This is a genomic window from Lampropedia aestuarii, from assembly GCF_004803635.1.
In the GTDB taxonomy this organism is placed as follows: Bacteria; Pseudomonadota; Gammaproteobacteria; order Burkholderiales; family Burkholderiaceae_C; genus Lampropedia; species Lampropedia aestuarii.
This window is the reverse complement of the sequence record NZ_SSWX01000004.1, coordinates 57,672-115,342: the sequence shown is the minus strand read 5'-3', so window position 1 is coordinate 115,342 and position 57,671 is coordinate 57,672. Positions and strand designations below refer to the sequence as shown.

At 57.5% G+C, this 57,671-nt stretch carries 45 protein-coding genes (2 of these 45 cut by a window edge); 22 read left to right on the top strand and 23 right to left on the bottom strand.

All coding sequences use genetic code 11. The features are described from left to right. Positions 1–1,559, top strand: the 3' portion of a protein-coding gene (locus tag E8K88_RS04400; protein ID WP_136405440.1) for an ATP-dependent helicase. 490 nt of this gene lie to the left of the window's left edge; only the last 1,559 of its 2,049 coding nucleotides appear in the window; the start codon falls outside the window, past its left edge; its stop codon occupies positions 1,557–1,559. Positions 1,560–1,616: 57 nt separating this feature from the next. Here the strand turns inward: E8K88_RS04400 and E8K88_RS04395 are convergent, their stop codons facing one another. The 3 genes from E8K88_RS04395 to recA form a co-directional block, all read right to left on the bottom strand. Beyond that, entirely contained in the window at positions 1,617–2,090 is a 474-nt protein-coding gene (locus E8K88_RS04395) for a hypothetical protein (protein WP_136405439.1), read from the bottom strand. Positions 2,091–2,319: 229 nt separating this feature from the next. Beyond that, on the bottom strand, positions 2,320–2,883 hold the full coding sequence (recX, locus tag E8K88_RS04390) for a recombination regulator RecX (protein ID WP_136405438.1): 564 nt from the start codon (positions 2,881–2,883) through the stop codon (positions 2,320–2,322). Continuing rightward, positions 2,883–3,950 (bottom strand): recombinase RecA, encoded by a 1,068-nt coding sequence (recA, locus tag E8K88_RS04385; RefSeq protein WP_136405437.1) that lies wholly within the window; start codon positions 3,948–3,950, stop codon positions 2,883–2,885. Before recA ends, recX begins: the two co-directional genes overlap by 1 nt. A gap of 202 nt (positions 3,951–4,152) precedes the next feature. Here recA and E8K88_RS04380 point away from each other — a divergent pair, with 202 nt between their 5' ends. Further along, complete coding sequence (locus E8K88_RS04380) at positions 4,153–4,680, top strand: MarR family winged helix-turn-helix transcriptional regulator (RefSeq protein ID WP_136405436.1); 528 nt, start codon at positions 4,153–4,155, stop codon at positions 4,678–4,680. Positions 4,681–4,706: 26 nt separating this feature from the next. Here the strand turns inward: E8K88_RS04380 and E8K88_RS04375 are convergent, their stop codons facing one another. The 3 genes from E8K88_RS04375 to rpmB all read right to left on the bottom strand — a co-directional run bounded on the left by E8K88_RS04375 (position 4,707) and on the right by rpmB (position 6,107). Continuing rightward, positions 4,707–5,282, bottom strand: a complete 576-nt coding sequence (locus E8K88_RS04375) for a manganese efflux pump MntP (protein ID WP_136405435.1) — start codon at positions 5,280–5,282, stop codon at positions 4,707–4,709. A 400-nt stretch (positions 5,283–5,682) separates the two neighbouring features. Then, a complete protein-coding gene (gene rpmG / locus E8K88_RS04370; RefSeq protein ID WP_136405434.1) occupies positions 5,683–5,853 on the bottom strand; it encodes a 50S ribosomal protein L33 in 171 nt (56 codons plus the stop codon). 20 nt (positions 5,854–5,873) lie between these two features. Continuing rightward, positions 5,874–6,107, bottom strand: coding sequence for a 50S ribosomal protein L28 (rpmB, locus tag E8K88_RS04365; protein ID WP_136405433.1), 234 nt, complete (start codon positions 6,105–6,107; stop codon positions 5,874–5,876). 36 nt (positions 6,108–6,143) lie between these two features. On the opposite strand from rpmB, the gene E8K88_RS04360 reads away from it, so the two are divergent. Continuing rightward, entirely contained in the window at positions 6,144–6,374 is a 231-nt protein-coding gene (locus E8K88_RS04360) for a hypothetical protein (protein ID WP_136405432.1), read from the top strand. Here E8K88_RS04360 and E8K88_RS04355 read toward each other — a convergent pair. The 4 genes from E8K88_RS04355 to E8K88_RS04340 form a co-directional block, all read right to left on the bottom strand. Next, a complete protein-coding gene (locus tag E8K88_RS04355) occupies positions 6,355–6,927 on the bottom strand; it encodes an anthranilate synthase component II (protein WP_136405431.1) in 573 nt (190 codons plus the stop codon). The two genes, E8K88_RS04360 and E8K88_RS04355, sit on opposite strands and share 20 nt — an antisense overlap. Before the next feature lie 604 nt (positions 6,928–7,531). After that, positions 7,532–8,959 carry a dihydrolipoyl dehydrogenase gene (gene lpdA / locus E8K88_RS04350; RefSeq protein ID WP_136405430.1) on the bottom strand — a complete coding sequence of 476 codons (1,428 nt, stop codon included), beginning with the start codon at positions 8,957–8,959 and terminating at the stop codon, positions 7,532–7,534. A gap of 141 nt (positions 8,960–9,100) precedes the next feature. Then, positions 9,101–10,303, bottom strand: coding sequence for a 2-oxoglutarate dehydrogenase complex dihydrolipoyllysine-residue succinyltransferase (gene odhB / locus E8K88_RS04345; RefSeq protein ID WP_136405429.1), 1,203 nt, complete (start codon positions 10,301–10,303; stop codon positions 9,101–9,103). Between the two features lie 114 nt (positions 10,304–10,417). Next, positions 10,418–13,300, bottom strand: coding sequence for a 2-oxoglutarate dehydrogenase E1 component (locus tag E8K88_RS04340; RefSeq protein WP_136405428.1), 2,883 nt, complete (start codon positions 13,298–13,300; stop codon positions 10,418–10,420). 407 nt (positions 13,301–13,707) lie between these two features. Between E8K88_RS04340 and E8K88_RS04335 the strand changes: the two genes are divergently transcribed. From E8K88_RS04335 to cyoE, 3 genes are all read left to right on the top strand, one after another. Next, positions 13,708–14,772 carry an AI-2E family transporter gene (locus tag E8K88_RS04335; RefSeq protein WP_136405427.1) on the top strand — a complete coding sequence of 355 codons (1,065 nt, stop codon included), beginning with the start codon at positions 13,708–13,710 and terminating at the stop codon, positions 14,770–14,772. A gap of 460 nt (positions 14,773–15,232) precedes the next feature. Beyond that, positions 15,233–16,501 carry a COX15/CtaA family protein gene (locus E8K88_RS04330; protein WP_136405426.1) on the top strand — a complete coding sequence of 423 codons (1,269 nt, stop codon included), beginning with the start codon at positions 15,233–15,235 and terminating at the stop codon, positions 16,499–16,501. After that, entirely contained in the window at positions 16,498–17,412 is a 915-nt protein-coding gene (gene cyoE / locus E8K88_RS04325) for a heme o synthase (RefSeq protein WP_136405425.1), read from the top strand. Before E8K88_RS04330 ends, cyoE begins: the two co-directional genes overlap by 4 nt. Before the next feature lie 158 nt (positions 17,413–17,570). Here the strand turns inward: cyoE and E8K88_RS04320 are convergent, their stop codons facing one another. The 5 genes from E8K88_RS04320 to E8K88_RS04300 all read right to left on the bottom strand — a co-directional run bounded on the left by E8K88_RS04320 (position 17,571) and on the right by E8K88_RS04300 (position 22,941). Then, the gene (locus tag E8K88_RS04320; RefSeq protein ID WP_136405424.1) at positions 17,571–18,590 is read right to left on the bottom strand and encodes a Bug family tripartite tricarboxylate transporter substrate binding protein; all 1,020 of its coding nucleotides are present in this window, start codon (positions 18,588–18,590) and stop codon (positions 17,571–17,573) included. A gap of 169 nt (positions 18,591–18,759) precedes the next feature. Further along, on the bottom strand, positions 18,760–19,701 hold the full coding sequence (gene rpoH / locus E8K88_RS04315; protein ID WP_136405423.1) for an RNA polymerase sigma factor RpoH: 942 nt from the start codon (positions 19,699–19,701) through the stop codon (positions 18,760–18,762). Between the two features lie 244 nt (positions 19,702–19,945). Continuing rightward, positions 19,946–20,836 carry an acetylglutamate kinase gene (argB, locus tag E8K88_RS04310; protein ID WP_136405422.1) on the bottom strand — a complete coding sequence of 297 codons (891 nt, stop codon included), beginning with the start codon at positions 20,834–20,836 and terminating at the stop codon, positions 19,946–19,948. 100 nt (positions 20,837–20,936) lie between these two features. After that, positions 20,937–22,076 carry a glycosyltransferase family 4 protein gene (locus E8K88_RS04305; protein ID WP_136405421.1) on the bottom strand — a complete coding sequence of 380 codons (1,140 nt, stop codon included), beginning with the start codon at positions 22,074–22,076 and terminating at the stop codon, positions 20,937–20,939. A 25-nt stretch (positions 22,077–22,101) separates the two neighbouring features. Beyond that, the gene (locus E8K88_RS04300; RefSeq protein ID WP_136405420.1) at positions 22,102–22,941 is read right to left on the bottom strand and encodes a glycosyltransferase; all 840 of its coding nucleotides are present in this window, start codon (positions 22,939–22,941) and stop codon (positions 22,102–22,104) included. Between the two features lie 95 nt (positions 22,942–23,036). Here E8K88_RS04300 and E8K88_RS04295 point away from each other — a divergent pair, with 95 nt between their 5' ends. Continuing rightward, positions 23,037–27,014, top strand: coding sequence for a methyltransferase domain-containing protein (locus tag E8K88_RS04295; RefSeq protein WP_136405419.1), 3,978 nt, complete (start codon positions 23,037–23,039; stop codon positions 27,012–27,014). 144 nt (positions 27,015–27,158) lie between these two features. Here the strand turns inward: E8K88_RS04295 and trpD are convergent, their stop codons facing one another. Together trpD and E8K88_RS04285 are read right to left on the bottom strand one after the other, a co-directional pair. After that, positions 27,159–28,193: an anthranilate phosphoribosyltransferase gene (gene trpD, locus E8K88_RS04290; RefSeq protein ID WP_136405418.1), complete on the bottom strand. Its 1,035-nt coding sequence runs from the start codon at positions 28,191–28,193 to the stop codon at positions 27,159–27,161. A gap of 350 nt (positions 28,194–28,543) precedes the next feature. Continuing rightward, on the bottom strand, positions 28,544–29,965 hold the full coding sequence (locus E8K88_RS04285; RefSeq protein WP_205880020.1) for a YncE family protein: 1,422 nt from the start codon (positions 29,963–29,965) through the stop codon (positions 28,544–28,546). 746 nt (positions 29,966–30,711) lie between these two features. Between E8K88_RS04285 and E8K88_RS04280 the strand changes: the two genes are divergently transcribed. Continuing rightward, positions 30,712–32,430, top strand: coding sequence for a SulP family inorganic anion transporter (locus E8K88_RS04280; protein WP_240754315.1), 1,719 nt, complete (start codon positions 30,712–30,714; stop codon positions 32,428–32,430). A 148-nt stretch (positions 32,431–32,578) separates the two neighbouring features. Here E8K88_RS04280 and E8K88_RS04275 read toward each other — a convergent pair whose 3' ends face one another. Next, positions 32,579–32,974 carry a DUF2721 domain-containing protein gene (locus tag E8K88_RS04275; RefSeq protein WP_136405416.1) on the bottom strand — a complete coding sequence of 132 codons (396 nt, stop codon included), beginning with the start codon at positions 32,972–32,974 and terminating at the stop codon, positions 32,579–32,581. A gap of 120 nt (positions 32,975–33,094) precedes the next feature. Between E8K88_RS04275 and E8K88_RS04270 the strand changes: the two genes are divergently transcribed. Next, the gene (locus E8K88_RS04270) at positions 33,095–34,687 is read left to right on the top strand and encodes a M48 family metalloprotease (protein ID WP_240754314.1); all 1,593 of its coding nucleotides are present in this window, start codon (positions 33,095–33,097) and stop codon (positions 34,685–34,687) included. 236 nt (positions 34,688–34,923) lie between these two features. On the opposite strand, the gene E8K88_RS04265 is transcribed toward E8K88_RS04270, so the two are convergent. Continuing rightward, on the bottom strand, positions 34,924–36,324 hold the full coding sequence (locus E8K88_RS04265; RefSeq protein ID WP_136405415.1) for an FAD-binding oxidoreductase: 1,401 nt from the start codon (positions 36,322–36,324) through the stop codon (positions 34,924–34,926). A 444-nt stretch (positions 36,325–36,768) separates the two neighbouring features. Here E8K88_RS04265 and E8K88_RS04260 point away from each other — a divergent pair, with 444 nt between their 5' ends. The 6 genes from E8K88_RS04260 to E8K88_RS04235 all read left to right on the top strand — a co-directional run bounded on the left by E8K88_RS04260 (position 36,769) and on the right by E8K88_RS04235 (position 46,155). Beyond that, positions 36,769–37,440 carry a thiol:disulfide interchange protein DsbA/DsbL gene (locus E8K88_RS04260; RefSeq protein ID WP_136405414.1) on the top strand — a complete coding sequence of 224 codons (672 nt, stop codon included), beginning with the start codon at positions 36,769–36,771 and terminating at the stop codon, positions 37,438–37,440. A gap of 551 nt (positions 37,441–37,991) precedes the next feature. Further along, on the top strand, positions 37,992–38,774 hold the full coding sequence (dsrO, locus tag E8K88_RS04255) for a sulfate reduction electron transfer complex DsrMKJOP subunit DsrO (protein ID WP_136405413.1): 783 nt from the start codon (positions 37,992–37,994) through the stop codon (positions 38,772–38,774). Between the two features lie 10 nt (positions 38,775–38,784). Further along, a complete protein-coding gene (gene nrfD, locus E8K88_RS04250) occupies positions 38,785–39,840 on the top strand; it encodes an NrfD/PsrC family molybdoenzyme membrane anchor subunit (protein WP_136405412.1) in 1,056 nt (351 codons plus the stop codon). Between the two features lie 76 nt (positions 39,841–39,916). Continuing rightward, the gene (locus E8K88_RS04245) at positions 39,917–43,096 is read left to right on the top strand and encodes a tetrathionate reductase subunit A (RefSeq protein ID WP_136405411.1); all 3,180 of its coding nucleotides are present in this window, start codon (positions 39,917–39,919) and stop codon (positions 43,094–43,096) included. 1,186 nt (positions 43,097–44,282) lie between these two features. Beyond that, positions 44,283–45,896, top strand: a complete 1,614-nt coding sequence (locus tag E8K88_RS04240; protein WP_240754312.1) for a hypothetical protein — start codon at positions 44,283–44,285, stop codon at positions 45,894–45,896. A gap of 70 nt (positions 45,897–45,966) precedes the next feature. Then, on the top strand, positions 45,967–46,155 hold the full coding sequence (locus E8K88_RS04235; RefSeq protein ID WP_136405410.1) for a hypothetical protein: 189 nt from the start codon (positions 45,967–45,969) through the stop codon (positions 46,153–46,155). A gap of 78 nt (positions 46,156–46,233) precedes the next feature. On the opposite strand, the gene yddG is transcribed toward E8K88_RS04235, so the two are convergent. The 3 genes from yddG to E8K88_RS04220 form a co-directional block, all read right to left on the bottom strand. Beyond that, entirely contained in the window at positions 46,234–47,139 is a 906-nt protein-coding gene (gene yddG / locus E8K88_RS04230) for an aromatic amino acid DMT transporter YddG (RefSeq protein ID WP_136405409.1), read from the bottom strand. A gap of 824 nt (positions 47,140–47,963) precedes the next feature. Further along, positions 47,964–48,395, bottom strand: coding sequence for a DUF4148 domain-containing protein (locus E8K88_RS04225; RefSeq protein WP_168797243.1), 432 nt, complete (start codon positions 48,393–48,395; stop codon positions 47,964–47,966). 222 nt (positions 48,396–48,617) lie between these two features. Then, positions 48,618–49,499 carry a LysR substrate-binding domain-containing protein gene (locus E8K88_RS04220; RefSeq protein WP_136405407.1) on the bottom strand — a complete coding sequence of 294 codons (882 nt, stop codon included), beginning with the start codon at positions 49,497–49,499 and terminating at the stop codon, positions 48,618–48,620. A 184-nt stretch (positions 49,500–49,683) separates the two neighbouring features. Between E8K88_RS04220 and phnC the strand changes: the two genes are divergently transcribed. The 7 genes from phnC (at position 49,684) to phnX (ending at position 56,114) form a co-directional block, all read left to right on the top strand. Then, positions 49,684–50,514, top strand: a complete 831-nt coding sequence (phnC, locus tag E8K88_RS04215; protein WP_136405406.1) for a phosphonate ABC transporter ATP-binding protein — start codon at positions 49,684–49,686, stop codon at positions 50,512–50,514. 65 nt (positions 50,515–50,579) lie between these two features. Then, complete coding sequence (gene phnD, locus E8K88_RS04210) at positions 50,580–51,530, top strand: phosphonate ABC transporter substrate-binding protein (protein WP_136405405.1); 951 nt, start codon at positions 50,580–50,582, stop codon at positions 51,528–51,530. Beyond that, a complete protein-coding gene (gene phnE, locus E8K88_RS04205) occupies positions 51,527–52,357 on the top strand; it encodes a phosphonate ABC transporter, permease protein PhnE (protein ID WP_136405404.1) in 831 nt (276 codons plus the stop codon). Before phnD ends, phnE begins: the two co-directional genes overlap by 4 nt. 213 nt (positions 52,358–52,570) lie before the next feature. After that, positions 52,571–52,978: a hypothetical protein gene (locus tag E8K88_RS04200; protein WP_136405403.1), complete on the top strand. Its 408-nt coding sequence runs from the start codon at positions 52,571–52,573 to the stop codon at positions 52,976–52,978. Further along, positions 52,975–54,075: an iron-containing alcohol dehydrogenase PsrA gene (gene psrA / locus E8K88_RS04195; RefSeq protein ID WP_136405402.1), complete on the top strand. Its 1,101-nt coding sequence runs from the start codon at positions 52,975–52,977 to the stop codon at positions 54,073–54,075. The genes E8K88_RS04200 and psrA overlap by 4 nt, the downstream gene beginning before the upstream one ends. Before the next feature lie 26 nt (positions 54,076–54,101). Beyond that, positions 54,102–55,232, top strand: a complete 1,131-nt coding sequence (locus E8K88_RS04190) for a TIGR03364 family FAD-dependent oxidoreductase (RefSeq protein WP_136405401.1) — start codon at positions 54,102–54,104, stop codon at positions 55,230–55,232. Between the two features lie 30 nt (positions 55,233–55,262). Beyond that, positions 55,263–56,114 carry a phosphonoacetaldehyde hydrolase gene (gene phnX / locus E8K88_RS04185; protein ID WP_136405400.1) on the top strand — a complete coding sequence of 284 codons (852 nt, stop codon included), beginning with the start codon at positions 55,263–55,265 and terminating at the stop codon, positions 56,112–56,114. Positions 56,115–56,292: 178 nt separating this feature from the next. Here the strand turns inward: phnX and E8K88_RS04180 are convergent, their stop codons facing one another. After that, positions 56,293–57,671: the 3' portion of a TonB-dependent receptor gene (locus E8K88_RS04180; protein ID WP_136405399.1), read on the bottom strand. 730 nt of this gene lie beyond the right edge of the window; the window shows 1,379 of its 2,109 coding nt (coding positions 731–2,109); its start codon lies off the right edge, out of view; its stop codon occupies positions 56,293–56,295.

The following is a 57,671-nucleotide window of genomic DNA, read 5'->3' as shown; positions in this document are numbered from 1 at the left end:
TGGTGATGGCGCGCTATGAAGAGCGGCTGACGGCCTACCAGAGTGTTGACTTTGATGATTTGGTGGGCCTGCCGCTGCAATTGCTGCGCCACCACCAAGAGGTGCGTGAAAAATGGCAGGCCCGTTTGGGCCATGTCTTGGTCGATGAGTACCAAGACACCAATGCGACCCAATACGAGCTGCTCAAGCTGCTCGTGGGCGAGCGCGGCCACTTCACTGCCGTGGGCGATGACGACCAGTCGATTTACGGCTGGCGTGGTGCGACGCTGGACAATTTGAAGAAATTGCCGGTTGACTTCCCCAACCTGAACATCATCAAGCTGGAGCAAAACTACCGCTCGACCAGTGCGATTTTGCGAGCGGCCAATCATGTGATTGGCCCCAACCCGAAGCTGTTTCCAAAAACCCTGTATTCCGAGCTGGGCGAGGGCGAGCCGGTGCGGGTGCTGGACTGTGACTCCGAGGAGCATGAGGCCGAGCGGGTGGTCGCGCGTTTGATGTCACTGCGCGCTGGTAACCCGATGCCAGAGTGGCGCGACTTTGCGATTCTGTACCGTGCGAATCACCAGGCCAAACCGCTGGAGAAGGCCTTGCGCAAAGCACAGATTCCGTACAAGGTCTCGGGTGGTACGAGCTTTTTTGACCGCTCTGAAATCAAAGACCTGTGCGGCTGGTTTCGGTTGTGGAGCAATGAAAATGATGACCCGGCCTTTTTGCGCGCAGTGACCTCGCCGCGCCGTGGCATTGGCCACCAGACGCTGGCGCAGTTGGGTGATTTTGCCGGGCAGATGAAAATCAGCCTGTTTGCTGCGCTGTTTAGCCCGATGCTGCCCACCCGCTTGAGTGCGCGAGCCTTGGGCGGGCTCAATGAATTTGGCCGATTGCTCAATGACTTGCACTACCGGGCCAGCCACGCCATTGGCAGCGAAGCGGCGCGGCAGTTTTTGACCGACTGGCTCGAAGAAATCAATTTTGAGAATTACCTGCTTGATAGTTCCGACTCACCGACGATTGCCGCCACGCGCTGGGGCAATGTGATGGAGTTTTGCGACTGGATGGCCCAGCGTGCCGGAGGCGATGTTGACCCTTCGGAAGGCGCTGGAGGCATCGTGACTGAGGCCAAAAGCCTGCTTGAAGTGGCGCAGACCATTGCGTTGTTGTCGACCCTGACCGAGCGCGAAAAAGACCATGACGTTGTGACCTTGTCGACCTTGCATGCATCCAAAGGTTTGGAGTGGCCACATGTGGTGCTCGCTGGGGTCAACGAAGGCATCTTGCCGTTTCAGCAAGGCGATGAAACGCCGATCGACAATAGCCGCATTGAGGAAGAGCGCCGTCTGATGTATGTAGGCATTACGCGGGCCCAGCGTACCTTGGCGGTGAGCTGGGCGCGCCGGCGCAAAAAAGGCCGTGATTGGGTGGCAGGCAAGCCCAGCCGGTTTATTGGTGAGATGAAGCTGGCAGCTGAAACGGCCAAGGAAGACCCGCGCGCCAAGCTGCGTGCGCTGCGAGAGGAGTTTGCCCGCAAAGCCGCCGCCAACGAGCAAACCTCTCTGTAAATAGCAAATACCGCTTGCACACCAACGGCGCTCAATCGCCAGGTCGGCTGCGCGCACCTATTTGTCGTCTGGCAGCGGAATATCGAGGGGGAAGTCGACCGTGGTTTGGGATTTTTTCTGCCGTGTACTGCGCGCATCGCCCAGCCAGCTGATGTCACAGATGTCGATATTGTGCTTGCCTTTGGCATGCTCAATCAAAAATTCCTCGACTTGTACCTGAGGCTCATCGCTCAATGACAGCGATGGGTCCAGACGGATCATCACCGAGACGGAGTCGACCTGGTTGTTGACAGGATTGATCCAGACCTTGTATTGATTGGTCATCGCACCTGCTCGCACCATGGCTTCTGCCAGCAGGCTGCGAATTTGGGCCTTGCACAGCTGCCAGCGCACACTGGTCAGTGTGCTTTCTTGGTTCAGCGGAGTGGTCACGCTGCCATCATGGTTGATGATGGCGACTGGCTTAGGGGCGTCACCGGAGCGCTGCAATAGCGATCTCAGTGCCTGTGGGACAGAATCTTTCCACGACATGGTATGACTATAAGCAGGTTGTAATGGCAGGCAAGCAGAAGCAGCCCGCATGGTTGGTAGTGCGTGCTGGAAATGTTTATACACGCAAACCAGCCAATGGTATTGAGCAATGGTTGCGCGGATGTCTCTGAAATGCCTTTTATTCGTCAATTAAATGTTAATTAACGATTGATGCCAATTCTCACATGTTCATGCCCTGTTGTACAGCCATAGGAAGGCACTTGCTCAACTACTCATTTGAGCTGTCTTGCATGAGTTTGCGTACCAGGTCGCTGGAAAAGCCCCGCCCTAACATGAAGCGCAATTGTTTGGCTTGGAGTTTGTGCCGCTGCGGCCATGCCAATTCTTGGCCTCTGAGGTGGCCAAATTTGCTCTGCCACACCTGTTTGGCCCGTTCCCATTCGCTGTCCTCTAGCGCAGCCAGCGTATCGCTGATCAAATCTTTCTCAATGCCTTTGGCCATCAGCTCTTGGCGTATGCGGGCATTGCCAAAGCGCGCCGACTTTTGCCGTGTCATGGCCTCGGCTGCGCGCACATCGCTGAGAAAGCCCTTGGCCTGCATCGTATCGAGTACCTCCTGCAGCTGTTGTTCACTGTCAGCGTGCGCAGCGAGCTTGCGCTGCAGCTCCATGCGGCTGTACTCGCGCCGCGACAGGGCTTGCAAGGCGCGCTGAGATAATGAGGGGGCCTGGCGTGTGCGGGCCGCCTTGGCGTCAGGCGGCGCAGTGCCAGGCTGCTGCGTGGTCAGCTGGGCTGGGGCTGCTGAGCCCCAGCGGCGCTCATCCCTTTGCATTATTCATCCAGCATGACGCCGTCTTCGTCGACGCCGTCTGGGCGCTCGATGAGAGCAGTAGATACCACGCCCAAGTTGGCGCGTACTTTGTTTTCAATCTCGCGTGCCAACTCTGGATTCTCTTTCAAAAACTCTTTGGCGTTATCACGGCCCTGGCCAATTTTTTCACCGCCGTAAGAATACCAGGCACCGGCTTTTTCGACGATCCTACCGGCCACGCCCATGTCGATGATTTCTCCTTCACGCGAAATGCCGCTGCCAAACATGATGTCAAACTGGGCCGTTTTGAACGGCGGCGCCACTTTGTTTTTGACCACTTTGACTTTGGTTTCGTTGCCCAAGACCTCATCGCCTTTTTTGATCGAACCCGTGCGGCGGATGTCCAGGCGCACCGAGGCGTAGAACTTCAGTGCATTACCACCGGTGGTGGTTTCAGGGCTGCCAAACATCACACCGATTTTCATACGGATTTGGTTGATGAAGATCACCATGCAATTGGTTTTCTTGATGGTGGCGGTGAGTTTGCGCAGCGCCTGGCTCATCAGGCGCGCTTGCAGGCCGGGCAATGAATCGCCCATATCCCCTTCAATTTCGGCTTTGGGCGTCAGGGCCGCGACCGAGTCCACAACCACCAAGTCGACTGCGCCAGAGCGCACCAGGCTATCGACCACTTCTAGCGCTTGCTCGCCCGTGTCGGGCTGGGAGATCAACAGCTCTTTGACATCGACGCCCAATTTGCCAGCGTACTGCACATCCAGTGCATGTTCGGCATCCACAAACGCACAAGTGCCGCCCAGTTTCTGCATCTCGGCAATGACCTGCAGCGTCAGCGTGGTTTTACCGGATGATTCTGGACCGTAGATCTCGATCACACGACCCTTTGGCAGACCGCCCACGCCCAAGGCCACATCCAGTCCCAGCGAGCCGGTGGAGACTACTTGGATGTCTTGGGTGAGTTCTTCCTCGCCCAATCGCATGATCGTGCCTTTGCCAAATTGCTTTTCAATTTGGGCCAATGCGGCTTGCAGAGCTTTGGCTTTTTCGCTGTTGGCGACGGTTGCATTCATGGTCTTACTCCTAGTGTGAGGACTATGCGTCCCGCAAGATGGTGGATCGGTGTTGTTGACTGCCAAGTTGGCAGGCGGCGCTGTGTGATGCGCTGCAATGGAAGCCAGTGTAAAGGCTTATATTTTTAAAAACCATTACTTAATAGTCAGTTTGGTTGACTATATGGCCAATCCTTGGCCTTCCTTGCCTATGATGCAGGTCATGCAAGACCATTTCACTTCAGCCGCTTGGGAAGAGTCGGTTCTCACCAGTGGTGTTATCCCTGCCGACGATATCTGGCGGCAAACGCATCTTGGGCGTTTGCTTGGCCACGCGATGCGATGTTTTGATGAACGCGTGCTGCACCTGATGGCACATGATATTGAGGTGCCTCTGGCGCTGTCCAATTTGGCTGCGCGCAACAAAGTGACGGCCGCGCATATCCACATCACGCGCCACTTGTCGCTGCGTGGTGATCGGATTGTGACGCTGGCGCAGCGCGCGGGGATGAGCAAGCAGGCGATGGCTGGCTTGGTTGACCAGTGTGAGGCCTGGGACTTGGTGCGCAGAGAGCCCGACCCGATGGATGGCCGGGCGATTCGGGTGGTTTTTACAGAGGTTGGTCTGCTGTGGCTCAATGCATTCAAGCGCTCCGTTGCCCAGGCTGAGCTGGAGTTTCAGGAGGCCGTTGGCAAGGATGTGGCCGTGGTGGTACAGATCGGCCTTGAGAGTTATGCGGGTGGGGCTTGAGGCCTGTGTGCCGGACTTGTGTGTGACTAGGCGGCCGCGCCCAGAGTGTGCTCGTACAAAATCACAGTACCTACGGCAATCAGCACCAAGCCACCGGCTATTTCGGCGCGCTTGCCAAACACAGTGCCCAAGGCTTTGCCAGCCATGATGCCGATGGTGACCATCGCAAAGGTGCACAGGCCAATGACCAGTGCCGCCATCATGATATTGACGTCGACAAAGGCCAAGCCAACACCGACAGCCATCGCGTCAATGCTGGTGGCCAGACCGGTGAGCGCCGTGGACCATAGCGAGCGTTCTTTGGGTTCTGGCTCGGTAGTGGATGGCGCCTGCGTGAGTGCGCCCCAGATCGCATGTATGCCCAGGCCGCCCAATAATACAAAGGCGAGCCAATGGTCGTAGTGGTCGATTTGTTCGGCTGCCAAAGAGCCAAGCAGCCAGCCAAGCAGGGGGGTAATGGCTTCAACCACACCAAAAATGGCACCAATTTTGAGCGCCTGGATAATACCGGGGCGGTTGAGGCCAGCACCTTTGGCAATGGCAGCAGCAAATGCATCAGTAGACATGGCCATACCGAGCATGATCAGAGCAGGGGGATTCATGGGGACATAGTCAATGATCGGTCTACACAGTCAGCCACGTGTAGCCGATCGTGCCTACAAGTGACTCACTGGTCTCGCCTGGCCGATCAAGGCTGCAACCGCCACAGTCGTTCGACTGAGAATGTTGACGGTGGCGCATCCGTTGGATGGCAACGATGCTGCATGAGTGCAGACGCCGCGGATGCTGGCTACTCCCCAAAGAAGAGCCGCGATTGTAAGAGCGATTGGCTGTGATTGCCAAACGATAGCGGCACGGTGATCAGGGTCTTCATGGCACTGCAGTGGCGTGTATGGCACAACCCGCACAAATAACGGGCACAAAAAAGCCAGCGCGAAGCTGGCTTTTTTTGAATAGTTGGCTTTGACTGTGCAGCAAGTGCTGCACTGCATCAGCCCTGAATTACTTCAGTTTGACTTCTTTGTATTCCACGTGTTTACGTGCTTTTGGGTCAAACTTCATGAAAGACAACTTATCAGGAGTTGTTTTTTTGTTTTTGGAAGTGGTGTAGAAGTGACCAGTACCAGCTGTAGATTCCAGCTTGATTTTGTCGCGACCGCCTTTGGATGCCATGGTGTTTCTCCTTCAGTCAATTAAGCCTGGCCACGAGCGCGCAGGTCAGCCAGCACGGATTCGATGCCGTTTTTGTCGATCAAACGCAGAGCAGCGCTAGAGACGCGCAGACGCACCCAACGGTTTTCGCTCTCAACCCAGAAACGCTTGTACTGCAGGTTAGGCAGAAAACGACGTTTTGTTTTGTTGTTAGCGTGGGAGACGTTGTTCCCCACTTGCGGGCGCTTGCCCGTGACATCACATACGCGAGCCATGGTAGTTTCCTTTTATATGCGGCAGGAGCAATTCCTATGCGCTCTGCCTCACCTCGCCAGATTCAGGGTGGCGGTATCCCTTGCAGACAGTCCTTCAAAAAACAAGGCGCAAACAATGCTGTTATTGCCAGTCCTTTTTATCTGCATGCGGAAAAGGCCGAAATTATACCTGATTTTTGCAGATGCGCAATATTTAAGCAGTCTGCGCCGCCACCAGCCTTTTTAAGCATGCAGCGCAAGGTGGCATTCAGCGGGCTTGTTCCATGAAGTTGCGCAGCATCGCATGGCCGTGTTCGGTCAGAATCGATTCGGGGTGGAACTGCACACCCTCGATCGCAAGGGTTTTGTGGCGCACACCCATGATTTCACCATCGTCGGTCCAGGCGGTGACCTCTAGCTGTTCGGGCAGGCTATCGCGTGCAATCGACAGCGAGTGGTAGCGGTTTACAGTGAATTGCTTGGGCAGATTGGCAAACACGCCTTGCTGTGTGGTTGTGATGACGCTGGTTTTGCCATGCATCAACTCTTGCGCGCGAACAATGTGCGCGCCAAATGCCGCGCCAATGCTTTGGTGGCCAAGGCATACGCCCAAGATTGGAATTTGGCCTGCAAAGTGGCGAATCGCCTCGACCGAGATGCCTGCATGCTCGGGTGAGGAGGGGCCGGGCGAGATCACCAAGCGGTCAGGTGCTAGCGCTTGCACTTCTTCAATGCTGATCTCATCGTTGCGATGCACGGCTACGGTCGCGCCCAGCTCGCCAAAATATTGGACGATGTTGTAGGTGAAGCTGTCGTAGTTGTCGATCATCAGGATATTCATGGCCATCAGTCCTTGTGTTCAATATCTAAGCATCTTGGCGCATCAGCGCTGGATGTGCTGTCAAATATGGCAGCAAAAGTGTGGGTGTCGTGTGTTGCTGAGCTGCCAAGAGCGGCGCCATGACAGGGCCGCATCATGGCCTATACAGGCGCGCCAAGTCCTTGCCGTGTGTAAACAAGGGCGTATTACTGAATCAGTGGGGACGCTCAGTGGCAGCAAAACAGTCTCCTAGGTCGAGAAAGCCGCCGTGCCGGAAGAGCGAGTGGGAGTGTGCCTTGCTGCGCCGGTTTGGCGGCAAGGATGCGGCGCACAGCCGCAGCGACATGCCGCTTCTATAAGAAGCGCCACCAACGAAACGTCGACGTCGCGAAACACAGCATGTGAAGAAAATTCTGCAATGTGCCGGGTGCATAGCCCCAGCAGAAAATAATGCGTTTGATTATAGCGGTATGGCAGGCTGGCTGTCGATCTTGATCCTTGGCCATCTGTGCTGGCTGGAGGCTTCTGGTGTGTTGTCCACAGCCCAAAGAAAAGGCCCTGTGGCATTTGCCATAGGGCCTTGTTCGCTCCCGTTGGTGGATGGGCGCTCAAGCCCACCAGACGCTTAGAAGTTCAGCGCGCGCTTATCCACTGCCAGTGCCGCTTCTTTGGTCACTTCGGACAAAGTCGGGTGGGCGTGGCAGATGCGGGCGATGTCTTCGCTGCTGGCTTTGAATTCCATCGCCACAACGGCTTCGGAGATCAATTCGCTGGCTTGTGGGCCGACGATGTGCACACCCAGAATTTCGTCTGTAGCTGCATCAGCAATCACTTTGACCAAACCGGTGGTGTCGCCCAAAGCGCGCGCACGGCCGTTGGCCAGGAATGGGAAGCTGCCGGCCTTGTATTTGACGCCGTCGGCTTTGAGTTGCTGCTCAGTGCGGCCCACCCATGCGATTTCTGGGCTGGTGTAGATCACGTAAGGCACGGTGCCAAAGTTCACGTGGCCGTGTTGGCCCACGATGCGCTCGGCCACTGCCACTCCTTCTTCCTCGGCTTTGTGTGCCAGCATCGGGCCACGTACCACGTCACCCACCGCCCAGATGCCTGGTACGCTGGTGCGGCAGTCGCCGTCAACGACCACTGCGCCGCGCTCGTCGAGCTGCACGCCGACGGCTTCAGGTTTCAGGCCATTGGTGTTGGCAGTGCGGCCAATCGACACGATCAGCTTGTCGGCCTTGAGCGTTTGCTCTTCGCCTTTGGCGTTGGTGTAGTGGATGGTCACGCTGTTTTTGGCAGTCTTGACTTCACCGACCTTGGCGCCCAGCTCGATTTTCAGGCCTTGCTTGTCAAAGGCTTTTTTGGCTTCTTTGGCCACCGCTTCGTCAGCAGCTGGCAGGAAGGTTGGCAGGCCTTCCAGAATCGTCACTTCTGAGCCCAGGCGGCGCCAGACCGAGCCCAGCTCCAGGCCGATCACACCAGAGCCAATGATGGCCAGGCTCTTCGGTGCGCTGGTGATGTCCAGTGCGCCATCGTTGGACAGCACGACTTGCTCGTCAAACGGCAGGTTCGGCAGTGCACGGGCGTTCGAGCCGGTCGCGATGATGACTTGTTTGCCCACCAGCGTCTCAGGCTTGTCGCCTTCAACGGCCACTTCAAAGCCGCCTTCAACGGCTTTGCTGAACGAGGCCAGGCCATTGAAGAAGGTCACTTTGTTCTTTTTGAACAGGTACAAAATGCCTTCGTTGTTTTGCTTCACCACCTGGTTTTTGCGCTCGAGCATTTTGCCAATGTCAATGCTCAGTTTGCCAGTGGAGATGCCGTGCTCAGCAAAGTGGTGGCCAGCGTGCTCGAAATGCTCAGATGATTGCAGCAGCGCTTTGGATGGGATGCAGCCGACGTTGGTGCAAGTGCCGCCAGGAGCGGGTTTGCCGTCTTTGGTTTTCCAGGCATCGATACAGGCCACGCTCAGACCCAGTTGGGCAGCGCGGATGGCGGCGATGTAGCCACCAGGGCCAGCACCGATCACGACGAGATCAAAATTTTTACTCATACAATTCTCCAGAAGTAGGGGCCATGCTTGTTATTGCCTGGGCCATGCGCAAAGCGCGCCCGCAACCAGAGGCTGTGAGGCGCGCTTGGACTCAATCAGGCAAATGCATGGATAACAGCCAATGCAGTGGACCTGCTTGAATTACAGGTCGAACAACAGACGTGCTGGATCTTCCAGAGCGTCTTTCATGGCCACCAGTGCCAGCACGGCTTCGCGGCCGTCGATGATGCGGTGGTCGTAGGACATGGCCAGGTAGTTCATTGGGCGAACCACCACTTGGCCGTTCTCAACCACAGCGCGGTCTTTGGTCGCATGCACGCCCAAAATAGCCGACTGAGGTGGGTTGATGATTGGAGTGGACATCATCGAGCCGAACACGCCACCGTTGGAGATGGAGAAGGTGCCGCCGGACATTTCTTCGATGCTCAGTTTGCCGTCTTTGGCTTTGGCGCCAAATTCTGCAATTTTCTTCTCGATGTCAGCAAAGCTCAGTTGGTCGGCATCACGCAGGATTGGCACCACCAAACCGCGTGGCGAGCCCACAGCGATACCGATGTCGAAGTAACCGTGGTAGATGATGTCATTGCCATCGACCGAAGCGTTCACGACTGGGTATTGCTTCAGTGCGTGCACCGCTGCTTTGACGAAGAAGCTCATGAAGCCCAGCTTGACGCCGTGTTGCTTCTCGAATTTCTCTTGGTATTTTTTGCGCAGCGCCATGACTGGGGCCATGTTGACTTCGTTGAAGGTAGTCAGGATGGCGTTGGTGGATTGCGATTGCAGCAGACGCTCGGCAACGCGCGCGCGCAGACGGGTCATTGGCACGCGTTGTTCTGGACGCTCGCCAGCAATGGCTTGCACCACAGGGGCAGCAGGTTTCGCGGCAGCTGGAGTAGCAGCCAATGCATCGCCTTTGGTGACGCGGCCGTCTTTACCTGAACCTGCCACGTCAGCGGCAGCGATGTTTTTCTCAGCCAGGATTTTGGCAGCAGCTGGCATGGCGATGCCGGCTTTGCTGTTGGATGCTGGTGCAGCGGCAGCCACAGGAGCGGCAGCAGGTGCTGGAGCAGCAGCTGCTTCGGCAGGAGCTGCTGCAGCTTGTGCAGCGCTGTCGATTTTGGCGATGACTTGGCCAGACACCACGGTGGCGCCGTCGGCTTCTACGATTTCAGTCAGCACGCCAGCCGATGGAGCTGGCACTTCGAGCACGACTTTGTCGGTTTCGATTTCGATCAGGATTTCGTCAGCGGCTACGGCTTCACCGGCTTTTTTCTTCCACTGCAACAGAGTGGCTTCAGCAACGGATTCAGACAGTTCTGGGACTTTGACTTCAAAGATGGCCATGGTGGTGACTCACGATCTTTATAAAGGAAAATTGAAAATAGGGTGTAGGCACAGTAATCGTCTTTGGCCAACAAGGCCCGGGTCGCAACCCGTGGCCATAGTTGGGTCAGATGATTACTTGGTCAGAACAAAGCCCTTGAGCTTTGCGAAAGCGGCGTTGACCAGGGCTTTTTGCTGCTCCTGGTGCAGGTGTGCGTAGCCCACCGCAGGGGATGCGGAAGCGGCACGACCGGCGTAGCCCAACTTCTGACCGTCGAGCATGTTTTCGTGAATGTAGTGTTGCACGAAGAACCATGCGCCTTGGTTTTGTGGCTCGTCCTGGCACCAAACGATGTCTTTTGCGTTGGCAAAGCGTTTGATCTCTGCGGCAAAAGCCTTGTGTGGGAACGGGTAGAGCTGCTCAACGCGGATGATGGCCACGTCGTCACCGCCCAATTCCTCGCGTTTTTTCACCAAGTCGTAGTACACCTTGCCAGAGCAGGCGATCACGCGTTTGACCTTGTCTGCATTGGCCAGCACCGCATCGTTTTGCTCGCCGATCACAGTGCGGAATGCGCCTTCTGTGAATTCGGAGATAGGCGATGTGGCGTCTTTGTTACGCAGCAAGGACTTGGGCGTAAAGATGATCAGCGGAATACGCAGCGGACGCACCACTTGGCGGCGCAGCAGATGGAAGATCTGGCTGGCAGTTGTTGGTTGCACCACTTGCATATTGGTATCGGCTGACAGCTGCATGAAGCGCTCGATACGGGCCGAGCTGTGCTCCGGGCCTTGGCCTTCGTAGCCGTGTGGCAGCATCAGAGTCAAACCGTTGAGGCGACCCCATTTCACTTCGCCAGAAGCGATGAACTGGTCGACCACGACTTGCGCGCCGTTCAAGAAGTCACCGAACTGGGCTTCCCAGATCACCAGGCTGTGCGGGTCGTTGGACGCGTAGCCGTATTCAAAGCCCAGCACCGCTTCTTCAGACAGGATCGAGTCGATCACGTAGTAAGGCGCTTGGTTCTCTGCAATGTTTTGCAGTGGAATGTAGACGCCTTCGTTGTAGACCTCACGCTTTTGGTCATGGATGACCGAGTGGCGGTGGCTGAAGGTACCGCGGCCGCTGTCCTCACCGGACAAACGGATCGGGTAGCCACTGGCTACCAGCGAGGCAAATGCCATCGACTCGCCCATGCCCCAGTCCACTGGAATCTCACCACGGCCCATCGCGGCGCGGTCAGAGTAGACTTTTTTGACCAGCTGGTGCGGAGTCACATCAGCAGGCAGGGTGGTCAGGCGCTCAGCCAGGCGCTTCCACTCGGACAGAGGAATAGCGGTTTCGCCTTCGTCAGTCCATTTGCGGTTCAGGTATGGGGACCAATCGACTGCGTATTGGCGTTTGAAGTTGGTCAGCACTGGATCAACCGTGTGCTTGCCTTCTTCCATCGCCGCGCGATAGGCCTTGGACATCTCGTCAGGACCATCGGCTGGTAAAACACCTTGTTGCACCAGTTTGTCCGCGTAGAGTTTGCGCGTGCCTGGGTGTTGGCCGATTTTTTTGTACATCAGCGGCTGAGTCAGCGCCGGTGTGTCTTGTTCGTTGTGGCCCAGTTTGCGGTAGCAAATGATGTCCACCACCACGTCACGGCCAAAAGCCATGCGGTATTCCAGTGCCAGATCGGTTGCCAGCACCACGGCTTCTGGGTCATCGGCGTTGACGTGCAACACCGGTGCCTCGATCATTTTGACCACGTCGGTACAGTAGTACGTCGAGCGTGTATCGCGTGGATCCGAGGTGGTAAAGCCGATCTGGTTGTTGATCACAAAGTGAACGGTACCGCCGGTGCTGTAACCGCGGGTTTGCGACATTGCCAGGGTTTCCTGCACCACGCCTTGACCTGCAATCGCGGCATCGCCGTGCACCAGCACTGGCAACACTTGTTTGCCTTGTGGATCGTTGCGGCGGTCCATGCGTGAGCGCACAGAGCCTTCCACCACCGGGTTGACGATTTCCAGGTGCGATGGGTTAAAGGCCAGCGACAGGTGGATTGGGCCACCTGGGGTGGGCACGTCCGAGCTGAAACCTTGGTGGTACTTCACGTCACCGGCAGGCAGGTCTTCAGGCGCTGTGTGCTCGAATTCAGCAAACAGGTCTTTAGGCATTTTGCCCAGGGTGTTGACCAGAACGTTCAGGCGCCCGCGGTGGGCCATGCCGATCACTACTTCTTGCACACCTGCTTGGCCGGCTGAGTTGATCAGCGCGTCCATGGCGACAATGAAGCTCTCGCCGCCTTCGAGGGAGAAGCGCTTCTGACCCACGTATTTGGTGTGCAAAAAGCGCTCCAAGCCCTCGGCTGCGGTCAAGCGACCCAGCACGTGGATTTTTTCCTCGGCACTCAGGCGAGGGTTGGTGCGCGCGCTTTCGAGTTTTTCTTGCCACCAGCGCTTTTCAGTCTGGTCGGTGATGTACATGTACTCCGCACCGATGGTGGTGGTGTACGTTTCACGCAGTGCATTGAGCAACTCGCGCAGAGGCATCGAGTCCTTGCCGAAAAACGTATTGCTGGTGTTGAATACGGTTTCCATGTCGGCACTGGTCAGGCCGTAGAAGGCTGGATCCAGCTCAGGAATATTGGGGCGTTGTACGCGTTTGAGCGGGTCCAGATCAGCCCAGCGCTGACCGACGTTGCGGTAAGCGGCAATCAGCTGTTGCACTGCCGTGCGCTTGCGGCCCAGTTCGGTGTCGGCACCACTGGCAACGACGACCTGTGTGTGGCCTTGGCGAGCGCGCTCAGCAAAAGCGTTGATCACGGGTTGGTGCGCAATATCGCGACCCAATGAGCCGTCCACGCCTGGGGTGTTCTGCAGAGCGTCGAAATATTCGCGCCAGCTGTCAGTGACGCTATTGGGGTCAGCCAAGTAACTCTCATACATTTCTTCAACGTATGGAGCATTGCTGCCGAAAAGATAAGTATTGCCCTGGTATTGTGTATACAGGGAAGATGAATCACTCATGATCCGCAGAACCTCCGCACTTCTTCAAAGTGCATTAGCTGGTTTAGTAACAACCTCCCGCGACACGGCTGAACCGATTGGCGGATGCGACAGTGGCCGTTGGAGGGCGCCTGAAAGTATCCATTGTGCCACTTGCCTCCTTATAGTGGCGAATGAATTGCCTAATATGCAGTTGGGTACAAGGATATTTGCAAGGCTTTTGTCTTAATCACAACATCCGAAATGGATTTGCGCATGGGCCAATCGGTGTATTCCCTTGTATCCAGTACATTAGCTCTCAGCACGATGGGGCTTGGTGCCGGGAACCTCTTTCAATGTCTCAATACCAATGCATCCGGTGGTCGGCGCAGCTCCTTGCCTGAGGTCCGTGCCTTGATCGATTCGATTGAATTCTGAAGTGAGAGCGTATGGATCAAAATTCCCTGCAAAGTCGCACGTTTTTAGCCATTTTGATTGGTGTGACGATTGCTTTTTTTGTGGTTTTGCGGCCTTTTTATGGCGCCATTTTTTGGGCGGCTACTTTGGCGGTTTTGTTTTGGCCTGTGCACCAGCGTATCTTGGCCAAGATGCCCACCAAACGCAGTGTGGCCTCTTTGGTCACGCTGAGCATTTGCGTGCTGGTCGTGATTATTCCGCTGTTGGTGATTGTGACGACTTTGATCAAAGAGCTGCTGCAGTTCTATGCGCGCATGAGCCATGAAGAAAACACGCTGCAAACCTATTACTCCCAGATTTTGGGGGTGATTCCTGATAACGTTTGGTACTTGCTGGACCGTGTGGGGTTGGGTACATTCGCAGAAATTCAGCCCAAGCTGTTGGGCGCGGCCAATGCAGTCTTGAAGTTTTTCTCGACACAGGCGCTGTCGTTTGGTCAAAACACCCTGCAGTTTGGTCTGGCCTTTGTGCTGATGCTGTATCTGATGTTCTTTTTCTTCAGAGATGGTGCCACTTTGACCGCGATGCTGCGCCACACGATCCCTTTGGATAGGCGCTACTCGGGGCAGTTGGCCAGCAAGTTCAGTGCGGTGGTCAAGGCCACCGTCAAAGGCAATATTGCGGTGGCGGCCGTGCAAGGCGCTTTAGGTGGCCTGATGTTTTGGGCGATGGGCATCCAAGGCCCGGTCTTGTGGGGTGTGGTGATGGCTGTGCTTTCGCTGTTGCCAGCCGTCGGTGCCAGCTTGGTCTGGGGGCCTGTGGCGATCTACTTTCTGACCACTGGCGCTATCCTCAAAGGCACGCTCATGATTGTGGTGGGGGTCGGGGTAATTGGCCTTGTTGACAATATCTTGCGTCCCATTTTGGTTGGCAAAGAGACCAAAATGCCGGATTACCTGGTTCTGCTGTCGACGCTGGGTGGTATCTCTTTGTTTGGTTTGACGGGCTTTATTGCAGGGCCGGTGATTGCTGCGCTGTTCATGTCGGTGTGGGCGATTTTTGTTGCCAAGAAAGACGAAGGCAGCCTCGGTCGCTGAGGCGGCGCGAGCTTTGCTGGCTTGCCGTGCCGCTGTGCAAATAACGCGTTGAGCATGGATTGGCGTGTCTTTCTGACTCAGAGCCTGTGCATCTCCACGCCGCCGCGTTGCAAGTCCAAAAGGATGCAATGCGCTGCATTAGGCGCCTTGCACAGCCGCTTTTTTTGTGGCTTGCGCGACTGCGCGGAGATGGTGAACAGGCGCGCACAAGAGTGCTGCAGCGACCGGCCCTGTCTGCTGGGGCTATCGGGGACAAAAAACCTATTGCTTGCTGAAATCAGGCAAAATGCGCGGTTGTTTTGTTTTTTGTGCATGCAAACACGGGGCAGGCTCTTGTCGACAATGCGCAAAAAGATGGCTTGAAGCTGTTGATCATGCGCACTGCGTCCTTTAGGGAGGTGCAGTGTCGGGCCTGGGAGTCGGGCTAATTCGACACCGGCCAAGAGTGGCGAGATACAAGATGGATTCTGAAGTGGCGCTTTACGACTGGAGCCCCGTGCTGCATTTATTGCTGGTGGGCGGTCTGATTGCAGTGGTGCCTTTGGTGTGGGTGTGGCGGCGCAACCATAAGAAGGGCATGCAGGGGGTGATTCATGCGCTGGCATTGATGACCTTGGTGCTGACGCTTGATTTGGTCATGTTTGGTGCTTTCACGCGCCTGACCGACTCGGGCCTGGGATGTCCGGACTGGCCTGGCTGCTATGGCAAAGCCAGCCCAATGGGGGCGCATCAGGAAATCAGCGCGGCCCAGCAAGCCCAGCCTTCGGGGCCGGTGACACATCAAAAAGCCTGGATCGAGATGGTCCATCGGTATTTGGCAACGGCCGTCGGGGCTTTGATTGTGGCGATTGCGGTGCTCAGTTGGTGGTGCTGGCGTCGTTTTCACCAGGGCGTCAAACGCCTCACCATCAACCAGCCATCAACCGCACCCCCAGTGCTTGCTCCGCTGTCCCCCGCTTGGGCAATCTTTACCTTGTTCTGGGTGTGTTTGCAGGGCGCTTTTGGGGCCTGGACGGTCACGATGAAGTTGTTTCCAGCCATCGTGACCATGCATTTGCTCGGCGGCATGGTGTTGCTGATCTTGCTGTGTGTGCAAGTCGAGCGCTGGCGTCAAATCACTGCGCAGGTCGCAGCCAGGGCTGTGCCTTGGGGATTGCGGTGTTTGATTGGTGTGGTGTTTGCTGTGCTGCTGGTGCAAATTGCACTGGGCGGCTGGGTCAGTACCAATTACGCGGTGCTGGCCTGCACCACGTTTCCGGATTGCAATGGCTTTTGGTGGCCTGAGATGCAACTGCGCCAGGGTTTTACGTTATGGCGTGAGCTGGGCATGCAAGCCGATGGCAGTTTTTTAGAGTTTTCCGCCTTGGTGGGGATTCATTTCGTGCATCGGCTCTTTGCGATTGTGGTGTTTGTACTGGGCGCTGTGTTGACCTGGAGACTGCTTCAGGAAATTGGCAGACTGCGCGTGTTGGGGCAGTTCCTTGGCGGCTTGCTGCTTTTGCAGCTGCTCACGGGCTTGTCGAACGTGGTGTTGGACTGGCCTTTGATTGCTGCGGTGTTGCACACTGGTGGCGCGGCGGCTTTGGTGATTGTGCTGACGCAGCTGTGGAGCAATACGCGGGCGATGCCAACCACCGAAGTTACACCTTTGTTTACTGAGATCAATCGCTCCGAGCGCATTGACACCAACCGCGTCGCGGCACCGCGCAAAGAGAAGGAAGTGCTATGAATCAGGCCGCTGTACGGGTCGCAGAACGCTCAAAATGGTCGCAGTTCTGGGTGCTGTCTAAACCACGTGTGGTGCAGATGATTGTGTTTTGCGCCCTGATCGGCATGGTCCTGGCAGTGCCCACGGTGCCAACGGCTGCGCAATTGCAATTGATGGTCGTGGCATGCCTGGGGATTTGGCTGGTGGCTTCTGCGGCTGCTGCGTTTAACTGCTTGGTGGAAAAAGCCATTGATGCACGCATGAACCGCACTTCTTGGCGGCCGACTGCGCGTGGTGAGTTGTCTGACTGGCAAGCCTTGTTATTTTCAGCCGCGTTGTGTTCAGCTGGCTGCTGGCTGTTGTGGTGGTATGTCAATCCGCTGACCATGTGGCTCACTTTTGCCACTTTTGTCGGCTACGCAGTGATTTACACCGTGATCTTAAAGCCTTTGACGCCGCAAAACATCGTCATTGGCGGCGCTTCTGGTGCCATGCCGCCGGTGCTGGGCTGGGCTGCGATGCGCGGCGATTTGGCTCCAGATGCCTGGGTGCTGTTTCTGATCATTTTCCTGTGGACGCCGCCGCACTTTTGGGCACTGGCGTTGTACCGGGTGGAGGACTATCGCAAGTCAGGACTGCCGATGCTGCCAGTGACCCATGGCATGCAATTCACGTCCTTGCAGGTCTTTTTGTATACCTTGGTGTTGTTTGCCACCTGTTTACTGCCGGTTGTATATGGCATGAGCGGTTGGTTTTACCTGGTTGTGGCGGTGGTGTTGAGCGGCATTTTCTGCCTGTATGGCTGGGCGCTGTGGCGCAATTACTCCGATGCCCTGGCCAGACGCACCTTCCGCTGGTCCTTATGGCATTTGGCCGGCGTGTTTGCGGCCTTGTTGGTTGACCATTTCCTGGCCATGGCCGGCTGGGCCTAAACACCGAAGAGCCTGTGCAGCCTCTCGACGCAGCACGCGTTGGAGCCCACAAAGCAAGGCAGCGCTTTTCCAGCCCTGCGCGACTGGACTGCGTGAAGATGGTGGGCAGGCTTTAAGTACAGGGGCGTTGGCCGAGATCGCGCCTGGCCAGTAGCCACTCAGCGATCGAGGCGAATGCCTTGCTCTCGAATGATCGCACCCAAGCTGGCGCTGTCGGCAGCAATGCGCTGGCGCAGCGCCTGGGCACTGGTGTCTGAGACTACCCAGCCTTGCTCCAGTAACTGCTGTTGCGTGTGTGGCTGGGCCAGTACAGTGGCAATGGCGGTGGCCAGCCTGGCTTGGATTGCCTCGGGCATATTGGCAGGAGCTGCGACGGCATTCCAGACCTCCAAATTCAAGCCTGCAACACCCAGCTCAGCCAGCGTGGGCAAATCTCCGGTCAAGACACTGCGTGTTGCCGAGCTGATGCCAATCAAAGCCAGCTTGCCTGCCTTGTGCTGTGCCAAGGCCATCGCAGGCGGCAGCAGCGACATCTGGATCTCGCCCCCGATCAGTGCCTGCATCGCCTGCGGGTTGCCTTGGTAGGGCACGTGAACGGCGTCAATGCCGGTGCGGCTTTTGACCAGCTCCATGCCCAGATGCGCAACGGTGCCAAGACCGGGAGAGCCGTAATTCCAATCCTGCCCTGCGGTTTTGGCCTTGTCTATAAACGCTTGACCAGACAAACCTTGGGCCAAATCTGGATGCACTGCCAGCACATACGGGGCAGAGGCGATCAGCGCAATCGGGCTGAAATCGGTCAGTGGATCAAAGCCCAGTTGTGGATTGAGGAGCTTGGCAATCGTCATATTGCCATTGATCATCACGCTGATCGTGTGCTGGTCAGTCGCGCGCGCCAGGGCTGCCGCAGCAATATTACCGCTGGCACCTGCGCGGTTGTCGACGACAAACGGCTGCTTGCCTATGGTTTTGCCCAGCTGCTCTGCTAACAGCCGCGCTGTCAGGTCTGGCGATGAGCCGCCAGGAAAGCCAACCAATACATGCACTGGCCGCGTGGGCCAAGCGCTGTCTTGGTCTTGGGCGGTGGTTTGCGCCCAGTTGGTGCTGGAGTAGGCCAGCAAGCCTGCGGCGCTGGCTTGCAGAAAATGGCGGCGATCAAGTGCGGGGTAAGTGGCCATGGCGGTGTGAGGTGAGAAAGTCAGCGCAGGCCCATTGTCTCAGCTGGTGCCCAGGTTAGTTGATGGGTGGGCCGTCAAACGGTTGGTTCGCGCATAAAAAAACGCGTTGGTGGCCATAGGTAGACCATCAACACGTTGTTGGCTTGCATGCAAGGAGCATGCACGTTGCTTAAGCGGCTGCTGCAGACATGCTCTTTTTCATTTTCTTCATTGCTGCGACTTCAATCTGGCGAATGCGCTCTGCGCTGACGCCGTATTCGTCAGCCAACTCATGCAAGGTCATGCCACCAGAGCCGTCGTCGTTCACATTCAGCCAACGCTCGCTGACAATGCGGCGGCTGCGGTCATCCAGCGCATCTAAGGCCATTTGAATGCCGTCGGTAGCCATGTAGTTGCGCTCGCGTGTCTCAATCACTTGCGTGGGCTCGCTGGCGTTGTCGCTCAAGTAAGCAATGGGGGCGATATAGCTGCTGTCTTCGTCGCTAGGCGTAGGGTCCAGCATCACATCGCCACCCGACATGCGGGTTTCCATTTCAATGACTTCTTCGCGTTTGACATTGAGCTGTTTGGCAACCTGGTCAATTTCCTGCTCGCTGAGCGTGGCGCGGTAAATCTCGCCATCGGTCATTGCATGGGTGCTTTTGAGCTCCTGCTTCAAAGAGCGCAGATTAAAAAACAGCTTGCGCTGGGCTTTGGTGGTCGCTACTTTGACCATGCGCCAGTTTTTCAGAATGTACTCATGCATCTCTGCCTTGATCCAGTGCAGCGCGTAGCTGACCAGGCGCACGCCTTGGTCGGGGTCAAAACGCTTGACTGCCTTCATCAGGCCGACGTTGCCCTCTTGAATCAGATCGCCTTGCGGCAGGCCATAGCCCATGTACTGGCGCGATACTGCCACGACCACGCGCAGGTGGGACATGACCAGACGCCCTGCGGCGTCGACGTCATTGTGTTCGCGCAGTTGCTGCGCATAGCGTTGTTCTTCTTCAGGGGTCAGCATCGGCATGCGGTTCACGGCCGTGATGTACGCATCCAGATTGCCCAGCGCAGGAATTGCCGGCCACTTGGTAGCGGTGGCAGCAATTGCGTTTGTAGCGGTTGCATTGGTCATCGTCGTAATCCTTTCGTGCCATCGCCTTGAGCTGCACAATCTGCCCAAGGACAACAATATATTAGCACTCTCTTGGATAGAGTGCTAAGGCCAAAGTTCCCCACTTATGCAGGGTGTGGGTTTACACGATGCGGCCGCGCAATGCGGCCTGATGCTGCTGAAGCCGCCGCCAGGCCAGCCATGCACTTTTTATTGAGCTGCAATGGCTTTCCAGCCAGGCTAGAGGGCTGCTGCAGTGCAAGGTTCAATGCGAGCGGATCATCGTGCCATATGGCGTATCGGTGAGGATTTCCAGCAGCATCGCGTGCGGAACGCGGCCATCAACAATATGCACCGAGTTCACGCCGCTCTTGGCTGCATCGAGCGCACCTGCGATTTTAGGCAGCATACCGCCGGAGATCGTACCGTCTTCAAACAAGGTGTCGATTTCACGCGCCGACAGATTGGTGAGCAGCTTGCCTTGCTTGTCCAGCACACCCGGTGTATTGGTCAGCAGCATCAGTTTTTCGGCGCGCAAGATGGTCGCCAGCTTGCTGGCCACCACGTCGGCATTGATGTTGTAGCTTTCGTTTTGATCGCCGTAGCCAATCGGGCTGATGACCGGGATAAAAGCATCGTCTTGCAGGGCTTTGACGACACTGGGGTCAATACTCAGAATATCGCCTACTTGGCCAATGTCGTGCAAGATGCTGGGATCTTTGAGGTCGGTCATCTTGAGCTTTTGGGCTCGGATGAACGCGCCATCGCGGCCAGTCAGGCCAACAGCTTTGCCGCCAGCCTGGTTGATCAAGCCGACGATGTCTTGCTGCACTTCACCTGCCAGCACCCATTCGACCACCTCCATGGTTTCCGCATCGGTCACGCGCATGCCTTGGATGAATTGGCCGGTTTTGCCCAAGCGCTTGAGCGCAGATTCAATCTGCGGGCCACCGCCGTGCACCACCACCGGGTTGATGCCCACCAATTTGAGCAGTACCACATCCTCGGCAAAAGCGGCCTGCAAAGCAGGCTCGGTCATCGCATTGCCGCCGTATTTGATGACCATGGTTTTGCCATGGAATTGGCGGATATAGGGCAGCGCCTGCGCCAGGATATGGGCTTTGTCGGCGGGGGCAATAGTAAGAGGTTCAGTCATGGTGGTTTGCCGGGTGTGGATTGCAAAAAAAGCACCTGCATTGTGCATGAAATGGCGCTGCTGCCAAGCCAAGCTCGGGCTTGGAGTTGCATTCTGAGGACTATTTGTCAGGGGGGCTGTCGGCGTCGCTATGCGAGTTGCTCCAGCGCAGAAAAATAGGCACTTTGAAACGAATAATGCTGATGTAGGCGTAGGTGTAGAGCGCAGCGAAACCGGCGCAAAACAGCATCAACACCCAAGTGTTATGCCAGAACAGCACGGCTGGCAGTACGGTCAGTAGGGTATAGCCCCATAAATAGGGAGAAGTGCGGTTGTTGCGCATCAGCATGTCACGTGCTTCGTCCTCGTCAAATACACGGTGCACGATGCGGCGGTAAATCAGCTGGTGGATGTGCAGCGCATCGGCATCACCGGGTGAGCCGCCGCGCACCCATTTGCGGTAGATCGAGAACAAGGTTTCCCAGACTGGGTAAATCAGCAGCAGCAGAGGAAACCAGGGCGAGACTGAGGGGTGGCGCTGCACCAGCACAATCGAGCCAATTGACAGCACGCAGCCCCACAAATAGGCGCCGCCATCACCAGCAAAAATCCGTCCGAGTGGGTAGTTCCACAGCATGAAACCTGCATTGGCAGCTGCAGTGATTAGGAAAATCACCGCCATCGAACGGTCGCCCACTTGGATGCTGACGTGCGCCAGTGCCAGTGCGATGATGATGGCCACCATACAGGCCAGTCCGTTGTAGCCATCGATGATGTTAAAGGCGTGGGGCAGGCCGGCAATGGCCACGAGTGCCAGCGCTATGCCAAGCCAGGGCCATAAGAAGGGCGTGCCGTCGATCCAGTCAATGCCCAGGCGCGGCACGGACACATCAAGAAAGTAGACCGCAAGGGCGGCAGTGGTGAAGGTAAGCAAAAAACGCCAGCGCACTGTCAGGCGCTGCGTGAGGTCATCGATTAACCCCCCCAGCACGGCCGGCACCATGCACAGGCCCCAGTAAATCACCCACCAGCCCAAGCGCAGATTGGCTGGATCGCCGTGGTAGCTGCTCAGCAGCGCCATCGTGGCGGCCGAGCCCATGCCGGCGGCCATGGCCACGCCGCCAATGCGCGGTATATCGCCCTTGTGCTGGCGCTGGGGCATGTCTTTGGGGTAGCGCCGAGCATGGCGGCGCGCCATGCGCCTGAGCAAGGCGCAGACGATGAACGAGACAAAAAAAGCAATTACACATGGCCACAGCATGGATGCATCCGTTTCTTTTTATAAGTTATAGCGCGCTGCGCTGTGAGGCGCTGGGGTGGCGTTTGGCCCAGCGAAAGCTGGGCAAATGCCATAACAACCAAAGACTGCGAAGATGCCACAACAAATGCCGCCATTGGCGCCTGCTGGCGCGCTGTGCTGCATGCGCCAGTGTGGTGTTTGCGCGCGCCAAGACGCCGATACCACGCCGCACACGCAGGCTCAGGTCGACATCTTCGCAGTACATGTGGAATTGCTCGTTAAAGCCGCCTAGTTGTTGCCAATCTGGCGCACGCAGCACCATGCACGCACCGCTGACCCAGTCTACCCGCTGCTCTGTGCGCTTGAAGACCCGCCTTAGTAACAGTTTGCTAAAGCTGGGCAGTTCACGCTCATTGTCTTGGCGCTGGCCGTCCGAGCCTACCAACGTGGGGTAAGCCAAGCCCGCTGCAGGGTCATTGAGTGCGTCGCACAAGGCCGTCAGTGGCGCAGCGTCCAGTAATCGCAGGTCGGGATTCAGAATGCAGACATGTGTAGCAGAGTCAGCGGCTGGCTTGCCTTCGGCGTAACGGGCAAAGGCTTGGTTGTGGTTGCTGCCAAAGCCCTTGGGGGCGGTGTTTTGAATCACCAATAGGTCAAAACTGCTGGGGCTGCGCTGCTGGAGCTGGTGGGCAAGTTCAGGCTCATCAATATTCAATGTCACAATCACGCAGCGCAAGCAGGGCTCGGCCCTGGTTTGCAATTGTTCTAACAATTCCAGGATCAGACTGCCATGCCCATGGCTAACAATAGAGGCCACCACATGCGCTGCGCGCCCTGCTGGATTGGGCTGCGGTGCTGGAGCATCAATGGGAAGCGGGCTATGCATGCAGTCGTGTGGATGAAAATACAATCACAGTGAGCCAGCGCGCAGCGCCTGCTCAGTTGATGTGTGTGGCATTGGCCACGGTTTGAGAAAAGACAATGACACTTTCAAAAGACGAAATGCACGTGTACCTGCGCCATATTGACGAGGGGGAACGCACCTCGTTGTCCACCTTGGTGGGCAAGATTGGGCCAGGCGCACGCGTGCTCGACGTTGGTTGCGGCAGCGGCGCTCTGGGCCAGTATCTTAGTGCCCAAAAACAGTGTGTCGTTGATGGGGTCACATTCAATGAGGCCGAGGCGGCGCTGGCAAGGGCGCATTATCGCCATGTCGAGGTCGCCAACCTAGAGCAAACTGCGCTCAGCAGCCTTTTTGGTGCAAATCGCTACGACTTTATCGTTTGCGCTGACATTTTGGAGCATTTGCGGGAGCCGCAAAACATGTTGCGGGACATGCAGTCTTTGCTCACTGAGCAGGGGCAGTTGCTGATCTCCATTCCCAATAGCACCTATGCCGGTCTGGTGGCCGAGTTGATGCAGGGCGAGTTTTTGTACCGCCAGGAAGGCTTGCTGGATGCGACCCATGTGCGGCATTTCACGCGTAAATCCTTGCTGCGCATGTTGCAAGACTGTGGCTGGCAAGTCGAGAGTTTCGAGACGATCGAGCGGCATTTGCAAGAGTCAGAGTTCAAGCTGCAGTTTGACTTGCTGCCGCCTGCCGTAGCCCGCCATTTGCTCGCTGGTGAAGATGCGCTGACCTACCAGTTCATTGTGGCCGCTGCCGTGCATGCCGCCGCTAGCGAACCAGTGGATAACAGCCGCTTTTTGAGTCAGCGCCCAGCAGACGCTGCTCCGGCGCAAGCCATGTATTCCAGCCAGTTGTACTGGGACGATGGCCAGGGCTATTCGGAAGAACACAAGCGTGTTGTGCCCGGTGCGATTGGGGCTGCGCGCCAAACACTGCGCTTTGACTTGCCCAGCGATTTGAGCGGCTTGGTACAGCTGAAGTTTGACCCTGCTGACCGCGCCGGAATTTTGTATTTGTACCGCCTCAGTGTGCTCAATGCCGACGGCATCGTGTGGCAGTGGCAGGTCGAGCAAGATGGTGCAGGCGCATTGCTGCGATTGGCCGCAACCCATCAAATGGCCTGGGGTGGGGCTTTGCTGGGCGGCGCGCCTGTGGCGCCGGCGTTGTTAACAGGCGATGATCCGTGGATCAAGCTGCCGATTGAGGCCGCACAGCTGCAGCAAGCGCTGCTTGCTGGCTCCGTATCGGTGGAGGTTGAGCTGGGTTGGCCGATGTCGGCCGACTACATCAGCTTGCTACACACCGTGGGGCCGATGCAGGCCGAGCAACAATACCTGCGTGAGCAAAGCGCTGCGCAGGTGCGGCGCATTGCCGAGGTCAGCCAAGACCATGAGAAGCTGGCACTTGAGCATGCTGAATTGCACCGTTTGCATGCCGAGTTGCACCGTCTCAATCATGAAGGAAAGGACAAGATCGAAGCCTTGCAAGCGGAGAACCGCTACCTGTTCTCTGACCGCGAGCAACAGCAGGCGCTAGCCCAGGCGCAGTTGGCCGATCTGCACCAGCAATTGCGTGGCATGGCTGACCACCTGAGCAATATGCGCAATTCCCGTGTATTTCGCTATACGCGCCCGCTGGTGCATTTGCGCGACGTGGTCAAAGGCCGTGTGAAGTTCGCTGGCGGTCCAACCAGTCCGGCTGCGCCTGCCGCAACTGATGCGGTCAGCCCAACAGCCGATGGCTTGCCAGACTCGCAGATGCACAGCATGCCGGTGGCGATTCCCGAGCCTATGAGCGATACGGTGGACATCATTGTGCCGGTCTACAAAGGCCTGGCTGACACCCAGCTGTGTGTGGACTCGGTGCTGGCCAGTGAAGTCGGTGTGCCTTACCGCCTGATCGTCATCAATGACTGCTCACCCGAGCCTGAGGTGACAGAGTGGCTGCGCAAGCGGGCTGCCCACGAGCCGCGCATCATCTTGCTGGAGAATGAAGAAAACCTGGGTTTTGTAGGCACGGTCAACCGCGGTATGCGCCACTCGGACGCGCACGACGTGTTGCTGCTCAATAGCGATACCGAGGTTGCCAATGACTGGTTGGCGCGTTTGCGCAATGCCGCCTACCGCTTGGCCAAAGTGGGCTCGGTCACACCGTTTTCCAGCAACGCGACGATTTGCAGCTACCCGGTGTTTTGCAAGGCCAATCCTTTGCCTGAAGGCTACAGCACGGCGCAAATGGATGCCTTGTTTGCACAAACCAATCCGGGCCAAAGCGTCGAAGTGCCAACCGGTGTGGGTTTTTGCATGTACATCCGCCGCGACTGCCTGCAAGCCGTAGGCTTGTTTGATGAGGAAAGCTTTGGCAAAGGCTACGGTGAAGAAAACGATTTCTGCCAACGCGCACTGCAGCAAGGCTGGCCAAACCTGCATGCGCTAGATACCTATGTGCTGCACACCGCCGGTGTCAGCTTTGGCGAGAGCAAAAGCGCACGCGAACAAGCGGCAATGGAAACCCTGCGCAGAATGCACCCCAGCTATGAAAGCCAGGTGCATGCGTTCTTGCAGCGCGATCCGGCCAAAGAAGCGCGTTTGGCGGTCGACTGGCAGCGTTGGACCGCCCAAGGCACGCGCCCTGTGATCCTGGCGATTCACCACCAGCGCGGCGGTGGCACCGAGCAGCATGTGCTGGAGTTGGCGCATACCCTCAAAGACCAGGCCGTTTTTCTGTCATTGCGGCCTATTTCTGGTCACCAGGTGCTGCTGCAAGTGATCGAGCACGATGCCAAAACCCAGCGCTCACAGCTGTCTGGCAGTTGGTCCGTGGTGTTCGATACCGTGCACGAGCGTGCCAAGCTCTTGCAATTGCTGCAGGACATGGGCGTGTGCCATGTGCACTACCACCACCTGCTGGGCCACGACAAACTGGCCTGGGAGTTGCCGCAGTTGCTGGGTGTCGGCTATGACTTCACCACGCACGACTTCTACAGCTTCTGCACCAATATCACGATGACCGGCCGCAAAGGCCATTACGACGTCGATGCCCACACGGGCGAGTGCTGTGCAGGCGTGCATCCGACGCCGATCCCCCCTGTCGAAGAGTCGATCCAGGACTGGCGCATCCGCAACCGCATGCTGCTCGAAGGCGCACGCTTTGTGCTGGCGCCAGGGCTGGATGCGGCTGAGCGCATCCATGCCTTCGCCCCCGAGGCCAAGCTGCGCTTTGCGCCGCATACCGACATCGATGTGGACACATTGCCAGCGCCGCAGCCCCGAGTATTGGCGCCCCAGCAGCCGCTGCGCATTGCTGTGCTGGGCGCGATCAGCGTGATCAAAGGCGCCGATGTGCTGGAGCAAGCAGCGCTGTTGGCCAAAAAACAAGGCCTGCCGCTGGAATTCCATCTGATCGGCTTCGCTTACCGCCATTTGCAAACCGCACCGGCCAGCGCCTTGAAGGTGCATGGCCAGTATGACGAGCGCGATCTGCCCGCCATTTTGCAACGCATTGCACCCGACTTGATCTGGTTGCCCGCGCAGTGGCCGGAAACTTATAGCTATACGCTCAGCGCTGCTTTACAGGCAGGCTTGCCCGTGGCCGTACCCGATATTGGCGCGTTTGCCGCCCGTGTGGCTGGACGTAGCTGGAGCTGGGTCTTGCCGTGGAATGCCAGTGCTCAGCAATGGCTTGACGCCTTTATGCAGATGCGCGAGCAGCATTTTGAAGCGGGTACATCGCCACAGCCGCCGGAGATGCCTGCCCAATTGGGCCAGCGCGAGCAAGCTTGGGGCGGCTGGAGTTATGCTGACGACTACCTGCCTGTGTTGCCAACGCGTGAAGCGCAGGCCCAGGCCCAGGCCACTGCAGCGCATGCCGTGGCCCATCTGTTTGCAATCGCAGAGCCGCGCTCTGTGACACAGCAAGCGGTCGATGGCCTGCGTGGCCAGGTCTTGCAGCAGTTGGTGCGTTTGCGCTCGATGCCGGTGATGCGCTCGGTGGTGCAGGCTATTCCGCCCCAGGTGCAGTCACGGGTTAAAAGCTGGCTGCAGCGCTAAAGAACCTGTTGACGATCTTTTGCCAGTCGCGCAAGGGGGGGTGTCGTGCCCTTCGGGTTGCAGCCCGAAAGGCACGCTGCTGTGTTTAAAATCCCCGCCTGGCAGATAGTCCGACTGCGGCTTTTGTTTGGGGCGCTTGGCGATTTATGGTTTGGCCAAGGCGTGGCTCAAAGCGGCAAACTCTTCGAGCTTGCGTTGTGCTGCGCCGCTGTCAATCGCCTGGCGCGCCAGTGTGATGCCGTGGCCGATATCGCTTGCCACATTGGCCGCATACAAGGCCGCCGCTGAGTTGAGCAGCACAATATCGCGCGCCGGTCCAGGCAGGCCTTGGAGCACATCGCGCAGCATTTGCTGCGATTGTTCCGGTGATTCGGCGCGTATCGCACGGGTGCTGGCCATCGACATGCCAAAGTCTTCCGGATGGATTTCGTACTCGCGCACCTTGCCATCCTTGAGCTCGCCCACCAGCGTGGCTGCGCCCAGGCTGATTTCATCCAGGCCGTCCTTGCCATAGACCACCAGCGCATGCTGGGCGCCCAGGCGTTCCAACACGCGGATTTGAATACCGACCAAGTCGGCGTGGAACACGCCCATCAGAATATTGGGCGCGCCAGCTGGATTGGTGAGCGGCCCCAAGATGTTGAAAATGCTGCGCACGCCCATTTCCTTGCGAATGGCCGCCACGTTTTTCATCGCCGGGTGGTGGTTGGGCGCAAACATGAAACCAATGCCGCAGCGCTCAATCGAGGTAGCAATCGCCTCTGGAGCAAGGTTGATATTGACGCCCAAGGCCTCCATCACATCGGCGCTGCCGCTTTTGCTGGAGACGCTGCGCCCGCCGTGCTTGCTGATTTTGGCACCCGCTGCGGCAGCGACAAACACAGAACAGGTCGAGATATTGAAAGTATGGGCGCCATCACCACCGGTGCCCACAATGTCGACCATGTGCGCGGTGTTGTGTGGGGTGACTTTGAGCGACAGCTCCCGCATCACGGAAGCTGCGGCCGTGATCTCGCCAATTGTTTCCTTTTTCACCCGCAAGCCGGTGATGATGGCCGCAGTCATCAAGGGCGAGATCTCGCCTTGCATGATCAAACGCATCAAATGCAGCATCTCATCATGGAAAATTTCGCGGTGTTCGATGGTGCGCTGTAGCGCTTCTTGCGGGGTAATGGACATAAAGTGGTAAAAGCTGGCGGCAGCTGACAGACTGCATTCGCAGTAGCAATGACAAAAGGGTCAAATATACACCCCATCAAAAAGCAATGCGGGTAAATGCCACGTGAAAGTCTGCCCCTGCGCTGGTGACTGTTCAGCACGGCGCAGCTCGCTGTGTGTGATCATGCCTCAAAAAAGCCCCACATCGGTGAGGCTGGGGCGCTTGCGCAAGCCGCGCGCATGCGCAGGTGATTCAGCGCCAGTGCAAGGCAGCTGCTGACATGCACTGTACCCTTTGGAGCTCTAGCGCGGTCTGCGCCGAGATGATGAACAGGCTCTTAGCAATGGACTTTCAATCGCCACTGCCAGCATCACTTGCGCTGAATGCGTGTGATGTTGTTGCTCTCGGCGTTGGCGCCCTGGCCTTTGTTGACCACGTAGACGGAGCCATTCGGACCCACGCTGATGTGGTTAGGCATAGGGCCTGCGTCCAGGTTGGCGACGATCTCGCCATTGCTATTGAGCACAGTGACCGTGTTGGCACCGCGGTTGGCGGTGTAGGCCAGTTTGCTCACCGGATCAAACGCCACGTTCAAGCTGCCAGCGCCCACCAGAACCGTGTTGAGGGTTTGGCCAGAGTCGGCGTCGATGATGGCGACATTGTCCGAGCCTTGCGAAGACACGAAAATGCGGTTCGTGCTGGCGTCATAAGCGATGCCAGAGCTGGAGTTCACGCCCGCCACAGGAAATACTTTTGCCACGGAGTCGTCCGCGGTGTTGATGACCGCGACCTCACCGGTGCCACTGACCACAAACAGCTTGCCAGACGCAGCATCCAAGGCCAGGCTCATCGAACCAAATGGGCGTGCGTTAGGGCCGCGGATGCTCGATTGGGGCTCAATCGTGCCAATTTTCTCCAGCGTGGTGGTGCTGAACACTTCGATATTGGGCGTAAAGGCCGTAGACACATAGGCCTTGCCTTGTTGGCTGTCGATGGCCACATCACGGCCGTGGCCGACCTCGCCAGGGGCGAATTGCTTGATCAAGGCCAGGTCCGTTTGTCGGTACACTGCAATGGTATTTTGGCGTGTATTGGTGACCCACACGGTGCCGTTGGCGTCATCGACAGCAATGCCATACACAGCAAACACACCACCTGGCTGCTCCTGGCCATCAGGACCTTTGCGCGCTGGCGCTTGGATCGGGGTCACGGCTTGCAGAACTTGCAGTGTGTCAGGGCTGACCTTGACCAATTGCGACTCTTTGACTGGTGGACGACCGACCGCTGCAGCGGCGAACACCACATTGTTTTTGGGGCTGTAAGCCGATTGGTACAGGCCTGTGACGAGTTTTTGGTTGACGATGCTGAACTGGTCTTCACCACTCAAGGCAATTTGCGGCGAGATTTTCAATGGGAACACTTGCGCCGCGTTCGGATTGGTGGCGCTGACGACCACCGAGTGCCGACCAGGCTCTGCGCCGGCAGGAATGGCGGTTTCGGTGGTGAATTTGCCTTCGGCATCGGCGACCACGGCTTGCGGCAAAATCGCGATGCCTTCATAGAAGAATTGCACTTCTTGGCCTGGCTTGAAATTGCTGCCGGCCAGCTTCACTGGATTGCCTGCATACACGGCAGGGGCATCTACCACACGGACTTGGCCAGTGAACGAGTCATCGGCTTTGGAGAATTGCGGGCCACTGCCTGTGGATGCACAAGCTGCCAGCATTGCAGCTGCTGCAAAGCTAACGCTCAAACGAGTCAGTGAAGGGGTGAAGAAGCGGTTTTTATACATGCGCAATTCCAAGCAATAGTGGAGGTGAAGAGGTGAGGTGAACAGCCACACAGTGGCAGCCAGCGGCCATGCAACGCAAAGCCAGTTGGACTGCATTGCGTCAAAAATGTAAATAATATCAAAAATAATTCTCATTAAGTATTTGTGAGGCTTGTTTCAGGCGTTTGGTTTGTAATGGTTTTGTAAAGTTGGCTCAGGTGTTCGCGCCTGCTCATCAGCTCCGTGCAGCTGCGTTGAGGCCCAAAAGGACGGGGTGCGCGACCAAAAACGCAGTTGAGCTGCTTGCCTGGCGAGGATTTTCAACAAAGTAGTGCGCCTTCTGGCACTTCCGCCTCAAACACCCAAAGAAGCTGCAAGGCACAAAAAAGCGCAGTGCGGCGTTGCCCGTTATGCTCATACAGACGGATGAGCGCCAACAGGCGCTTTACACGGCCTTTTTGTTGTGCCTTATGCGACTGCGCGGAGATGATGAACAGGCTCTTAAGAGTGGGTGCTACGCTTTCCTGGCAACACGCCACGCCAGGTTCAACGCAAGTGCACGCGTTCGACAGCCGTGGTCTTATCGCGGTCGCAAGCTTGGTTTGAGCACGTTTTTGGGAAACAATACTTGACAGTGGATGGACCGCTTGCCGCTTGCGTTTGCTTGCAAGCGCTGATGGTTTGGCGCTGCTGCGCCAGGCACAGTCGCCGCGCTTGTTGTATTTTTTTGTATGGTTCTTGTTGTAATTCGCTAAATGTCTGCATTAATGAGATTGATCCAGCAGCTGCCATTTCTGGCGTGGTGGCGGCCCACGCCTATACAGTTGCGTCAGGACGTGTTTGCCGGGCTGACCGTGGGCTTGATGCTGGTGCCGCAAGCGATTGCGTACGCCGGCTTGGCTGGCATGCCACTGGAGACAGGCTTGTATGCCGCGATCTTGCCGCTGTTGGTGGTGACCTTGCTGGCATCGTCGCCGCGCCTGGGGGTTGGCCCCACCGCGCTGAGTGCGCTGATGATTGCTGCGGCACTGGCGCCGATGGCCGTAGTTGGTTCGCCCCAGTGGGTCTCGCTGGCCATTTGGTTGGCCTTGCTCGCTGGGCTGATTCAAATCATTCTGGGCGCAGCGCGACTCGATTGGTTGCTCAATGTGGTCACGATGCCGGTGTTGAGCGGCTTTACCCAGGCAGCGGCGATTTTGATCATGGCGTCTCAGGTGCCAGCGTTGACCGGCTTGTCCTGGGATGCCTGGATGTCGATCCACTCATTGCCCAGTGCCTGGGCGATGCTGCAGTCAGTGGATTTGCGTGCCTTGCTGTTTGGCGCGGTTGGCATTGCGGCATTCATTTACACGCGCCGCTTTGGCGCCACCATTCCCTGGGCTGCCCTGATTTTGGCCTTAGCTGCGGCCATCAGTGCGCTGACCGGTTACGCGGCCAGCGGAAGCGCGGTGATTGGCGAATTGCAAGTGCAGCTGCATGGCTTGCAACTGCCCGCCTGGCCTGGCCTGCACGTGCTGGGGCAATTGCTGGTGCCAGCCTTGGTGATTGCCTTGATGAGCTTTGTCGAAGTGGCGACCTCGGCCAAAACCGAGCACAGCCTGGCGGGCACGCAATGGCGGCCCGCGCAGGATTTGGTCGCGCAAGGCGTGGGCAAGGTTGTCTCAGGCCTGTCTGGCAGTTTCTCCACCAGTGCGTCACTGTCGCGATCGGCGGTGATGCATTACGCTGGCGCGGCCACTGGCTGGGCCAATGTGTTTGCTGCTGGTTTGGTGTTCGCGGCCGCTATGTGGCTGACGCCGCTGCTCAAACACGTGCCCCTGTCATTGCTGGCGTCGCTGGTCGTGGTGTCGGTCGTGGGCTTGATCAAGCCGCGTGCCTTTCTCAAATTTTGGGAGTTTTCGCGGGTCGAGGCCGGCATTGCCTTGTTGACCATGGTGGTGACGTTGGCGTCTGCGCCGCGTATTTACTGGGGCGTGCTGGCCGGCTTGCTGGCCAATTTGGCCTACTTTATGCACCAGCGCCTGCACCCACGCATCATTGAGGTGGGCGAGTACCCTGAAGATGGCAGGCTGCGTGATCGTTTCCTGTGGCAGTTGCCGCCTTTGTCCGAGCAAGTGCTTGCATTGCGGCTCGATGCTGGCCTGGACTTTGCCACTGCCAGCGCGCTGGAGCGCCGTGTCGTGGCCAGCTGGGATGCTTTTCCGCACATGCACAGCATTTGTCTGGTGGCTTCAGGCATCAACAATATTGATGCCACCGGTTTGGAGACGCTCTACCTGCTGCGGGCGATGGCGAAGAAGCGCAACGGTTGCTTGTACCTGAGTGGGATGAAGCTGCCGCTAGAGCGGCGCTTGGCCAAGGCCGGCTTGCTCGATGACAAAGCCCACGTCCAAGTTTGTGTGACCGAACTTGAGACCGTGCAGCGCTTGCGCCAACTGACACCGGTGCAGCCAGAGAACCAAGGCCAGGTGGCCTCTCTTGCTTGATGAGGCGTTAGAGCGGCTAACATAACCCTTGATACGTCGAAAGCAAAACCTTGTCGTACTACCCGTACTGCCTGCGGTTTTGCGCCTAGTCGCAAGCGCAAACCTTCGGTTTGCTGGGTTTCTGTTTGCTTGGTTCTGTTAGCGGCTCTTAGGAGGAGCGTTGGCTGGAGTCAATGTCCTCTACCACCACGGCCAGTGCATTGGTAGAGATAATGACCTCAATCAATGACAATAGCAGGGAGATCATCAGCGACAAAATGCTGATGCCAAACAGCCATTTGCCAATGGCCTGAGACTCTAAAAACAGCGCAAACATGGCGACCGCGCACAGTAAAAAACTCAAGACTCCAAAGCCTTGCATATACTGAATCAGGCTGATGCGCCTGCGCAAACCAGGGATTTGCCGGTGCACCAGCGGGGTGTCGTGCTGCGGCGATGCGTGCAATTGCCGAATCACTTGGGCCAAGACCAAAAACCGGTTGGTATAGGCCAACAGCAGCAAAGAGATGGCCGGAAACAGCAAAGCAGGGGTGGTGATGTCCATGGGGTCATCATAGGTTGGTTCAATGCTGTTGCAGTATAAAAGAAGAGAGGGCTGCAGCGCTTTACCAAGAATGCACAAGTGGCAATGAACCAAGAACAGGAAAAGAACTCGGAGTGATTTATGAAACCATCGCTGTTGTTGACCCCTGCGCATATGTTCACCCGTTGGGGGGTCCGGGTTTTTACATTGACAGCCCTTAGCGCTGCCTTGGCCTGGAGCACAGGCGTTTCTGCGCAGACTAGGCCTGCGCAGCAGTTGCCATCGCTGGGCGAGATTGATGGCTTTACCGTTGGCGATGAGCGCCGCATTGGTGACCAGATCGCCAGCCAACTCTACCGCGATCCCGACTATATTGATGACCCGGTTCTGCAAGAATATGTCGAGAGCATTTGGTTTTCACTGATGGATGCAGCGCGCGAACGCGGCGCCTTGGGTGACTCGCTGGACCAGCAGTTTGCCTGGCACGTGTTTTTGGGCAAAGACCGCAGCATCAACGCGTTTGCGCTGCCAGGCGGCTATTTTGGTCTGCATTTGGGTTTGATCAATGCGGTCGACTCCAAGGATGAGTTGGCCTCGGTCATGGCACACGAGATATCGCACGTGACGCAGCGGCATATCTCGCGCATGGTGGCGCAAAATGCGCGCCAGACACCGCTGGTGATTGCCAGCATGATCTTGGGAGCCATTGCTGTGAGTCAAAGCCCGGATGCAGCGCAAGCCGTGATTGCTGGCGGGCAGGCGCTGGCGATTCAAAACAGCCTGGATTTCTCGCGCTCAATGGAGCAGGAGGCTGACCGGATTGGTCTGGGTTTGATGGCTCCAGCGGGTTTTGATCCCAATGGTTTTGTTGGGATGTTCAATAAACTCAACCAGGCCAGCAGCCTCAATGACCGGGGCCAGTATCCGTATTTGCGCACCCACCCCTTGTCCACGCAGCGTATGTCCGATATGCAGGCCAGGCTGGGACAGGAGGGGCGCAATGTGCAGGTGCAACGCACCATGGAGCATGCGATGGTGGTGGCACGTTCGCGCCATTTCTCTTTGGGGCGGGTCGATTTCTTGCGCTCAGCCGTGCAAGCTGGCCTAGAGGCACAAGCCAATCGCAATAATTTTTCAGCCGCGGACCAAGCCGGGCGTTTGTATGGTGCGGCGATTGCATCTGGCCAATTGCGCGAGTTTGCGCAGGCGCGTGGGTTTGTCGACTCCTTGCTGCAGACGACCCAAGGCGATAGCCAGGCCCACCGTTTGGCCGTGCTGCTGAATTTGGAGTTGGCGCTGTCAGCCAAAGACGCCAGTTGGGCGCGCGAGGCCGATGCCTTGGTCGATCGCCAGGCCAGGTTGCGGCCAGAGCTTTTTCTGCGTACCCAATATGCGGTTGATATGCAGCCAGATGCGCGCGCAGGTCAGGACTTGACCAGCCAATGGCAAGGCTGGCTCACGGACCATCCCAGCGATGCGGGAGCGTGGCAGCAATTGAGCCGTTTATGGACGGCGCAGAACCAGCCACTGCGCGCCATCCGTGCCGATGCTGAAGCGCAAGTGGCGCGGCTCGATTATCCAGCTGCGATTGACCGCCTCAAAGCGGGCCAGAACATGGTGCGCCAGCTAGGCAGCCAGGCCGATCATGTCGATGCATCGATCATTGACAGCCGTTTGACGGCCGTCACCTTGCTGCAGCGTCAACGGGAAGAAGGGCTCAAGTCGCTTCAATAAGCGCGAATAGATTCCAACTGCCATGAGTAGTCGTCAATAAGGCCGCATCTGCGGCCTTATTGCATGGTGTTATTGGACGCGGCACTTGGTGCTATGGCGGCCAAAGCCATGTTGAGTGTGGCTACACAACCCTTGATACGTCTTAGCAAAACCTTGTCGTACTACCTGTACTGCCTGCGGTTTTACGCCTAGTCGCAACCGCAAACCTTCGGTTTTCTGGGTCGTGTTAGTCGCTCTTACTGAGCAAAAATCTTGCCTGGATTGAGGATGTTTTTAGGATCCAGCGCCTGCTTGATGCTGCGCATGACAGCCACTGCGCCATCGCCCGTTTCCTGCACCAGATAATCCATTTTGTGGATGCCAATGCCATGCTCGCCGGTGCAGGTACCGCCCATTTCAATCGCACGCGAGACCAGTGCCAGGCTCAGCGCTTCGCCACGTTGGCGCTCGTCTTCATCGTCTGGGTTGATCAGGTAGCCGAAATGGAAGTTGCCATCGCCGACGTGGCCCACGAGGAAGTAGGTAATGCCAGAGGCTTGGGCTTCGGCGACCGAGGCCAGCAAGCAGTCCGCCAAACGGCTGATAGGCACGCAGGTATCTGTGGTGATCACGCGGCAGCCAGGGCGCGATTGCACGCCGGCAAAATAGGCATTGTGGCGCGCGGTCCACAGGCGCGTGCGTTCCTCGGGCGTATGGGCCCATTCAAACGCCTGGCCTTCGTATTCAGCGGCAATCTCTTGCACGGTTTCGGCCTGCTCTTTGACCGAGGCTGGCGAGCCGTGGAATTCCATCAGCAGCATGGGCTCTTCACGCAGCGTCAGCTTGCTGTATTGATTGACCAAACCCACGGTTGGGCCATCGAGCAATTCGACGCGCGCAATCGGCACGCCCAATTGGATCGTCGTGATCACGGTGCGCACGGCTTGCTCAATGCTGGGGAATGAGCAGATGGCAGCGGAAACTGCTTCTGGGAGCGGGTAGAGTTTGAGCGTGATCTGGGTAAAAATGCCCAGCGTGCCTTCGCTGCCGACAAACAGGCGTGTCAGGTCATAGCCAGCGGCCGATTTTTTGGCGCGTGTGCCGGTGTGAATGGTTTCACCACTGGCCAGCACCACCTCTAGCGCCAAAACGTTTTCGCGCAGGGTGCCGTAGCGCACGGCATTCGTGCCCGAGGCGCGGGTCGCTGTCATGCCGCCGACGCTGGCGTCTGCGCCTGGATCGATTGGGAAGAACAAACCCTGGTGCTTGAGCGCTTCGTTGAGTTGCTTGCGGGTGATGCCAGGCTCTACGGTGACTGTCAAGTCATCGGCATCAATCGCGATGATCTTGTTCATGCGGCTCACATCAATGCTGATGCCGCCTTGAACCGCCAGCAAATGGCCTTCCAGCGAAGAACCTGCGCCGTAAGCAATCACCGGGGTGTTGTGCTCATTGGCCAGACGCACGGCGTCGGCCACGTCTTTGGCGCTTTCGGCAAAGACGACGGCGTCTGGTGGTGGCGCTTGGATCGAGCCTTCGTCGCGGCCGTGTTGTTCCCGCACCGCCAAGGCGGTAGAGACTTGCGCACCAAAGCGCTCTTGAAGGGCTTGCAGCAGCAAAGGGCTGGCTGTGCGTTGTGTAGAAGTGGTGGAGTTCATCGTCAGTCGCAAGTGGGGAGTGGCCCTGCGCCTGGAATCTGCTTGGGCTGTGCGATAGGCTCTTTGTGAGCAGGCAGAATAGGCGCGGCGCGTAAAAGACGCATTATCGGCGTCTTCGCGGGCACTTCCAAGCCTCAGCAGCATTTAACAATAAGATTGGCACATGCGCTGGCCATGGGGCCTGCGTTTCAGGCTGTTGCGCAGGATGCGCCAGAGTGTTCGTCTCAATGAGACAGCGGGAGCTTGAAAACAATGGGAAAATGCACTGGCGAGCCAGTACAACTTGCCTGACTTGCGCCAAGCAGCCATGACCATCGCGGCTGCATTTTCTTGTGTGAAGATGTGAACTTCTGCACCCAGTTCGGCTCACATCGCTCGTTAACCCGTGGTGCTGACATCGTGCAGCCCTTTGCGCTGTATATCCTAAACAATCAGGAGTGTTCTGTGTCTCTCAATCGTCGTCATTTTTCTCTCTCCGCAGTGGCATTGGGCGCTGCTGGCTCGATCGCTGTTACTCCTAGCTGGGCACAGAGCAATGTTCCGGTAGAAGGCGAGCAATACATCAAGATGGCGCAGCCCGTGAACCTGGGCACGCCGGCGGGCAAGGTCGAAGTGCTGGAATTCTTCTGGTATTCCTGCCCCCACTGCAACACCTTTGAGCCCATGTTCAACAAATGGAAGCAAGTGCAGCCCGACGATGTGATCGTGCGCCGCGTTCCAGTGGCATTCCAGCAAAACGGCAACTTCATCCCGCAGCAAAAGCTGTACTACACGCTCGAAGCCATGGATCTGCTCGACAAGGTGCATCCAGCAGTATTCAATGCCATTCATAACGAGCGCAAGCGCCTTACCTCGGATGATGCAGTTTTTGCATGGATCGGCACCCAAGGTGTTGATGTGGAAGAGTTCAAGAAAAACTACAACTCGTTCTCGGTGGCCAGTGCCGTGCGCCGTGCATCGCAGCTGCAAGACGAGTACCGTGTTGAAGGCGTGCCATCTCTGGGTGTAGCCGGCAAGTACTACACCGACGGCCCACGCGCGCGCAACCTGGCCAATGCCTTGCAAGTGGTCGAGTACCTGATCGAGGAAGAGCGCAAAGCCGGTGGTGCCAAGTAAGGACATCTATTGCTTAGAGCCTGTGCTCAATCTCCACGCAGCTGCCTCGAGATTGTGAGCAGGCCCTTCATGCTGGAGTTCAACCCTGTGGCTGTGGGCCGTAGGAAGCTGCAATCCAGCATGTGCTGACGACAAAGGCCAAGGTTGTGATGACCCTGGCCTTTTTTCTTGTGCGCACTATGCCTTGAGGGTGGGGGCTAGCCCATTGCGCAGCGCTTGGCTCAATGATCTCATGCCCTATGGCCTTTTGGGCGGTAGTGCAAATCCGGCCGATGCACGTATTGCAACCAGGCACTTCTATCAGATGAGTCGATGGCAGCAGTTCATGGCAGCCTCGCCTGAATTGTGATCAATTAACAGCCTGTTCAAAATTTCGACGCAGACTGCGTTGGACCACATAAGGCAGGCGGTTTGATTCAAAATCCCCGCGCCGCAGCTAGCCCGCTTGCATCCTTTGGCTATTGTCAAAGCTTGATTGATTCGCTCAATTAAAGATATTTCAGTAACTTCTGAAATGTAAAATTTAGTAGCCAAATCAAAGGATGGTAGCAATGACCCAAGACAATCGCCACTGCGCCTCGCAGCCTCCAGCCAACAGCAAACGCCGGTTTCTGCTCGATCTCGTTGCTCTCAGCACCACGGTGGGCTTAGCCGGTACAGCGCAGGCCGCCTTGCCCGGTAGTGCTGATTTTCAACCCAAGCGCCGCCAAGGCATGGAAGGCAAACGTTTTGGCATGCTGGTGGATATGCGCAAATGCATTGGTTGCCAAGCCTGTACCGTCAGCTGTTCGGTAGAAAACCAGCCCCCGATAGGCCAGTTCCGCACGACCGTGCTGCAATACGAAGTCGATCAATCGGATGGTAGTGCGCCGGCCATGGTCAGCTTGCCACGGCTTTGCAACCATTGTGACGAGCCGCCTTGTGTGCCGGTGTGCCCCGTGCAGGCGACATTCCAGCGCACGGACGGCATTGTGCTGGTCGACAACGAGCGCTGCGTTGGCTGTGGCTATTGCGTGCAAGCCTGTCCTTATGACGCGCGGTTTATCAACCATGAGACACAGACGGCAGACAAATGCACCTTCTGTGAACACCGCCTAGAAGCAGGTTTGCTGCCCGCTTGTGTGGAGAGTTGTGTGGGTGGTGCGCGCGTCATCGGTGATTTGAATGATCCCAATAGCGAGATCAATCAGCGCATCCATGCACAGCAAAAAGATATCAAGGTGCTCAAGCCAGGCATGAATACCCAGCCGCATGTGTTCTACATCGGCTTGCCTGATGAATTCGTCAATGGGGTGGACGGCCAGGCCACTGTGCGTCTGGTTGCCGAGCATTAAGGAGAATAAGATGCAGATCACCGAACTTCTCACACCCTATTACGAGGTCGCCTGGTTGCCCTGGGCTGTCCAGTATTTCTTTCTGGCTGGGGTCGCCACAGGCGCCGCACTGCTAGTGGCCTATTGCACTTGGGGCCCCGCTCACAGTACACGCCAGAGCCTGCTGCCTGCCCTGGTGTTTACGCTGGCCATCAGTGCCATCGCGGCGCCCGTGTCCTTGTTGGCCGACTTGCACCAACCAGCACGTTTCTGGCATTTTTATGCCCATTTCACGCCTTGGTCCTGGATGTCGCTTGGCGCCTTGCTATTGCCTGTATTCGTTGGCTTGTCCGTGGCCATGTGTGCCAGTTGGTGGTTGGGCAAAAGCTCTTGGATGCGCGCGCTTTCCCCACTGCTGGTGTTATCGGCCTTGTCGATCTCCATTTATACCGGTGCAGAAATCATGACGGTGCGTTCGCGCCCTTTATGGAGCACCTTGTGGGTGCCTATCAATTTGATGCTGACAGGCTGGCTGGCAACGGTAGGCGTGGCCTTTGTGCTCCAGCGTTTTATGCCCGCCAGCCTGCGTCCTGACCTGCAAGCCTTACAGGCCCTGCGCCGAGTGGGCTTGACGGTGGCTGCCGCTTTAGTGCTGGTGGCGCTCGCTTGGGCTTTGTCCGGGATCGCAGGTTTCAATTCTTCCTACGATGCCGCCTTGCGCCTTTGGCATAACTTCCCAGTCTGGCGCACGACCATGGTGGGCTCTGCACTGTTTGGAGCCATCATTGTCGGTGCTTTGTGGCGCGGTCGCCATCGTTTAGGTGCGTGGGGCTATTCGCTGGTGTTGGGCATCGGGCTGGCTGCCAGCGCCTGGGCTTTCCGCTGGGCCCTGTTCATGGGGGTACAAGGTGTGCCTAAGTACGGCGCAGGGCTGTATTTGTATTACATGCCTTTGGGGGGCGACGGCTTACTCGGCATGGTGGGCATGGCTGGTCTGTGTGTTGCTTTGGTGGCGATGCTCAGTTGGGCCTTAGAGGCATTTCCCACACGCAGCCAACACCATGGCAGCGCTGCGGCGCTGAGCTAAGCCCGTTACTTCTGTCGCTGCCAAACGGCTAACAACACGCCTATCTCGCATAGCACCTGACTTGAAAGAGCAGACCATGACTGATAAAAAAAACCATCCCACTCCTGACAACAACCGCCCTGATGGCGCACGCCGGCGCATGCTCTTGCGTGGCGGCGCAGTGGCGGGAGGACTGGCTGCTTTTGCTGCTGGCTATGGTGAGACTGTGGTCAAAGGTGCCAAAGGCCTGATCGCTGGTACCTCTGGCACAAGCACCAAAAGCGCCACACGTGGCAATTCGCTCACGCCCGAGTTTCGCATTGATCCGGTCACCGGTGCGCTAGCCACTCAGCCAGGTCAAGTGGTGAGCCCATCAAGCTGCCTGGGCTGCTGGACCCAGTGTGGTGTGCGCTTGCGCATCGATACCGAGCACAACCAAATCATCCGTATTGCCGGCAACCCCTACCACCCATTGGCAACAACACAACCTGCAGCCATGGAAACACCCGTGCGTGAGGTGTATGCGATGCTAGGCGGTGACAACGGATTGGAAGGCCGCGCTACCAGCTGTGCGCGTGGCTCTGCCATGTTGGAGCATCAAACGGCGGCACACCGCGTGCTCACACCACTCAAGCGTGTTGGCCCAAGGGGCTCTGGCCAGTGGCAGAGCATCTCCCTGGAGCAATTGGTGCAGGAAATTTGCGCCGGTGGTGATCTGTTTGGCGAAGGCCATGTTGACGGTTTGCGATCGATTCGTGATGTGGAGACACTGATCGACCCAGACAATCCGGAATACGGGCCCAAAGCCAACCAACTGCTGGTGACCGACGCCGCCAACGAAGGCCGCACCCCATTGATTAACCGATTTGCAAAACAAGCTTTCGGCACGGTCAATGTCTCCAATCACGGCTCGTACTGTGGGCAAACATACCGCGTAGGCACAGGCGCTGCCTTGGGGGATCTTGTCGGCATGCCACATGGCAAACCTGACTGGAAAAATTCCCGTTTCGGTCTCTTTATTGGGACGTCACCTGCGCAATCGGGCAACCCGTTTCAGCGTGTAGGGCGTGAATTGGCCCAAGCACGTTCACGCGACGAGAATACTTACCAATATGTGGTCGTCTCCCCGATGTTGCCCACCTCGTCAAGCCATGCCTCAGGCAACAACAACCGTTGGCTGCCCATCCAGCCGGGCACTGATTTGGCACTGGCCATGGGGCTGATTCGCTGGATCATCGACAACCAGCGCTACGACGCCAAGTTTCTTGCCCAGCCCGGCCCTGCGGCCATGCTGGCCGCAGGAGAGGCCTCATGGAGCAATGCAAGCCACCTGCTCATTAATGACCCGAATCACCCGCGTTACGGCCAGTTTCTGCGTGGCGCTGATCTGGGCTTGCCGATGCCCGCGCCTGTCGATGACAAAACGCCGGCACAAGACGTGTTCATCGTACAGAGCCTGGATGGCTCGCTCGTGCCCCATACGCTGGCCCAGCCTGCTCAATTGCTGGTGGAGCGTGAGTTCTCCTTGCCTCAGGGCGCGGATGCAAGCGATGCCGCCGCGCCGGTTGCTATTTGCTCGGCTTTTGTCAAGTTGCGCGATGAAGCACATCGCAAAACGTTGCAGGAATATGCCGAGCTGTGCGGCGTACCTGTGCAAGAAATAGAGAATTTGGCGCGCGAATTCACCAGCCACGGCAAGCTGGCTGTGGCCAATTCCCATGGCGGCACCATGAGCGGCGCAGGCTTTTATACCGCTTACGCGATTGCCATGCTCAATAACCTGATTGGCAACTTGAATGTCCGCGGCGGCTGGATCATGGACGCAGGGCCGTTCGGGCCATTTGGGCCTGGGCCTCGCTACAACTTTGCGCAGTTCAAAGGAGCAGTCAAACCAACTGGTGTAGCACTATCGCGCACACGGTTTCCTTATGAAAAAACCAGCGAATTCCAACGCAAAAAAACCGCTGGTGAGAATCCCTACCCCGCCAAGGCCCCTTGGTATCCAGCCGCCGGTGGTCTCTCCAGCGAGATGCTGGCTTCGGGCATGGCGGGCTACCCCTATCCGGTCAAGGCTTGGATCAACCACATGAGTAACCCGATTTACTCCATCTGTGGGTTCGAAAATGCGCTGGCTGACTCCCTCAAGGACCCCAAAAAACTGCCGCTGTTTATTTCTGTTGACCCGTTTATCAATGAAACCTCGGCACTGGCCGACTACATCGTGCCGGACACGGTGACATATGAAAGCTGGGGCATTGGGGCGCCTTGGGCCGATGTTGTGGCCAAAAGCAGCACGGTGCGCTGGCCCGCAGTGGATGCTGCGACCAGCAAAACGGCCGACGGTCAAACCGTGAGTTTTGAGACATTCATATTCGCCGTGGCCAAAGAGCTGAACCTGCCGGGATTTGGTAAAAATGCCATGAGCACTAAAGACGGAGAGCTGCTCGATCTGGAAAGTCCGGAGGACTTTTACCTGCGCGGCATGTGCAATATCGCCTACCAAGCCGGCAAGCCCGTGCCTGAGGCCAGCGATGACGACATTGCGATCACCGGCCTGACACGTTGGATGCCAGCGGTGCAACAACGGGTGAAACCCGAGGAAGTCAGACGCGTTGCCATGGTCATGAGCCGCGGTGGGCGTTTTGACAAAACAGACGATGCCTGGGCAGGCGATCACCTCAAATTGCAAGCCCAGTTTCCGGTCACCTTCTGGCACGAAGGCTTGTCTGGCATGCGCCACTCCATGACCGGCGAACGCTACAGCGGTTGCCCTACTTGGTACCCAACACGGCTGGCAAACGGCCAAGCGATGCGTGAGGTATTCAACGAGCAGGACTGGCCTATGAGTATGACTTCTTACAAGTCCAACCTCATGAGCTCGATGTCGATTGCGGCGTCAAGACTGCGGCAGGTGCACCCACACAACCCTATCAGCGTGAACAAGGAAGATGCCGCCAAACTCGGGGTGGCCAACGGCGACCCGATTGAGCTCACAACGCCTGGAGGCAAACTCAACGGTGTGGCTTTGGTGCGCGCAGGCATTGCACCAGGCGCCATTGCGATTGAACACGGTTATGGCCATACCCAGCTGGGCACAGTGTCACACCGCATCGACGGCCAGCCCACACCTGCCAATCCACAGCACGGTCAAGGCGTCAACCTCAATAAACTGGGGTTTGCCGACCCGACTCGGCCAGCAAAAGACAACGTCTGGATTGATTGGGTCTCGGGTGCCGTAGTCAGACAAGGCCTGCCGGTACGAGTGAGAAAAATATAAGGCATGGCCAACCCTGCAGACAGCCAGGCTGCTGTGTGTGTAGCCAGTCCACTAACTGCATGGGGGTGTGAGAGCCCATGCGAACTTGCCATGCGAAAACGCAAGGCGAGATGAAAAAGTGGCCAGTGCTGGCGCCCAATGGGTTCGATGAGGGAGTATGAATCTGTGGGCGCCTCGCTGAACGCAGCCAGAATCTGCTGCGTCCAGAGGCAAACAGGTCTTGAGGCAGACATGGCGGGCCGATCGCCTCGAACAGGGCTTTGGGAATCGCCACTTTTTCGCCTCTGAGACGCTTTGCACAGGCGAACGAGGTGGCCCACAACCCCTTGCCTAGAGCAGCAAACACCACCCTGGATACGCCGTTGTAAAACCTGGCCGTACCTGTCGTAACCCCTGCGGTTTAGCGCCTGGGCTTCAACCGCACCCCTTCGGTTGGTCCGGTGGAGTCAGCAGCCTGAATCGACCGCGCACGCAGTTGCAACAAGGCAGTGGCTGCCGTGCACTGGCGGCCAGTCGCTGCGGTGTTTGACTCAGCCCTCCCACTCCCACAATCCCCACTCGCACCGACCGTCCACAACGCCATTGGAAGATGCCCAGTAGCCCCCTTGGTTCGTCCAAGCGGTCGGCATCACAAATGCTGGCTGAGCCAGGTCAAAGCGCACAGTCTGATGGCCTTGAATGGGTCAGCACGCCTGATATTTTGTTGAACATTGACATTCTTTCCACAAATTCTCTGCCAAGGCAACATAGGGTAATTAGGGATTAACTATTAATCGTTATGAAATCATGATTCAACTGTTGATTCATATATTTACTATTGTTCAACCAAAATAGTGCGTTTCGATTCAGTTGCTGCACCACATCAGAACCTCACTTGGCAAAGTCGAATCCATAAGATGAATGATGTCAAAATCATAAGCAAAAACAATTGTTTATGTATTTGACGCGAGGGCCTGAAGCTGCAACGAAAGTGGTTTTTATCGGCGATAGAGGGCTTGCATGTCGATCGCATGAATTCCCCATGGCATAAATTTTGCGATCGCTGTTCAGTGGAAGTGTGTAAGTGTTCAACAACTTTAGCGGTTAAAGATGGCCATTTTTGCGGTGGTATCTCAGATCGCCTGTAGGTTGTTGAACGTCTTATGCCATCGGTTACCACGTGTTCAACTCAGGAGACATTTGATCCATGAAAAAAACAACACCAATGCTTTTAACGGCCCTGTCCGTTGCTGTTCTTTCCGCATGCGGAGGCGGCAGTGATGATGGCGGCGTTGACATACCCGGCAAAGCCAGTTGTCAATGGGATACCAGCGTCCAGCTTAGCTATGAAGAGCGGCGCCTGGAGACACCGCTGCCGTTCACAGGGGCCAATGTGGTCGGGCAGAATCAGGCCCCGTTCGCCACACGCATTATTGAAGGCGCCGGATTCGAGGACTTTGCACCTGAATTTGCCAAAAAACTGTGCAATGACTTGGGTGAAACCGAAGCGGCAGATTTTGATGCGGCATTGGAGCTGGTGAAAGCCAGCGGTACGCAGCTGTGGCGTGCAGCCGTGGACCGGGTGCAGGGTGCGCGACAACTCAAAGCCACCGAAACCTTGCCGCGCAGCGATGATCGGATGCTGTACTGGACCCGTACGCAGATGACCAAGATCTTGCGCCAATGGGCGCCAGAATGGGCACCGACGGCAGAGCAGCAAGAGGCCTTGCAATGGGAGTTTGAGCGTGCCTCCAGGGGCCAAACCGATATTGACTTTCCTGAGGGCACCAACGTGCGCCGCATGTTGGTCAGTGGCTTTGATGTTTTCACTCTGGGTGTGCCAGGTGTGCCTAACACCGGCTTGCGTAACGGCAACCCTTCAGGGGCGACGGCGCTGGAGATGGACGGGCAGGTCATCCCACTGTCTGATGGCTCGAAAATGTATGTCCAAGCATATATTTTGCCAGTCTCCTACGGCCCCTTTATCAAAGGGATGCAGGAGGACACGGTCGGGCCTTGGATGAAACCAGGTCCCAAGCAACTGGACGCCTCAATCAGCATGAGCCAGGGCGGTCGGAACATTTTCTGGCTTGAGGAATACAACGGCCGCTTTCATGGCTCTTCTGCAGGCAACGACGGCCAAGTTTTCTGCCCATCGGGCACTCGTCTGCCGCAGGTCATGCTGCCCTTGGGAACGCTCACTACGCCAGGCGCAGCCCCCATTTCAGAGGTTGGTTCAGGTTGCAATACGGTCACGCCAGAGCGCTGGTATGGCATCGATACCGCTTCACAATGGATAAAAGACAATCCGCCCCAATTCAGCAAGGCCACATTGCCGCATGAAATGATGCTGCTGGCCAATACGCAAGCAGGCGTGACCCGTCCATTGGGTGCAACCAGCGAGGGCACCGAAGGTTTTGATGTGACGTGGCATACCAATTACAACTATTTTCCAGATTGCGCCAGCACCATCACTGCAACCCAGCCTTGGCATGGCATTGTGAACAAGATGCCAGCGCCTGAAACGGTTCAGGACCCTGATCCTTCATGGTGCTCACGCAGTGGCGGTGGCGGTGACTATCTCTCTAATGAGTCCGCTTACCGCAATACCTTGCTGAGGGACTTGATGGGGCGTGACATTCCTGCTGGCCATATCCATATTCCAGTGATGAACTATTATTTCGATGGCAATCCTGAAGCGGGTGGGGGAGTGCGCGATGACAACGCCATTACTGATGAGAAATTTGAGGGCTATCGCACAGCCATCGTGGCACAAGGGCGAAACCTGCTGAAAGTGGTCGGCGAGAGTCTGATCAAGTAAATTGGGAGCCAACCTGCAATGGCCAGCGCCATTTTGGGTTGGCCAACGCTATCCATTAGGAGTATTGAAAATGAAAAAATTGATTGCGATCGCTGCGTTGGCAGCTGCTACTTTCGTTTCAGCGCAACCCAGCATGTACTACTGGTTTGTCAATGAAAAAACCGGCGAGAAGGTGTGTGAGAGCGAATTGCCAGGCGCCGATTGGAAAAAGGTAGACGAGACGATTTACCAGGATTTCGAGTGCAAAAATAAACTGTAAGCAAACTAACCACTAAAGCGTGATAGGCGCTTTAGTGGTGCATCCGCGCGCAGGCGCGCAATCTCACCGGCAGTTGCCTCAGCCTTTTAAAGTCGGCTTTTTCACCGATTGCGTCGCCAGCCAGCATAGCACCGAGCCAGCACATACCATCGCCGCGCCCTGCCAAAATGCCTGCGATAGCGGCGTGCGCAGCAAAGCGGCGGCCAAAGCGGCGGAGAGCACCGGAATGAAGTAGGACGCACCCGCCAAAATGGTGACGTTGCCATGCAAAATACCCACGTTCCAGGCCGCATAACCAAAGCCCATCGCACCAGCTGCCAGCGCCAGGTAGAGGGTAGAGCGCAGGTTGAAGTTCAGCGTACCGCCGCCATCCATCAGCAAGTATTTGGCCCACAGTACCAGTGCAACCAGCATGAAAAAAAGTGTCACGCCATTTTTGCCGTTGGCCATGCGGGCCGTTACGGTGCAATAGGCGGCCCAGATCAAGGCGCCAGCCAATGCCAGGCCGTAGCTGAGTGGGTTGTCCTGGAGATTGGCCCACATCCCTGGCAAATCGAAGCCTTGTTCACCACCCAGAATCCAGCCAATGCCAGCCATGGACAGAGCAAAGCCGGGGAAGATCAGCGCATTGCTGCGTTGCTGGTTGAAAATAATCGCAGCCACCATCGTTAAGGTCGGCCATAGGTAGTTGACCATGCCCACTTCGATGGCCTGTCTGCTGGTGCGAGCATAGCCAATCGACAGCGCCAGGCACAACTCGTAGGCCACAAACAGCAGACTGCCCCAGATCAGATAGGCGCGGGAGAATTCGCGCACCTTGGTCATCCCAACGGAGCACACCAGAAACACCGAGGCCACGGAGTAAATCAGCGCCGCTCCGCCTACTGCGCCAAAACTTTCGCTGACACCGCGAATCAGGCCGACTATGGAGCTCCACAGCAAAATGGCGATCAGACCGATGAGGGTCGCTTTGTTCTTGTGCATGGCGCAGTTGGTATGGTTGTGTGCATGATTCAAGCGCAGTCGAGTCAAGCCCAACCGGCTCTCGCCTTGGCTCGACAGGCTGGCGTTGGCAGGACTTTAGCGCAGGTGGCTGATGCAGGTGGTGGTGAGTTCAGTTTATTGACCGTGCACTTAGGTCGATACCAGGCCGATACCATGCCCGTCAACCTCAGACACGTGGTAGCTGCCCAATGGCTGTCGTGATGTCGCCTTGGCAAAGGCGTTGGCGGTTGCAATACCAGCGCGAAACCTGCGTGAGAGGCGCAACGCAAGGTGTGGGCCAAGCCATTGGCCTGCGCAATCACAGCTTCGATTGCTGCAGCGCGGCCTTGCGCTTGGCTGCGCGCATACATCCCGCTGACGGGCTAAGTGTCACAGGTTTTGCCCAGCTGGGCAGGGCAGGTGAGCCAGTGCATAAGACTGGGCATCTCATAGCGATTGTGGGCGAGCAGGCCCATTGCGAGCTTTAACTGCCACTGGACAGCAAGCGCGTGTTTGGGTCGTTGGCGTCAATCGCTGCAGCGGCTCGCGCACCGGTGGGAGAGACGGGCGTGCTGCGCCCCTGTGAGGAGGTTTTTTGTGGGCATGGGCCATTGTGAAGCGGGCCACTTTGCATCTGGCGCAGATTGCCCGCTGGTGCTGCATTGCCTGGCGGTATCGATGCCACACCAGCGGGGTGCTTTGGCGCTTGTGACGCAAGCGCTCGTGCTCTTGGCATGCGCTTTGGCAGCTTGGTGGTGAGTTGCCCGAGCTTTGTCAGCATTGCGATAGCCCGGCCAGCCCAGCCCAGCCTTTTAGCAAGCGTGTTACTCGGCCTGCGCTTCAGTCAAGCGCAGGTATTTCTCATACGCCTGTCTGTATTCCGCACTCTCAAAGCTAGGGGTGCTGTTGCTGCGGCTGAATTCATCCATCCCCGCTTTTCTCCAGTTGTCCAAATCGGCTTGAACTTGCGCCCTCGTTAACGGGGCTTGGGCCTTGGGCTGGGCCTGTGCCTGGGCGCGGTAGCTGGCGCCCGGGCGCAGTTGCAAGTAGCGCTCGAAGGCTTGCTGGTACTCAGGACTGGCCATGTCAGGTCCGCTTTCCTGGCGATACAGTGCAGCAAGACCTGACTGCTGCCAGGCCAGCAAATCGGCCTGGACTTCGGCACGGCTAAGACCTGTGTTGGATGATTGTGCGCTGGCGCTGGCTGATGCCAAGGCGAGCAGTAGCATGGCGGTATAGAGTGGTTTGGATAGCATGGGTTGTCCTTGACGTTCAAAGGGGTTGAAGGCGAAGGATTGCAATGTAGTGCTTGGCCACCCACAGGTCGATGACTCGGCCATTACGTTTCTGTCATCTTTGGCCATGCCCGTGTGTATCGCGCGGCGGCATCGGTTGCTGAGCAGGCGCGCGATGCGCTTGGTTGCGACGCGCAAGTGGGCAAGCGCCGGGCATGGATTGGCTCGCTGGGCTTGCGGCAGCTACTGGCCTTGTGCTGGCGGTCGTGTCTTATGCGCGCAGTGCACGAACGCGCGCACCAGGGCGCTTTCCTGCCGCTCGGCCAAGCACACCACATGGGCGTATGTGCGAACGTGCGCACCATGGATGCGTACCGAGCGCAGGCCTGGGCCCGGGACAAACTCGACCTCAGAGACGGCCGCCAGGCCGACGTTTTGTAGCACCGCTTCGCGGATGATCTCCCGACTGGCGATTTCCATGACTACCTGCGGTGACACACCGGCGGTTTGCAGCGCGCGCTCTAGCGCTGTGCGGGTGGTCGAGCCGGGCTCGCGCAGAATCAGTCGCTCGCCTTCTAGTTCGGCCAGCGTGATGCTGCGCCGCTGTGCGAAGCGGTGTTGTGCTGAGCAGATGATTGCGACTCCGTGTTCGCTATAAGGCCATGACACAAACCGCTCATCATGCGCGAGTTGCGCCAGTACGCCGACATCGGCACGGTAGTCCGCGAGCCGCTCCAGTACTTCTTGCGAGTTGCCGGTGCTGACTGAGACCTTGATGCCAGGGTACTGCTGGTGGAACGATACCAGCATGCGGGTGACATGCGAGGGGCCGACTGCGGCGACCCGCAGGTGCCCACTGCGCAACTGACCGGACTCACGCAGCAACTGCACCGCCTCGCCCTCTAAGCCAAATATCTGACGCGACAGCGCCAGCAAGCGCTCGCCCATCTCAGTCGGTACCGCACGGCGTCCGACGCGGTGAAACAGCTCAACGTTGTACAGCGTCTCAAGCTGGGCGACTTGGGTGGTGACCGTGGGCTGGCTGACATGCAGGCTTTTGGCCGCAGCGGTGAAGTTGCCGTTGGTCGCTACGGCATGGAAGGAGCGCAATTGGGTCAGTCGCATCGTGGGCTGCCAATGGAGTTTTAAAACTATAGATTTTATATATAGTTAATTGAAAAAACTTGTATGCAATGAATTGATTGTTGGGCTTGTGATGACATGGAACTGTCAAATTGGTCTCACATACTGCCTCCATCCCAATTGCTAAAGGCTGCGCTGCCATGGTAGTCAAGCCCATTTTTTTTTTATGAACTCCATCGTTTTGAGTGCGCAATCTGTCAGCCGCCGCTTCGGCAGCCATAGGGCCTTGCGCGATGTGTCATTGCAAGTGCGGCGTGGCGAGCGCGTGGCTTTGTTGGGCGCCTCCGGCTCTGGCAAGTCCACATTGATTCGTTGCCTGTGCGGTTTGGAGACCACCGATGCCGATGGCGGTCGCATCGAAGCGTTCGGGCAGCTGTTGCAAACCAATGGCCGTGTGAGCCCGGAGATTCGAGCGCTGCGCAGACGTATTGGCGTGATTTTTCAGCAGTTCAACTTGGTGGGCCGACTGAGCGTGATGCACAACGTCATGACTGGCTTGGCTGGTGAGGCTCCCCTATGGCGGGCGCTGGCTGGAGCCTACCGGCTTGAAGACCGCGCCCGTGCACTGGATGCCCTGAGTGGCATTGGACTGGCGCAGCAGGCATTCCAACGTGCCTCAACGTTGTCGGGTGGCCAACAACAGCGTGCTGCGATTGCCCGCGTGTTGGTCCAAGGTGCTGAATTGGTACTGGCCGACGAGCCAGTAGCGTCACTGGATCCGCAATCGACACACCGTGTGATGGAGCATCTGGCGGCACTCAACCGCGATGCCGGTATGACGCTGGTTGTGAGCTTGCACCATGTGGCACTGGCGCAGCGCTATTGCGACCGCGTGGTAGCGCTGCGTGACGGGGCATTGGTGTTCGACGGCGCCTCCAGTGCCCTCACGCCGGCCTTTCTACAACAGCTGTATGGCACTGCCGCGGCAGATCTCTTGCACGAACCTGGCACGGACCTGCCGCACACCACGGCCCATCCGATGGCGCTCGCTGCATGACGGTACGCGCGTCTTTGTCGCTTTACTCTGCCTGACAGCAGACTTTTAACTTGACGGAAACACCCATGTTCAAGCTCCGCACTCTTGCTACTGCCGCTTTGGCGGTCTTTGCAGCCTGCGCTCAAGCGCAGCAGATCAACTTCGGCATTATTGCCACTGACTCCGCCTCTGCCCAGCGTGAGCGCTGGGAGCCGTTTTTCCAGGATATGGAGAAGAAAACCGGTCTTACGATCACCTCTTTTTACGCGCCTGACTATGCGGGCGTGATCGAGGCCATGCGCTTTAACAAGATTCAAGTAGCTTGGTATGGCAACAAAGCGGCGATGGAGGCCGTCGACCGGGCCAATGGTGAAGTGTTTGCCCAGGTCATGTATGCAGACGGTAGCTTTGGCTACAAGAGCCTGTTGATCACACGTGACGACAGCCAGCTGCAATCTTGGGATGATGTGCTCAAGCATGCCAAGTCGCTGAATTTCGGCCTTGGTGACCCGAACTCCACCTCTGGTTTCTTGGTGCCCAGTTTCTACTTGTTTTCTCAGAACAAGGTGGACTACCGCACGGCCTTCAAGACCGCCCGCAGTGCGAGCCACGGTGCCAATATCCAAGCTGTGTTGGCCAAGCAAGTCGATGTAGCCATCAACAATACCGAAGAAATCGACAAGCTCAAAGCCGCCAAGCCTGAGCTGGCCAAGCAACTCAGAGTGCTGTGGGAGAGCCCGCTGATCCCTAGTGATCCATTTGTTTGGCGCACCGATTTGGATCCGGCGGTGAAAGCCACAATAAAGAACTTTGTTGTGAACTACGCCAAGACGGATGAGCAGGAAAAGGCCATTCTTCAGAATATTTACAGTTATGGAGGTTTTCGCGCCTCAAACAACGACCAGTTAATCCCCATTCGCCAGTTGGAGCTGCACAAAGAGCGCAGCAAGATTGAGCATGACACTGGGCTTGCAGCTGCAGAGCGTACCAAGCAGCTCACCGAGATTGACGCCAAACTGGCGGAGCTCAAGCCATGAGTGGTCCGGTTTTTCAAGGCCAGGTTCCTAGCCATAGCGCCCTTGAGCAGTTGCAGGCCCGTGCAGCATCACAGCGCCAGGGCTGGCCGCACTATTTTGGCTGGGCGGTAGTGCTGATTGTGCTGGTATGGGCTTGGCGCGGCGCAGAGATCAGACCCCATGACCTGTGGCGTGACGCAGGCAATATCGGCACTTACGCCAGCGATTTTTTTCCGCCTGACTTCAAGGACTGGCGCTTGTATGCCAAAGAAATGGTGGTCACGGTGCACATTGCGATCTGGGGCACCGTACTGGCTTTGGTGGCTGCCGTGCCTGCAGGGCTGCTGTGCGCCTCCAACGTGGCCCCAGCTTGGGTTTACCAGCCGATGCGCCGGCTGATGGATGCCTGTCGTGCCATTAACGAAATGGTGTTTGCCATGCTGTTCATTGTGGCTGTTGGTCTTGGTCCTTTCGCTGGTGTACTGGCGCTGGCCATTCACACCACGGGTACGCTGGCTAAGCTGTTTTCCGAGGCCGTGGAGGCCATCGATCCACGCCCTGTGGAAGGCATCCGGGCAACCGGTGCACACCGCTTGGTGGAAGTGGTGCATGGTGTCATTCCGCAAGTGCTGCCATTGTGGCTGAGCTTCACGCTGTACCGCTTCGAGTCCAATGTGCGTTCAGCCTCGGTCGTGGGCATGGTGGGCGCTGGTGGCATCGGCGTGGTTCTCTATGAGGTGATCCGCAGCTTTCAGTATGGCCAAACCGCCGCTGTGCTGCTGATCCTGGTCGTCACGGTTTCGCTGATCGATCTGGTCTCTGCCAATGTACGCAAACGCTTTATCTAAGCACCTGTTTACGCGCTTTGCGCAGACCGCGTTGGAGCCAAAAAAGACATGGTGTGCGGCAAATCTGCCGTCGGGCTACCAGTCCGGCGAGGGCTTTTCACAAAGCAGCGTGCTTGGTGTGTCTTGCGCGTCTGCGAGTACATCGTAAACAGGCTCTCAGGCTTGCAACGGGCGCTGAGCTGCCCGTGTAGTTTCTCTCAAGGTAATTTTCAAATGGCCAATTTAAAACGCATGCTGCAGGCCAATGGGCGCAGCTATGCCTGCATGGGTGCCAGTAACGCACGCGTGACCCTGCCCATGACCGACTCTGATGAGCGCGCCAGCTTGCCTGGCGTGGCCCAGGTACTTACGCGCGCGCAGCGCTTAGGGCTACCTACCGACCGTTTTGGCAGTTCAGTGGTGCAAGGCGACCATCTGACTGTGATTGGTAGCGGCGCGGCCGAGCATGGTCGCAACGCGTTGGATGTGCCACTGCGCTCGCACGGCAGCCTGTGCAAGCACAAGAGACGGCGCCTTTTGCACTGTCCATCACAGGCCAGTTTGGCCAATCGGCGGTTGCGCAACTCCGATGTATTCGATCTATTATTTACCCACGCTGGTGCAAGCGGGGAGCTGCAATGACCCACACCTATTTCAATCCTGTGCACAGTCTGTATGGCGCAGGCGTGTTGGCGCGCTTGCCATCGCTGGTTGCGGGCCGTCGCACTACGCTGGTGACTTTCCCGCAAGCGCGCGAGCTGGGACTGGTGGCGCGCATGGAAGAGCTGCTGGGCGATACGCTGGTTGAGGTGATTGACGATGTGCGCGCTAACCCAGACGTGCGTGAGCTGCGTGCGCAATACGAAGCCTTCTGGTCACAGCCCGAGCGCACCGAGTTGGTGGTTGCATTGGGTGGTGGCAGCGCCATCGATACCGCCAAGGTGCTGATGGTGGGCAGTGCCGATGGTGCTTTTGCGACCCTTATCAAGGCCTTGGAAGCGGGGCAGGGCTTCACGCCCGTTTCTACCAAGCCGCTGATTGCGATTCCGACCACCGCAGGCACTGGCAGCGAGGTGACACCTTGGGCTACGGTCTGGGACCAGCAGGCCCAGAAGAAGTACTCCTTGCACCTGCCGCAAACCTGGCCTGACTTTGCGCTGATCGACCCGCAGCTGATGCTGACGTTGCCTGCCTCGGTCACGTTGCACAGCGGCCTGGATGCACTCTCCCATGCCCTGGAGGCGATCTGGAACGTCAATGCCAACCCTGTCTCCGACACCTTTGCGGTGGCTGCAGTCCACGAAGTCTTGGCCACGCTGCCAGCGTTGATGGGGGCGTTGGGCGAGCTGGATTTGCGCGCCCGCATGGCCTTGGCCGCGCTCAAGGCGGGAATGGCATTCTCCAACACCCGTACCGCGCTGGCGCACTCTATCTCTTACGAGATGACGTTGCGTTACGGGCTGCCACACGGGATTGCCTGTGCATTCCCTCTGCCGCTGGTGCTGGCTTGCGCCGTGGGGCACGATGCCAGGCGCGATGCCGTGCTGGAGCAGGCGCTGGGGCCGCTCAATGCTGCGCCAGCTAGGCTGGCTGCCTTTCTCCAAAGCCTGGGAGTGCCCACCCAGTTCGCCGATTACGGGGTCAGCCAGATTGAGGCCCAGCAGATGCTGGAGCATGCCTTGACTGGGCCTCGCGGTCGTAATTTCATCGGCGCAGTTGCTCAAGCCATGACCGCTTGAGGCACCTGTCCATAGATTGCTTATTCATGAACTATTCCAACCCTAGCCATTTTGACCTGTTGGTGGTCGGTGCCGGCATCGTCGGCTTGGCCCATGCTTACACCGCTGCTCGGCGCGGATTGAAAGTCTGCGTGCTGGAGCGTGACGCTGCATGCGTAGGCGCCTCGATTCGCAATTTCGGTTTTGTGACTGTGACCGGTCAGGCCGCAGGCGACACCTGGCGCCGCGCTAGGCGCGCACGCCAGGTGTGGGGCGAGATCGCGCCACAGGCCGGAATCCCGGTTTTGCACCACGGACTCTATCTGAGGGCTTGTAGGCCGCAGGCCCACGCAGTGCTTGAAGCGTTTATGCGCACCGAAATGGGCGCTGATTGCGAGCTATTGGATACCGACGAGGCCGCACGCCGTGCGCCTGCCTTGCAACTGGCCCGCGCGCAAAGCGTGCTTTACAGCCCACATGAGATGCGGGTTGAGTCTCGCAGCGCCATCGCTCAGTTGACACGCTGGTTGGCTGAGGTCCATGGCGTCGTATTTCGTTTTGGCGAGGCCGTGCTGGAAGTGGCTACACCGCGCGTGCGCACAGCGCGCGCTACCTTATATGCAGATCGCGTGGTGGTCTGCACGAATACCGAGCTGCATGGCTTGTTCGCCGAACGGTTGGCGCCCCATGCGCTGCGCCTGTGCCAATTGCAGATGCTGCGCGTGCAACCGGAGCCAGGCTTTCGGCTGCCAGGCTCGGTCATGGGTGATTTGAGCCTGGTGCGCTACCACGGCTATAGCCAATTGCCTGAGGCTGCGCCGCTGCTTGAGCAAATTCGCCGCGAGGATGCGCAATCGCTCCAGCATGGCATCCACTTGATCGTGGTGCAAAGCGCTGACGGATCGTTGGTGGTGGGGGATTCGCACCACTACGGCGCAGTGTTGGAGCCTTTTGCCAACGAGCAGGTGGACGCGCTGATCTTGCGCCATCTGCGCGAGACGCTGCAGCTGCGCGAGGCCACGGTCACGCAGCGCTGGGTTGGCACCTATCCCTCTTCAGCCGACACCGACTGTTTGATTGACAGGCCCGATGCTGCCACGCGGGTGGTGCTTGTCACCAGCGGCACTGGCGCAAGCACCGCATTCGGCATCGCCGAGGACGTGTTTGGCGCATGGTAATTCTTTTTCCTTCCTTTTGATTGTTCACACATGACGCGTATCGCCCCTCTGGCCTCCCCCGCCGTTTACACCCAAGCTGATCGTTTGAGTGCGGTCGTTTTCGATTGGGCTGGCACTATTTTGGATTTTGGCTCTTGCGCCCCCATGGGCGCCTTTGTGCGGCTGTTCGAGCAGTTCGGCATCACCCTCAGCATTGCGCAAGCGCGTGGGCCGATGGGACTGGCCAAATGGGACCACATCAGGGCCCTTGGCAGTCTGCCAGAGGTGACGGCGCAGTGGCAGGCCAAGTACGGCCGCCCTGTGACAGACGCTGATGTCGACCGACTCTACGACGTGTTCACGCCCTTGAATGCTGCTGTAGTGCCGGATTTTGCCGACTTCATACCTGGTGCACTCGAGGCGGTTGCAGCGATTCGCGCACGTGGCCTCAAAGTGGGATCGACCACTGGCTATAACCGAGCCATCATGGAGGTGGTCGCAGCGATTGCCGCCAAAGGCGGCTATGTGCCCGACAACCTGGTTTGTGCCGGCGATTTGGCCACCGGGCGACCTTCGCCATTGATGATGTGGCGCTGTTTCGCTGAATTGGGGATTTGTCACCCAGCCACCGTGGTCAAGGTGGATGACACGGAGTTTGGCATTCAAGAGGGGCTCAATGCAGGGACGTGGACGGTGGGCGTCTCGGTGAGCGGCAACGCCATGGGATTGTCGCTGGCTGAGTGGCAGGCGTTGACACCGGACGAGCAGGCCGCGCGTCGCGCGACAGCCGAGGCCAAGCTGCGCGGTGCCGGTGCCCACTACGTGGTCGACTCGGTCGCTGAACTGGGCCCTGTGCTGGACAGCATCGCTGCGCGACTGGCGGCAGGGGAGCTGGTGCATTAAGCGCCTCGAAGGCGAGCGAACCCACAACCTCAGCGGTGGCGATGCCATGGCGGCTTGAGAGCCGGCCTAGTGCGGTCTATCGATTGCATAACGCTGCATTGCGATGCACGAAGGGGCTGCTTTTGCCCATTCGTGCATTTTTATTTTCCCGGGCCAGCCAGGTTGGTAGCGGCGGCGCTCACCAATCCAGCGTGTAAGCCAAACCGAAAGTGCGGCCCTGGGCATTGGGGATAGGCGGCCTGCCACTGGCCTGCATCATCAGCGCCTGGTAGTTGCGGTTTGTCAGGTTGTGGATGCTGCCCTCCAGGCGGCCTTGGGGCAATTCAATGCTGGCGATCAGGTCGAACAAGGTATAGCCGTCTGTTCTGCGGCCATTGCCATCATTGAGTGCAGCCGTGTAATTGGCCAATTGCAGAGCCTGCAGGCGCACACTGTAGTTGGATTGCTGGTAGGTCGTGAATAGGGTCGTCTTGGCCGGGGAAATGCGGGTTGCCGGCAGATGAATCCACTGGCCGTTTTGCTGGGTTTGGCCTTTTGTCCAAGCATAGGAGCCGCCGAGTGACCAGCGGGTGTTGACGTACCAGTTGAGGCTGCCCTCGACACCGCGCACCCGCTCCTTCTGGCTGATCAGGCGCAGCGCCCGCTCTTCAGCATCGTAGAACTGGGTCACATCCGAGGTGTTGAGGTAGGCGGCCACCTGGGCCTGCACCGGATACCAGTCGCCACGCCAACCGATTTCATAACTGTCGACCTTGAGTGCTTGTGTATTGAGGTTATGGATGTTGTAGTCGCTGCTGACGTCGCGCAAAAAACGCTGGATATCGGGCAATGAAAAACCTTGGCTGAAATTGGCAAAGACATTTTGCTGCTCGTTCAGCTGGTAGACCGCGCCGAGGTTGTAGAGCGTGGCGTCGTACTTGAGTGTGCCGCCGGGCAGGATCGCGCGGTTGCCAGTCAGTACGATCTCGCCATAGGCGATGCTGTCTTGGACCTTGCTTTGAATCCACTCTTGGCGAATGCCGCCGCGCAGCGTCCACGGGCCCCATTCCCAGGCGGTTTGTGCGAACAGCGCACGCGTGCTTGTTTTCAGATCTGGGCCGAGCTCGTAGATGATGCCCGTTCTGTTGTAATTGAGGCCATCTACTGCATAGTGGTGGGCGCGTTGGCGGCCCACTTCCTGGCTTAAGTCAGCGCCCCATACCAGGTTGCCAGTGGCCGCGCCAATGGCTGGCAAGGCGGTGTCAATCGCCGTGCGTATGCCGTAGACGGTGGTGCTGCTGTCGGTGGCTGCAATGCCTGCAAGACCGCGGGCCACATCGGGGAAGAACAGGGCTTCGGACTTGCGCCAGTAACTCTCGATGTTCAGGCCTTGGCCAAAGAAATCCTGGTCAGTGAAATTGAGGTTGATTGCGCGGTTCTGGGTTGCCGGCTGGTCGTCCAGTCGCAGGCCTCTTACCGCCACTGCTTCATCGGGGTTATTTGGATCTTTGGTATAGGCGGTGTTTTGTTTGTCACGGTAATTTTGCAGCCCCAGGGTGAGGCGCTTGCTGTCATCGA

Excerpts from the sequence above, each read along its gene's own strand:
- E8K88_RS04395 (WP_136405439.1), bottom strand. The coding sequence starts at position 2,090 with ATGTCGTGGAAAGATTCTGTCCCACAGGCACTGAGATCGCTATTGCAG.
- recX (WP_136405438.1), bottom strand. The coding sequence starts at position 2,883 with ATGCAAAGGGATGAGCGCCGCTGGGGCTCAGCAGCCCCAGCCCAGCTG.
- recA (WP_136405437.1), bottom strand. The coding sequence starts at position 3,950 with ATGAATGCAACCGTCGCCAACAGCGAAAAAGCCAAAGCTCTGCAAGCC.
- E8K88_RS04380 (WP_136405436.1), top strand. The coding sequence starts at position 4,153 with ATGCAAGACCATTTCACTTCAGCCGCTTGGGAAGAGTCGGTTCTCACC.
- E8K88_RS04375 (WP_136405435.1), bottom strand. The coding sequence starts at position 5,282 with ATGAATCCCCCTGCTCTGATCATGCTCGGTATGGCCATGTCTACTGAT.
- rpmG (WP_136405434.1), bottom strand. The coding sequence starts at position 5,853 with ATGGCATCCAAAGGCGGTCGCGACAAAATCAAGCTGGAATCTACAGCT.
- rpmB (WP_136405433.1), bottom strand. The coding sequence starts at position 6,107 with ATGGCTCGCGTATGTGATGTCACGGGCAAGCGCCCGCAAGTGGGGAAC.
- E8K88_RS04360 (WP_136405432.1), top strand. The coding sequence starts at position 6,144 with ATGCGCTCTGCCTCACCTCGCCAGATTCAGGGTGGCGGTATCCCTTGC.
- E8K88_RS04355 (WP_136405431.1), bottom strand. The coding sequence starts at position 6,927 with ATGAATATCCTGATGATCGACAACTACGACAGCTTCACCTACAACATC.
- lpdA (WP_136405430.1), bottom strand. The coding sequence starts at position 8,959 with ATGAGTAAAAATTTTGATCTCGTCGTGATCGGTGCTGGCCCTGGTGGC.
- odhB (WP_136405429.1), bottom strand. The coding sequence starts at position 10,303 with ATGGCCATCTTTGAAGTCAAAGTCCCAGAACTGTCTGAATCCGTTGCT.
- E8K88_RS04340 (WP_136405428.1), bottom strand. The coding sequence starts at position 13,300 with ATGAGTGATTCATCTTCCCTGTATACACAATACCAGGGCAATACTTAT.
- E8K88_RS04335 (WP_136405427.1), top strand. The coding sequence starts at position 13,708 with ATGGATCAAAATTCCCTGCAAAGTCGCACGTTTTTAGCCATTTTGATT.
- E8K88_RS04330 (WP_136405426.1), top strand. The coding sequence starts at position 15,233 with ATGGATTCTGAAGTGGCGCTTTACGACTGGAGCCCCGTGCTGCATTTA.
- cyoE (WP_136405425.1), top strand. The coding sequence starts at position 16,498 with ATGAATCAGGCCGCTGTACGGGTCGCAGAACGCTCAAAATGGTCGCAG.
- E8K88_RS04320 (WP_136405424.1), bottom strand. The coding sequence starts at position 18,590 with ATGGCCACTTACCCCGCACTTGATCGCCGCCATTTTCTGCAAGCCAGC.
- rpoH (WP_136405423.1), bottom strand. The coding sequence starts at position 19,701 with ATGACCAATGCAACCGCTACAAACGCAATTGCTGCCACCGCTACCAAG.
- argB (WP_136405422.1), bottom strand. The coding sequence starts at position 20,836 with ATGACTGAACCTCTTACTATTGCCCCCGCCGACAAAGCCCATATCCTG.
- E8K88_RS04305 (WP_136405421.1), bottom strand. The coding sequence starts at position 22,076 with ATGCTGTGGCCATGTGTAATTGCTTTTTTTGTCTCGTTCATCGTCTGC.
- E8K88_RS04300 (WP_136405420.1), bottom strand. The coding sequence starts at position 22,941 with ATGCATAGCCCGCTTCCCATTGATGCTCCAGCACCGCAGCCCAATCCA.
- E8K88_RS04295 (WP_136405419.1), top strand. The coding sequence starts at position 23,037 with ATGACACTTTCAAAAGACGAAATGCACGTGTACCTGCGCCATATTGAC.
- trpD (WP_136405418.1), bottom strand. The coding sequence starts at position 28,193 with ATGTCCATTACCCCGCAAGAAGCGCTACAGCGCACCATCGAACACCGC.
- E8K88_RS04285 (WP_205880020.1), bottom strand. The coding sequence starts at position 29,965 with ATGTATAAAAACCGCTTCTTCACCCCTTCACTGACTCGTTTGAGCGTT.
- E8K88_RS04280 (WP_240754315.1), top strand. The coding sequence starts at position 30,712 with ATGAGATTGATCCAGCAGCTGCCATTTCTGGCGTGGTGGCGGCCCACG.
- E8K88_RS04275 (WP_136405416.1), bottom strand. The coding sequence starts at position 32,974 with ATGGACATCACCACCCCTGCTTTGCTGTTTCCGGCCATCTCTTTGCTG.
- E8K88_RS04270 (WP_240754314.1), top strand. The coding sequence starts at position 33,095 with ATGAAACCATCGCTGTTGTTGACCCCTGCGCATATGTTCACCCGTTGG.
- E8K88_RS04265 (WP_136405415.1), bottom strand. The coding sequence starts at position 36,324 with ATGAACTCCACCACTTCTACACAACGCACAGCCAGCCCTTTGCTGCTG.
- dsrO (WP_136405413.1), top strand. The coding sequence starts at position 37,992 with ATGACCCAAGACAATCGCCACTGCGCCTCGCAGCCTCCAGCCAACAGC.
- nrfD (WP_136405412.1), top strand. The coding sequence starts at position 38,785 with ATGCAGATCACCGAACTTCTCACACCCTATTACGAGGTCGCCTGGTTG.
- E8K88_RS04245 (WP_136405411.1), top strand. The coding sequence starts at position 39,917 with ATGACTGATAAAAAAAACCATCCCACTCCTGACAACAACCGCCCTGAT.
- E8K88_RS04240 (WP_240754312.1), top strand. The coding sequence starts at position 44,283 with ATGAAAAAAACAACACCAATGCTTTTAACGGCCCTGTCCGTTGCTGTT.
- E8K88_RS04235 (WP_136405410.1), top strand. The coding sequence starts at position 45,967 with ATGAAAAAATTGATTGCGATCGCTGCGTTGGCAGCTGCTACTTTCGTT.
- yddG (WP_136405409.1), bottom strand. The coding sequence starts at position 47,139 with ATGCACAAGAACAAAGCGACCCTCATCGGTCTGATCGCCATTTTGCTG.
- E8K88_RS04225 (WP_168797243.1), bottom strand. The coding sequence starts at position 48,395 with ATGCTATCCAAACCACTCTATACCGCCATGCTACTGCTCGCCTTGGCA.
- E8K88_RS04220 (WP_136405407.1), bottom strand. The coding sequence starts at position 49,499 with ATGCGACTGACCCAATTGCGCTCCTTCCATGCCGTAGCGACCAACGGC.
- phnC (WP_136405406.1), top strand. The coding sequence starts at position 49,684 with ATGAACTCCATCGTTTTGAGTGCGCAATCTGTCAGCCGCCGCTTCGGC.
- phnD (WP_136405405.1), top strand. The coding sequence starts at position 50,580 with ATGTTCAAGCTCCGCACTCTTGCTACTGCCGCTTTGGCGGTCTTTGCA.
- phnE (WP_136405404.1), top strand. The coding sequence starts at position 51,527 with ATGAGTGGTCCGGTTTTTCAAGGCCAGGTTCCTAGCCATAGCGCCCTT.
- E8K88_RS04200 (WP_136405403.1), top strand. The coding sequence starts at position 52,571 with ATGGCCAATTTAAAACGCATGCTGCAGGCCAATGGGCGCAGCTATGCC.
- psrA (WP_136405402.1), top strand. The coding sequence starts at position 52,975 with ATGACCCACACCTATTTCAATCCTGTGCACAGTCTGTATGGCGCAGGC.
- E8K88_RS04190 (WP_136405401.1), top strand. The coding sequence starts at position 54,102 with ATGAACTATTCCAACCCTAGCCATTTTGACCTGTTGGTGGTCGGTGCC.
- phnX (WP_136405400.1), top strand. The coding sequence starts at position 55,263 with ATGACGCGTATCGCCCCTCTGGCCTCCCCCGCCGTTTACACCCAAGCT.